This window comes from Streptomyces pimonensis (assembly GCF_041380215.1).
In the GTDB taxonomy this organism is placed as follows: domain Bacteria; phylum Actinomycetota; class Actinomycetes; order Streptomycetales; family Streptomycetaceae; genus Streptomyces; species Streptomyces pimonensis.
On sequence record NZ_JAHWZY010000001.1, the window covers coordinates 451869 to 509296 of the forward strand.

Here is a 57428-nt window from a genome sequence, read left to right on the forward strand (position 1 = left end):
CCATCGGATACGTCATCGAGGAGCAGGCGATGGGCCCCGACCCCGCCACCGGGGCCGGGGGCCACGACCTGGACGCCCGGGGCGAGCGCCTGGCCGCCCAGCCGCTCGCCGCGCAGGCCGGGTACGAGATGTTCCGGGACCACCGGGCCGGCTTCGAGGCGGGACTCGACGCGGTCGTCGAAGGCGTCGCCCTCACCCTCCGGGACCGCTGACGGCACTCGGCCCCGTCGCGCGCCCCGCGCGGCACCGGGGCGAACCCGGGGACGGCCCGTCGCGCACGTGTGACGGGCCGCCGTTTCCCGTCACGACGGGCGCCCGGCCGGCTCACCGGGCACCCGCACACGGCGTCGCCGGGTGGGGCCGCCGCCCTGGACGCTCCGCGACCGGAGTTCAGAGCCGCCCGGACAGTGCCGCCCGCAGCCTCGGAGTCAGCGGCTTCTCGACACCGCGGTGCAGCAGCCAGGCGAGGAGCAGCATCGAGGCGACCGCGAGAGCGAAGGTCTCAGCCGAGGCCAGGCCCAGGCCGCGGTGCAGCCCGTGGATCACCACCCAGCCCAGGTGCTCGTGCACCAGGTAGAACGGGTACGTCAGCGCCCCTGCCACCGTCAGCCAGCGCCAGTTCACCCGGTTCAGCCACCCCAGCGCGATCGCGGCGACCGCGACGAAGCCGAGCGTCACCACCAGGACGATCCCGAGCGACGTCCGGTTCGAGAAGGCGTCCGCGCTCGGCGCGTGCCACAGTTCACGGACCGCGTGGTGCTGCCCGATCAGCCAGCTCACGCCGACGATGCCCCACGCGTAGGCGTCCCGCCGGTCGCGGTGGACCAGGTACAGGCCGATGCCGCCGACGAAGAACGGCGCGTACTCGGGCATCAGGACCAGGTCGAGCAGCGGTTCGTCGGCGCCGTGGGCGATCGCCGCCGCCAGGGTCCACAGTGCGCAGAACAGGATCACGCGCCGACGGCTCGCGCCGGGCAGTACCACGCACAGCGCGAACAGCGCGTAGAAGCGGATCTCCGCCCACAACGTCCAGCACACCCCCAGCACCCGCTCCACCCCGAGCGGCTGCTGGAGCATCGTCAGGTTCACCAGTGCGTCGCTGGGCGAGACCGCGTCGTAGGCGACCACCGGCAGCGCGAACACCGCCGTCACGAGGAGGACCGCCGCCCAGTACGCCGGCAGCAGACGGGAGGCGCGGGAGGCGAAGAAGGACGTCAGCGACCGGCCCCAGCCGCTCATGCAGATGACGAATCCGCTGATCACGAAGAAGATCTGCACACCCAGGCAGCCGTAGGCGAAGAAGGCGTGCAGCGTGGGGAACTGCACCTTGGGCGAACTTCCCCAGGCTTCGGTGACCGCGCCCCCGCGGCCGCCGTAGTGATACGCCGCGACCATGAGGGCGGCGATCAGACGCAGTCCGTCCAGGGCGCGCAGCCGCGACTCCCGGCGGGGCGCCCCCGGCTCCGTCCCCCGTGGCGTGTCGGGTATCGGACGGGCGATCGTGCTGGTCAAGGAAATCCCCTGCGTTCATGGTCCTGGCCGCGCGTACGCCAGCACGCTAGACCGATTCGCAGGTGACGCCCGGCCACCGGGCCAACGATTCCTCGTTAGGACGCGACGAGTTCACCCTGACGTCGTTTTGGCTTCCTAAAGTCTCTCGACACCCCACCTGGAAGACATCACGACCGACGCCGTCCCGCGGGCGGCGGCTGGTTCCGCACAAGGAGTGCCATGACGACGGTCCACAACAGACGGGCACGCGCACGAGGAGGGGAGCTGGACGACTGCCTGCGTGCCTGCGCGGTACACAGCGGCAAGCTCGTCGGCAGCGTCGACCGCCGCCGCATCCAACTCGCCGAGCAGCTGCGGAAGCTGCTCGTCGTGTGCGCCACCGGCGCCACGCCGGAGCCGACACCCGCGTCGAGCGGAGCGACCGCCCTGCTCAAGCGGGCCGTGAAGGGTGCGGCAACGCCTTCTCCCAGCCTGTCCAACGAGCTGCTGGACGCCCTGCTCGCCGTCGCCAACAAGGCCCTCGAATGCGGCTACGACGACGAACTGAACCTCGCGCTCCTCATCAGCGACACCGTGCTGGCCCAGCGCAAGAGCTCCCGGGCCGGCTGGCGGCTGCGTGCCCGCCTGCTGGAGGCCCTCGGCGACGAGGCCGAGGCCGTGACCGCCTACGAGCGGTACCTGGGCCTCACCGACGACGACGGTTTCGGCGTGCGCGCCAAGGTCGCCGGACTGCGTGTCGCGGCGGAGAAGGAGCAGGAGCTGCTCGCCCTGCTGCGCCGCCAGTGCCCGCGCGCCGAGGAGTTCGTCCGCGGACCCGCCACCGACGTGTGGGCCGAGGGCCTGGCCGCGCATGCCGTGGGGGACTGGGCCGAGGCCGAACCGCGCATGGTGGGAGCGCTCCTCACGCTGGCCGCCGAGCCGTCCCCGGTCGCCGACCGGCAGGAACTGCTCAATCAGTACCTGGACCTGCGCACCAACCGGGGCGGCGACCTCGCGGCTCTCACCGAGGCCCTCGCCCTCTACGCCGAGCAGCGCCGCACCCGGATGCGCGGCCCCGTCGCCGACCCGACCATCGGCGGCGTGCAGTGGCTCAGCCTCGGCGAGTTCCGCAACGAGATCGCCGGCAAGTCCATCTGCCTGATAGCCAACTCCGGCCGGGTGGGCAGCAGCTCGATGGGTGCCGAGATCGACGGCTACGACCTGGTGGTGCGCTTCAACTCGTACCGCATCGACCCGAAGCACACCGGCAGCCGCACCGATATCCACGCCACCATCCACAAGCACGGCTTCAACTGGGACCAGCAGGTCACCACCCGGCTCGTCTTCGGCGGCATCTCCAACGACTGGAAGTACTCGCTGCGCAACCGTCTCGTGCCCGGTGCCCAGCGGTTCCTCGGCGACGAGTCGCTGCGCTGGCCCGTGCGCAACATCGGCCGCCTGGGCAACGACGCCTGGTCGGGCATCCCGACCACCGGCTTCAACATGCTGTTCCTGCTGGACTTCCTGGATGTCAGCCCCACGCTCGACCTGATCGGCTTCGACTTCTACGAGAGCGGCGCCTACCGCGTGCCGGAGGCCATGAAGATGCCGATCACGTCCGTGCACGAGTACACCAGCGAGAAGGAATGGGTCATGCAGCGGGCCCAGCGAGTGACCGACATGAGGATTTCCCTGCGATGACCACGACCTTCCTGGCCGGCACCACCTCCTCCCAGGCCCCGGCCCCCTCGTCGGCCGCACTCACCGGCAAGCGGCGCGTCGCCTTCGCCTCCTACGTCGACGAGAACTACCTGCCCGGCTTCCTCGCCCTGCTGCGCAGCCTCGCCCTGTCCAACCCCGGGGTGTGCGAGGACTTCGTCGTCCTCCACGACGACCTGCGCCCCGGCTCCATCGCGAAGATCCGCGCCCTGCACCCGCGCATCGTGCTGCGCCGTGTGAACGCCGAGCACTACGACTCGTACAAGAAGGGCGACCAGGACAACTACCTGGTCCGCAAGGCGTACTTCATCCTCGACGTCTTCCGGATCCGTGAATACGACACGGTCATCACCCTCGACACCGACATGGTCGTCCTCGGTGACCTGGGTGAACTCCTGCGCCTTCGTGAAGGGCTGGCGGCCGTCCCGCAGTTCTTCTACGGGCAGCACAAGCTCAACTCCGGTCTGCTGGTGATCCAGCGCGAGTACCTCACCGACGCCTTCTGCGCGAAGCTCGACGCGACCGGACGCAGCGGGGACTACGAACTCGACAAGCACGACCAGGGCATCCTCAACGCCGTCCTGGACGGCGACTTCGTCCGGCTCGACGCCCGCTACAACTTCGTCAAGCGGCGCCTGTCCGGTGACCTGCCGGTGCCCGACGACACGGCGATCCTGCACTTCACCGGGCGGCACAAGCCCTGGCAGGGCGGCGAGGCCGGCTACTCCCTGGCGGAGGAGTGCTGGCGCGGGTTCGACCTGTCCGACGCCGACTTCCACGCCGCGTACCTGGCGTCCTCCGGCGGTCTCCACCACGACCTGCTGGTGCACTTCGGCACCCCGCACGTCATGCGCACCGGGGATGTCGAGTGCGCCCGCAAGGTCGCCGCCGCGCACATCGCGGCCGGCGACTACCAGGACGCCGTCGACATCCTGAGCAGCGTCCACATCCCGCTCGACGCCGCCTGGCCGCACGAGGTGCTCGGCCACGCCCTGATGAGCGTCTCCCGCTACGAGGAGGCCAAGGCCCAGCTGTTGCTGGCCACCTCCGCCCCCAACCGGGCCGCCACCGCCTACGCCCGGCTTGCCCAGATGGCCTGGGTGCACGGCGACAACGCCGAGGCGCTGCGGTACGCCACCGCCGGCATCTCCGTCGACCCGACCCACCGGTCGAGCAGGCTGTGGGCGCAGCGCGCCGGCACCGTGCCCGCCCAGGAGCAGGGCAGCCCCGGAGAGCAGTTGGCGCACGTCGCCTTCTACATGGACCGGCAGGGCAACGCGGGCGACAAGCTGCTTCCGGAGACGGTGCGCCTGGCGTTCGGCGAGGACACCACCTCCCGGCGCTGGCACTCCGTCCACGCCCACCGCCTGTTCGACGAGAAGGCCCTGGAGCGGGTCAACGCCCGGCGTGGTCTGGTCATCGGCGGCGGCGGACTGTTCATTCCGGACACGATGCCCAACGGCAACAGCGCCTGGCAGTGGAACGTGGCCGACGAGCAGCTGCGCGGCATCGACGTGCCGATCATGGTGTACGCGGTGGGGTTCAACGCGTTCGACGGGCAGTCGTACCGGGCCGGGCGGTTCCGCGAGAGCCTCCGGCTGCTGGTGGAGAAGTCCGCGTTCTTCGGACTGCGCAACCACGGCTCCATCGCGAAGGTACGGGCGATGCTCCCGGACCACCTGCACGACCGAGTCCGCTTCCAGCCCTGCCCCACCACGGTCAGCCGTCAGCTCGTCCCCGGCTGGACCGACCCGCTGCACCGCGAGGACACCGTCCTGCTGAACGCCGCCTATGACCGGGCGGGCCTGCGCTTCGGGCACGACTACGGCCACTTCCTCGCGGAGATCGCGAAGGCCGTGCGGGGCATCGGCGAGCACACCGAGGTCCGCTGCGCCGCGCACTCGCTGGACGACGAGCGGATCGCCTTCGACCTGCGCCGTGAGCACGGCATCTCGCTGCCGGTGATCCCGATGTACGACTTCGACAACGACGCCATCCGGGACCTGTACGCGAGGACCCGCCTGGTCATCGGCATGCGCGGGCACGCCGGGATGATCCCGTTCGGCGTGGGCACGCCGATCATCAGCCTGATCTCGCACCCCAAGATGGCGTATTTCCTGGCCGACATCGAGCGTCCCGAGTGGGGCATATCCGTGCACGAGCGGAACCTGGGCGCGATGCTCACCGAGCGGGCCATCGGCATCCTGGACGCCCACGCGGCGACGGTCGCCGACGTCCACGAGCGTCAGCAGACGCTGTGGAAGGTCACCGAGGCGAACGCCGCCGACCTGCGGAGGATCCTCGGAGCCTGAAACGCGGTGAGCCCTCGCGGCCGGTGGACCGCGAGGGCTCACGCACGTGGGTTCAGCGACCCACGGCCTTCTTCACCAGCCGGGTCAGGCGGGAACCGCCGTGCTGCTCCCGGTCCTGCTCGTACGCCTTGCGCAACTGCTCGAAGTGGTCCGCGCGGGTCCGGCTCAGGTACTCGTCCGAGGTCAGCGGCTTGGCGATCGACCAGGCCCGACGGTGCTCGCCGGCGTAGTGGGCGGTGTAGGCCTTGGCGAACTCCAGGACCGGCTTGAAGGGGATCCCGCCCGTGTGGTCGCGGTCGATCCGCTCCTGGACAGCGGAGATCAGCGACAGTTTCTCGTCGACGGAGTAGGAGTCCTCCGCGACGGCCTTCAGCACATGCCCGGGGATCGGCCGGACCACTTCGAAGGCGAGCGTGGAGCGGATCGGCGGCCCGGCGATCTCTATGTACGGCAGCAGTGCGCCGGTGCTGTGGTGCAGCCACGGCAGCCGCGGTCCGGCGAAATCCTGGTGCAGCACCACCGAGCCCGGCCGCAACCGGGTCAGGAATCGTTCGGCCACGCACCGGAACACCCGTGCCGTCTTGGCGATGTCGACGTGCAGGAACTCGACGGGGCTGGTGTCCTCGGGGTCGGAGGTCTGCCAGAGGTCCCCGGCGTGGATCTCCAGGAACGGCAGGAACGGCTCCAGCCGCCCGCGGAAGTCGTCCAGGAAGGAGTTCTCGCCCTGTGGCTTCGCTCCGTCGGCGAAGAACTTCTCGGAGGCGAACGTGCCCTTGCCCACGCGGAAGAAGTCGTACGCATGGAGCCGTCCCGTGCGCTCGTCGAACACCGGGTTCTCCCGCAGGCCCAGTGCGAGGGCGTACGTGGAACCGCCCCCGCCGGATCCCAGTTCGACCAGCCGGTCCTTGCCTGTGAGGTGATGGCGTCCCAGCAGATAGAGGAACTGCAACTCCCAGGTGCTCACCTGGGAGTAGGGAATGGTGTCCGGCAGCCGGACATCGCCGAGGAGGGAGTAGAGCCGACCGAACTTCGTCATGAATGCCTCACGGGTTGGACAACGCTGGAGGGGAGCGGCAATGCGGTACGGAACGCACGACCGTTGATACACCAGCGAACCCGAGGAATATGTTGCCTTCGGCTGAACGTCCGGCGGGTTTCATTCGCTGTTCACCGGCGGGAGCGGGGCCGCTCGCCGGCGGGCCACCGCCCGCCGCAGGCTGCGTGCCTTGCGCGCGACCCGCCGTACGGTGGCGTTGCGCGGCAGGAAGCCCAGCTGGGCCGGGACCCCGCCCGGTAGCCCCAGGGAGGTCAGCCGCTTCTTCGTGAAGTACCTCCAGGTGCCCTCGTCCAGCCGCGTCGACAGATACCGCTCGGTCTCGTCCCGCAGCTCCGGGAGGATCTTCGGCTGCATCGCGAACCCGACGGCCCGCACGAGGTCGGCGAGCGCCTCGGTCTCCATGCTCCCGCGCCGCTCCGCGACGGCCGCGCGGTCGTCCGGCGCGGGCAGCAGCGCGTGGACGATCGTGACGGGGATGCGATTGCTGTTCTCGTACGGTGTCAGCCGTTTCAGCAGCGTGTCCGTGCCGACCCGGGCGACCGGCAGACCGTACAGCTCGGACGCGGTGAGCAGCGCCGTGGAGAAGCAGCCGACGACCACCGCCGGACGCATCCGCTGGTAGAGCACCTCGGCGAGCACCGGAGTGTCCAGCACCGTGAGATCGGCACCGAGCCGCTCGGCCTCCCGCTCCAGGGTGCGGGTGAAACGGGCCGGGGCCGTGGGATGCGGCTTGAACAGCACCCGGGTGTGGCCCAGCTCCACCACGCCCTTCAGCATCCGCACATGCAGGTCCTCCTCCTCCTCGGCGGAGAGGATGCGCAGTGCGGACAGGTACTGACCCAGCAGCAGCGCGGGTTCCTCCACGTCCGGCAGCGCGGCGCCGGTATCGACCAGCTCGGCGAGCACCTTGGTGAACGCCGGGGTCGGCACCACCTCCGACGCGACACCGAACTCGGTGAGCAGCAACGGCCGGAGCCCCGGCACCAGGTCCAGGTGGAGCAGGCGCTCCACTCGCGTGCCGACCAGCGGGTCGATCTTGTTGCGGGTGGGGCCGTAGCTCATCAGGCCGTCCGCGTAGACGGTGACAGGCGCGTCGGTGAAGATCTGCGCCACCCCGAGGGCCGGGTTGACCTGGATGGACTCCACCGCGAGCGCCACGTCGTCGTCACCGATTCCCCAGGCCAGCCGCAGATACCGCTCCCACATGGGCACGTCGTCCGGACGTGGTTCCCAGCCGCCGGGGTGGAAGGGGAAGACGGCCTCGTTCCACGACACCACGTCGTCGAAGCGCGACCGAAGCCGCTCGAACCCGGGCATCTCGTCGACGGAGGGTGTCGTCTCCGGCGTCACCGCGTTGTTGGAGACCAGCAGGATCCGCCGGTCGGCGGGTGCGAAGCAGCCCGAGTCGAGGGCGGCGGCGAGCGTGGCGGTGCCGTACAGGGTCGACACCATGAAGATCTGTGTGCTCACGCTGCCACCTCCGCGCCCGGCGCCGGACGACGGCGCAGCCGGCGCAGCCGTCCGGCGCGCTCTGCGTCCATCGAGTCGAGCGCGTCGTCGAGTACGTCCTGCGGCATGCGCCGCAGGGCAGCGGTGCTCATCGCCTTCAACTTCCTGGCCACGGGAGGCTCGAACCGGTCGGCGGCGCCCAGGTGATGGGCGATGATCGCGCAGTACGTGCGTACGGCCTTCGGCAGCAGCGCCGACGCCTCCGCGTCCCCCGAGGCCTCCTCGATCACCTGGTCGAACGCGCGGATGAAGTCGAGTTGCCGGGCGTCGCCGATCTGCGTCAGTGACGAGGCGACGCCGCGCCGGTAGAAGACCCCGAGCAGGCTGGTCACCGCGAAGGACTCCGCCTCCCGGTGCAACTTCCAGATCCAGGGCCGGTCCTCCGCCGTACGCAGCCCGTCGGTGAAGTGCAGCAGACCGCGCTCGACCAGACGACGGTGGTAGACGCCCGCCCAGGCATAGGCGTAGTCGACGGAAGTGGTCCGGTGGGCGGGCAGGATCGCGTCGCGCGGCCGCAGCACCACGTTGCGCCGGCCGTGCGGGACGCGGTGCACGGTGCGGGCCCGTGCCGTGCACTGCACGTGGTCGGTGCGGACGAAGTCGCAGCCGAGTGTCTCGATCGCGGCGACCAGCCGGGCGTAGTAGCCGGGCGCCAGCCAGTCGTCGCCGTCCATGAAGGTCAGGTACTCGCCACGGGCCCGGTCGATGCCGGTGTTGCGGGCGGTCGCCAGACCGCCGTTGCGATCGTGTCTGACCAGTACCGCCCCCGGCAGTTCGTGTTCCGCGCGCGCGAGAAGGTCCGCGGTTCCGTCGGTCGAACAGTCGTCGACGAGAATGAATTCGAAGTCGTCGCGAGCGTTGGCGCGCAGACTTCGCAGGGCATCGAGGGCGTATTGCCGCACATTGTAGAACGGCACGATCACGGAAAGCTTTGGCACTTTCGAGACGCTAGGAGATCGCCGGATAGGCAAACTTTCCGATAGGGGTACACGGGGTGAACTCGACGTGTCGGAACGGTGCATCGCTTGTGCTTCCGGGGAATCCGGGGGCGGGTTCGGCTTTCTGTGGTGTGCTGTTAACTTCTCGTTGATTCAAGGTTGGGCCATGCCTAGGGTTCGCTTCCTAGCGTCTTGGATGTGCCAGCAAGTGCAACGAAGCCCCTCAGGGTCGCGGTCCTCGCGGATTCCGACACCCGGTGGAAATGGGGCGCGCTCACCGCGAACCGCGTCGCGCCGTCGGAGCCCGGAGAGCCGGGAGCCGCGGCCGGCCGGGCCGTCCGCCTCGACGGATACCTCCTGCGGGGCCGCGCCACCCCCACCGCCCGCCAGCTCGGCGAGGTCGGCGTCCGGGCGGACTCGCTCCGTGAGGTCACCGCCGTCGAGTTCCTGCGCGCGGTGCGCGAGGAGCCGTACGACCTCCTCGTGCTCTCCCTGGTCGGCGGCGGTGTGCAGGCGATGCTGCACGGGCTCAAGCGGGTCTGGGAGGACCGGCCGCAGCGGCCCGTCGTCGTCACCGGATACGTCGGTGTGGTCTACGAGAAGCTCGCCGACGGCCTCCTGCTGCGCCACGGAGCCGACCTGGTGCTCGCCAACTCCCGTCAGGACGCGGACCGTTTCCGCGCCGTGTACGAGGGAGTGGGAGCCGACGCCTCCTCGGTGACCGAGGTCGCGCTGCCGTTCCTCGGCGGGGCCGCGTACCAGGGCGAGCACGACCCCTACACGGTCGTCTTCGCCGCCCAGCCCTCCGTCCCGGAGAGCCGCAGGGACCGTACGTACCTGCTGGACCGGCTGGTGCAGCACGCCCGTCGGCACCCCGAGCGCGAAGTGCTGCTGAAGCTGCGCTCCAAGCCCGGCGAACACACCACGCACATCGAGGAACTGCCCTACCAGAAGCTCGTCCAGCGGCTGGACCCGCCGGCCAACTTCCGCCTGGTCTACGGGAACATGGGCGAGGTCCTCGACCGGACCGACCTCCTCGTCACCGTCAGCTCCACGGCCGCCCTGGAGTCGCTGCACCGCCGCATCCCGACCGTAATCCTCACCGACCTCGGGATCCGGGAATCCCTCGGCAACCACCACTTCGTCGGCTCCGGCTGCCTCGCCTCCTGGGACCAGCTCGACGAAGGGCACCGGCCGGTGCCCGACGCGGAGTGGGTGTCCCGGCAGGGAGTCGCGGCCGAAGGAGGGGCGTACGACACCGCGTTCGACACGGCCCGCGAACGCATCGCCAAGCTGCTCGGCCGCCCCGGCGGACTCCCGCCGCTGACCCCGTACTACACGCCCGTCACCGCGCCCGGCTACCTGCCCGGCATCCTCGCCCGCCACCACCTCGGCCCGGACGGCACCCCACTGCCCGGCGCGCCCGCCGCTGACAGGGAGCCCGGACCGGTCCGGCAGATCGTGCGCCGCGCGGCGCGCGGCGCCTACCGGCACGGCGTGCAGCGCGTGGCCCCGGTGATCCGCCGGATGGGTGAGCTGTGACCGGCCCGATCCCCGACCGAGGAGCTGATCCCATGCCCCACCCGCCGACGGTGCGCCGCGTGCTCGCCGTGATCCCCGCGCGTGGAGGCTCCAAGGGCGTCCCCGCGAAGAACCTCGCCCCCGTCGGCGGCGTCCCGCTGGTGGCGCGCGCCGTGCGCGAGTGCCGCGCCGCGCGGTACGTCACGGACGTCGTGGTCTCCACCGACGACCAGGCCATCGCGGCAGCCGCCCGGCAGGCCGGCGCCGAGGTCGTGCTGCGGCCCGCCGCCATCGCCGGCGACACCGCCACCTCCGAGGCCGCCGTCCTGCACGCCATGGACGCCCACGAGGCCCTGCACGACACCCCCGTGGACGTGGTCCTGCTCGTCCAGTGCACCAGCCCCTTCCTGCTCCGCGAGGACGTCGACGCGGTGGCCGCCGCGGTCGTCGACCAGGGCGCGGACACGGCCGTGACCGTCGCCCCGTTCCACGGCTTCGTCTGGCGCGACGCCGACGACGGGGCGACCGGGGGCGGGTACGGCGTCAACCACGACAAGTCCTTCCGCCCCCGCCGCCAGGACCGCCCCCAGGACCTCCTGGAGACCGGCGCCGCCTACGCCATGGACGCCGCCGGATTCCGCGAGCACGGGCACCGCTTCTTCGGCCGCACCGAACTCGTGCGCACCGACCCGGCCCGGGTGCTGGAGATCGACGATCCGCACGACCTCGCCCGGGCCCGCGCCCTCGCCCCGCTCTTCGACGCGGAGCGGCCCGGCGCCCTCCCGACCGCCGCCGACATCGACGCGGTCGTCCTCGACTTCGACGGCACCCAGACCGACGACCGGGTGCTGATCGACTCCGACGGACGGGAGTTCGTCTCCGTGCACCGTGGGGACGGGCTCGGTATCGCGGCCCTGCGCCGCAGCGGCATCGAGTTGCTCATCCTGTCCACGGAACAGAACCCGGTGGTCGCCGCCCGCGCACGCAAGCTCAAGCTCCCCGTGCTGCACGGCATCGACCGCAAGGACCTCGCCCTCAAGCAGTGGTGCGAGGAACAGGGCATCGCGCCGGAGCGCGTGCTCTACGTCGGCAACGACGTCAACGACCTCCCGTGCTTCGCCCTCGTCGGCTGGCCCGTGGCGGTCGCGAGCGCCCACGACGTCGTACGCGGCGCCGCACGCGCGGTCACCACCCTCCCCGGCGGTGACGGCGCGATCCGGGAGATCGCCGGCTGGATCCTCGGCCCCTCTCTCGATTCCCTCCCCAAGTAAGGAAACCCCGGACATGAGCACCAACACCCGCATCCGTACCTTCGGCACCCGCGAGGCCGGCCCCGGCCGCCCCGTGTACGTCACCGGCGAGATCGGCATCAACCACAACGGCGACCTCGAGAACGCCTTCAAGCTGATCGACGCCGCCGCCGAGGCGGGCTGCGACGCGGTCAAGTTCCAGAAGCGCACGCCCGAGATCTGCACCCCGCGCGACCAGTGGGACATCGAGCGCGAGACCCCCTGGGGCCGGATGACGTACATCGACTACCGCCACCGCGTGGAGTTCGGCGAGGACGAGTACCGCCAGATCGACGAGTACTGCAAGAGCAAGAACATCGACTGGTTCGCCTCCCCGTGGGACACCGAGGCCGTCGCCTTCCTGGAGAAGTTCGACGTCCCCGCCCACAAGGTGGCCTCCGCCTCCCTCACCGACGACGAGCTGCTGCGCGCCCTGCGCGCCACCGGCCGCACGATCATCCTCTCCACCGGCATGTCCACCCCGAAGCAGATCCGCCACGCGGTCGAGGTCCTGGGCAGCGACAACATCCTGCTCTGCCACGCCACCTCCACCTACCCGGCGAAGGCCGAGGAGCTGAACCTGCGGGTCATCAACACCCTCCAGCAGGAGTACCCGAACGTCCCGATCGGCTACTCCGGCCACGAGACCGGCCTGCAGACCACCCTCGCCGCCGTCGCCCTCGGCGCCGTCTTCGTCGAGCGCCACATCACCCTCGACCGCGCCATGTGGGGCTCCGACCAGGCCGCCTCCGTCGAGCCGCAGGGCCTGACCCGCCTGGTCCGCGACATCCGCACCATCGAGGCCTCCCTCGGTGACGGCGTCAAGAAGGTCTACGACTCCGAGCTGGGCCCGATGAAGAAGCTGCGCCGTGTCACCGGCGTGGTCGCCGAGGCGGAGATCGCCGCGGCCGCCGGCGAGCCCATGTCCGTCTGAACTCCCGCACCCTCCCCCACCCTTACGACGACGGGAACGGTCGTACGTCGATGAGCCCCCGCGCCGGCCGGCCCGGCCCCCACACTCTCGCCTTCGTCGAGAGCCCGGTACAACTACTCAACGTGCTGGAGTGGGCGCACGCGCATGCGCCCGGCGTGGGGCTCACCCTCGTGGTGCTGTCCCCGGTCGACCCCATGACCCGTGGTCAGCTGCGCCGCATGGCGGAGCTGGCCCGCGAGGAGGGGCACGAGGTCCGCTGGGAGGAGGCGCGCGGCGGAGCGGGCGCCCCGCTGCAGACGGTCGGCGGCCTCACCGCCCCGCTCCGCCGGGCCACCCGCGTCGTCCTCGGCGACCCCTTCTCCCGCTACGTCCAGCTGCTGCTGACGATCACCCGCGCACGTGAGGTCGTCGTCGTCGACGACGGCACCGCGACGATGGAGTTCGTCGGCCAGCTGGCCCGGGGCGAACGCCTGGTGCGCTGGCACCGCAAGGGCGGCCGGCCGGGCCCCCGCGAACTCGTCCTCCTCCCCGTGTCCGCCGCCGCCCGGCGCCGGCTCACCCCCGGTGAGAAGCGCACGGTGGAGGTCTTCACCTCCATGCCCATGGAGGACACCCCGCCCGGTGTCACCGTCAGCTCCCACACCTTCGCCTGGACCCGGGGCCGCTTCGGCCCGCCCCGGGTCACCCGGGGCGCCGACATGGTCGGCACGTCCCTGGTGGAGACCGGTGTGGTGGACGCCGACGCCTACCTGGAGGCGGTACGCGCCCTGGTCGCCGCGCACGGCGCCAAGCGCTACTTCGCCCACCGCCGCGAGAGCACGGAGAAGCTCCACCGGCTCGCCGCCGAGACGGGACTGGAGGTCGTCCGCCCCGAGTTCCCGCTGGAACTCATCGCCCGGCGCGGCCCCATCGGCGCCACCGTCCTCAGCTTCCCCTCCACGGTCGTCCACACCCTGCCGCTGGCCCTCGCCGGCACGGGCGTCCGCGTCGTGGTGTGCGACATAGACCCCGCCTGGCTGACCAGGAGCGCCTCCCCGCGCGCCCAGGGCTTCCTGGCCAACGTCACGGACACCGCCAAGTCCGCCCACCACCTGCGGACGGCGCCGGCGGTCTGAGCCGTTGTCGCCGGGAGGGACCGGGCGTTCGGACGCTCGCTCATGCCGGTGAGGCCCGATGTCACCAGGTGGGAGCGCCCGTATGCCGGCCGTGGAACCGGTTCCCGCCCTGCCGGGTCTCCCGATGAGCACGCCCGTGCCCGAGGGCCCAGGCTCCCCGCGGCCGAGGAGCTGCCGCCGGCGCTCCCACCTGCGACCTGCCGCCGGCCACCGCCGACCTCAAGGACCACGAGGACTTCCGCCCGCACCACGGCCGTCGCGTTCTCGGTGCCGGCTCGCAGCCGCCGCCTGCCGGCATCCGCCGAATGAACCGGGCCGCGTGCCTTCGGCCGATCGTGGTAACCGTGAGGAGTGGAGGGGTGCCGGAACCATGTCCCGGATTGTGATCGGCCTCATGGACCAGCAGGCCAGCGGCCTATACCCTCGCAAAAAAGGAGGTGAGTGTACCCACCTCGATACGCGACTATGCGTAGGGCGGCCAGATTTTCTCCCCCCAACGGGCTGATTTTTGTTGATCGGGGGCCGGTGGACAGCTCTGGAGCCCTACTCTTCAAAGGGTGAAACCACTGATGTCACTGGAGTCCGAGATCGATCTCCCCGGGGGAGCGGTGCTTCCCGGCGCGCTGCCCGAGGCCCTGCGCGCCGAGCTCGTGGCCTTCCGACGCGACCTCCACATGCACCCGGAACTCGGCCACCAGGAGTTCCGCACCACCGCGGCGATCAAGGAACGCCTCGAGCGGGCCGGTCTGAAGCCCTGGGTCCTCTCCGGTGGCACCGGCGTGATCTGTGACATCGGAACCGACGACGAGGCCGGCACGGACTCGGCGATGCTCGCCCTGCGCGCCGACATCGACGGCCTGCCCATCCCCGACATGAAGGCCGACTGCCCCTACCGTTCCACCGTGCCCGACCGTGCCCACGCCTGCGGCCACGACGTGCACACCACCGTCGTGCTCGGCGCCGGCCTGGTCCTCGCCGAACTGCACCGCCAGGGCCTGCTGCCCCGTCCCGTGCGGCTGATCTTCCAGCCCGCCGAGGAGGTGCTGCCCGGCGGCGCCGCCGAGGTCGTCGAGGACGGCGGACTCGACGGCATCGGCCGGATCCTCGCCGTGCACTGCGACCCCCGCGTCGACGCCGGGAAGATCGGCCTGCGCGAGGGGCCCATCACCTCCGCCTGCGACCGGCTGGAGATCGCCCTCGACGGTCCCGGCGGCCACACCGCCCGCCCGCACCTGACCACCGACCTGGTCACCGCCGCCGCCCGGGTCGTCACCGACGTGCCCGCCCTGGTCGGCCGCCGCGTCGACAGCCGCAGCGGACTCGCCGTGACCTGGGGCCGGGTCGAGTCGGGCCACGCGCCCAACGTCATCCCGCAGCACGCCGAGCTGTCCGGCACCGTGCGCTGCCTGGACCTGGAGACCTGGCGGCAGGTCCCCGACATCGTGGTCGCCGCCATCGACGAGGTGGCCAACCTGCACCGCGCCAAGTCGGAGATCACCTACGTGCGCGGCGTCCCGCCGGTCGTCAACGAGGCCGGGGCCACCGAGCTGCTGCGCGACGCGATGATCGCCCGGCGCGGAGTGGAGTCCGTCGAGGGCACCGAGCAGAGCCTCGGCGGCGAGGACTTCTCCTGGTACCTGGAGCGCGTCCCCGGTGCCATGGCCCGCCTCGGCGTCCGCCCCCCGGGCGAGCGCACCGTGCGCGACCTGCACCAGGGCGACTTCGACGTGGACGAGCACGCCATCACCGTCGGCGTGGAACTCTTCACCGGCGCCGCCCTCCTGGACGCCCTGCGCTAGGCGACGGCTCCTCGGACGCCGGACGGGCCGGCTCGGCCCCCGGGCGTCCGGGGAGCGGGGCCCGGGGCAGAGCGCGGGTGCGGGGCGGTGGGGGCGGAAACCTCCAGCCGGCTTCCGTCCCGCCCGTGCCACCGTCACCTCTCCCGCCCCTCCCGCTTGCGTGCCCCGCGCGTCAGGGGCAGCGTGGGGCGCGTGCAACCGCTCGTACCGCGCCGGTCGCCCGGCTCGGGCCGGTACGGCCCCCTGGTTCACAGGGGCGTAACCAGCCATCGGCACGAATGGATAACGGCCCCGCTCGATCCCGTTCCCAGGAGTTTCTACGCGCGTTAATGTGCGCCGGACCGAGCACCCGCTGCGGGGCTTTGGAGAATGGGGAACTTCAGATGCGTCGGACATCCAGACTGACCCGCGTCGCGGTGGGGGTCGCCTCGCTCGCACTCGCAGCCACCGCCTGCGGCGGCACCAGCAGTGACAACGGCGACAGCGGCGGCTCCAAGGAAGACCTCGGCCTCGCCATCGCCTACGACATCGGGGGCAAGGGCGACCAGTCCTTCAACGACGCCGCCTTCGCCGGCCTGACCAAGGCCAAGGACGAGTTCGGCTACAGGACCGCCGATGTGGAGCCCACCGAGGGCGAGACCGACGCGGACAAGGAGCAGCGTCTGGCCTCGCTGGCCCGCCAGGGCTACAACCCGGTCATCGGCGTCGGCTTCGCCTACGGCCCCGCGATGAAGGCCGTGGCCGCGAAGTACCCGAAGACCACCTTCGGCATCGTCGACTCCGTGGTCGAGGGCGACAACGTCGCCTCCCTCGTCTTCGCGGAGGAGCAGGCCTCCTACCTCGCCGGCGTCGCCGCCGCCAAGGCCACCAGGACCGATGTCGTCGGCTTCGTGGGCGGTGTGGACATCCCGCTGATCCACAAGTTCCAGGCCGGCTACGAGCAGGGCGTGAAGGCCACCGACCCCGAGATCAAGGTGATCTCGCAGTACCTCACCCAGACCGCGGAGGAGGGCGGCTTCTCCAGCCCCGACAAGGGCAGGGCCGCCGCCGAGGGCCAGATCGAGAAGAAGGCCGACGTCATCTACCAGGCGGCCGGTCTGTCCGGTCAGGGCGTCATCGAGGCCGCCGCCGCCAACGAGGTGTGGGCGATCGGCGTCGACTCCGACCAGTACCGGCAGGAAGCCCTCGCCCCGTACAAGGACTGGATCCTCACCTCCGCCCTGAAGGACATCGGCGGTGCGGTGTACACCCTGGCCAAGTCGGTCCAGGACGGCAAGCCGCTGACCGGCACCCAGGTCTTCGACCTCGAGGTGAACGGCGTCGGCCTGTCGGAGAGCAATCCGAGGATGGCCGAGGTCGCCGGCCTGACGGACGCCGTGGCCAAGGCCAGGGAGGGCATCATCGACGGCTCCATCGAGGTCGGGACCGAGCAGTAGGAACGGCGGCGCACCCGTACGGAGCGGGCGGACACCCGGAGTGTCCGCCCGCTCCGCCGTCCCCGTTCCCGCTCACCCACAGCCACCCCGCGTTCGCGCCCGGCGACGCCCCGAGCCGTATTGGCCACGGCCGGATAACAAGGTGGACAGAAGGGGTTTTCAGGCAGGTCTACGCGCGTTAATCTGCGGCAAAGCCAGCGCCGCAGCTGAACACGTCCCGGCGCTTGTACGACTAGGAGCACCACACATGCGCCGGATTTCCCGGATCACGGCCGCAGGCGCAGCGACCGCCTCCCTGGCCCTCGCCCTCTCCGCCTGCGGTTCGACCTCCACCTCCTCGAGCTCCTCGGAGTCGAAGGACGACAAGGGCCTCGCCATCGCCTACGACGTCGGCGGCAGGGGTGACCAGTCCTTCAACGACGCCGCGTACGCGGGCCTGGAACAGGTGAAGAAGGAGTTCGGCTACCAGACCGCCGACGTCGAGCCCACCGACGGCGAGACGGACGCCGACAAGGAGCAGCGCCTGGTCTCGCTGGCCCGCCAGGGCTACAACCCGGTCGTCGGCGTCGGCTACGCGTACGCCTCCGCCGTGAAGGGCGCCGCGGAGAAGTACCCGGACACCACCTTCGGCATCGTCGACGACGCCACGATCGAGGCGGACAACGTCGCCGACCTGGTCTTCTCCGAGGAGCAGGCCTCCTACCTCGCCGGTGTCGCCGCCGCCGAGAGCACCAAGACGAACGTCGTCGGCTTCGTGGGCGGTGTGGACATCCCGCTGATCCACAAGTTCCGCGCGGGCTTCGAGCAGGGCGTCAAGGACACCGACCCCAAGGTCAAGGTGATCCCGCAGTTCCTGACCCAGACCGCGGAGGAGGGCGGCTTCTCCAGCCCCGACAAGGGCAAGTCCGCCGCCGAGGGCCAGATCGAGAAGAAGGCCGACGTGATCTACGCGGCCGCCGGTCTGTCCGGTCAGGGCGTCATCGAGGCCGCCGCCGCCAACAAGGTGTGGGCGATCGGCGTCGACTCCGACCAGTACCAGCAGGAAGCCCTCGCCCCGTACAAGGACTGGATCCTCACCTCGGCGATGAAGGACGTCGCCAAGGCGGTGTACAACCTGGCGAAGTCGGTCGAGGAGGGCAAGCCGGCGACCGGTATCGTCAAGGGCGATCTGAAGACGGGTGAGGTGAGCCTGTCGAACTCCAACCCGAAGTTCGCGGACGACGCCGAACTCCAGGAAGCCATCGAAAAGGCCAAGGAGAAGATCGTCAGCGGCGAGATCAAGGTCAAGTCGAGCTGAGTGACACCCCCCGAGTAACCGCGGGGTCGCGTCCGCTCGACGGGGTACGAGGAGCCCGGCTCCTCGTACCCCGTCGGCCGAGTGCGCCACCCCTTTGCATGCCATAGGGGCGCTACGCGCGTAGATGGCCCCCGTCCCCAGGAGAGTGCGTCATCAACGCGTCCAGCAGCCCTCCGGCCGGAGCGGCGGTCAACGATTCGGTGACCGCCGTCGAACTCGCCGGGATCACCAAGCGCTTCCCCGGTGTCGTGGCCAACCACGACATCCACCTCACCGTCCGCAGGGGCACCGTCCATGCCCTCGTCGGTGAGAACGGCGCCGGCAAGTCGACCCTGATGAAGATCCTCTACGGCATGCAGAAACCGGACGAGGGCACCATCACGGTCCACGGCGAGCAGGTGAGCTTCTCCTCTCCCGCCGACGCCATCGTCCGCGGCATCGGCATGGTGCACCAGCACTTCATGCTCGCCGACAACCTCACCGTCCTCGAGAACGTCGTCCTCGGCAGCGAGAAGCTCCACGGCATCGGCGGCAGGGCCCGCCGCAAGATCAAGGAGCTCTCCGACCGCTACGGCCTCGGCGTACGCCCCGAGGTCCTGGTCGAGGAGCTCGGCGTCGCCGCCCGTCAGCGCGTGGAGATCCTCAAGGTCCTCTACCGCGGCGCCACCACCCTGATCCTCGACGAGCCCACCGCCGTCCTCGTCCCGCAGGAGGTCGACGCCCTCTTCGACAACCTGCGCGAGCTGAAGGCCGAGGGCCTGTCGGTCATCTTCATCTCCCACAAGCTGGGCGAGGTGCTCTCCGTCGCCGACGACATCACCGTCATCCGCCGCGGCACCACGGTCGGCACGGCCGTCCCCGCCGAGACGACCCCGCGCCAGCTCGCCGAGCTGATGGTGGGCAGCGAGCTGCCCACCCCCGAGACGGCCGAGTCCACCGTCACCGACCGCCCCGTCCTCACCGTCGACAAGCTGCGCCTGGCGGCCCCCGGCGGCAAGGCCCTGCTCGACGACATCACCTTCACCATCCACGCGGGCGAGGTCCTGGGCATCGCCGGTGTGGAGGGCAACGGCCAGACCGAGCTGGTCGACGCGCTCATCGGCCTGAAGCACGCCGACTCCGGCACCATCCGGCTGGCCGACGAGGAGATCACCTCCTGGGCCACGCGCAAGCGCCGCGAACAGGGCATCGGCTACATCCCCGAGGACCGTCACCGCCACGGCCTGCTCCTGGAGGCCCCCCTCTGGGAGAACCGCATCCTCGGCCACGTCACCGAGAAGCCCAACGCCAAGGGCGTCTGGCTCGACCCGAAGGCCGCCCAGGAGGACACACGCCGGATCGTCACCGAGTACGACGTCCGCACCCCCGGCATCGACGTCACCGCCGCCTCCCTGTCCGGCGGCAACCAGCAGAAGCTGATCGTCGGCCGGGAGATGAGCCACAAGCCGCGCTTCCTGATCGCCGCCCACCCCACCCGCGGTGTGGACGTCGGCGCCCAGGCCGCCATCTGGGACCACATCCGCAAGGCCCGCCGCGAGGGCCTGGCCGTGCTGTTGATCTCCGCCGACCTGGACGAGCTGATCGGCCTGTCCGACACCCTCAGGGTGATCTACGACGGCAAGCTGGTCGCGGACGCCGACCCGGCCACCATCACCCCGGAGGAACTCGGCACCGCCATGACCGGCGCCGCCTCCGGACACCTGGAGCACGAAGAGACCCCGGCCGACGGCGGCCGGGGTGCGGAAGACGAGGCCCGCTGATGAAGAAGTTCGACAAGGAGCGCGTGCTCCTCGCGGTGGCCGGGCCGGTCATCGCGCTCGCCGTGGCCTTCGTGCTCAGCGCGATCGTCCTGGTCGCCTCCGGCAAGAACCCGGTCGAACCGTTCGCCATCATGTTCGAGCAGGCCGGCTTCTCCGACATCCAGGTCCTGATCGTCAACCAGGCCTCGATGTACTACATCGCGGCCCTCGCGGTGGCCATCGGCTTCCGGATGAACCTGTTCAACATCGGCGTCGACGGCCAGTACCAGCTCGGCGCCATGATGGCCGCCGTCGTCGGCGCGCACGCGAACCTGCCGGCGTTCCTCCAGGTCCCCCTGCTGCTGCTGACCGCCGTCCTCACCGGCGCCTTCTGGGCCGGCATCGCCGGCGTCCTCAAGGTCACCCGCGGCGTCAGCGAGGTCGTCGCCACGATCATGCTCAACGCGATCGCCACCTCGCTCATCGTCTACATGTGGAAGCCGGACGTCTTCGGCGTCAAGATCGGCAACAACAGCACCACCGGCGAGATGCACGAGTCCGGCTGGATCCCCGGTATCGACACGGGCGAGGCCGGTGAGATCTACGGCCTGCTGCTCCTCGCCGTCCTGCTCGGCATCGGCTACTGGGTCGTCCTCAACCGCACCCGCTTCGGTTTCGACCTGCGCGCCTCCGGCGCCTCCGAGTCCGCCGCCTCCGCCTCCGGCGTCGACCCCAAGCGCATGGTCCTCACCGCCATGCTGCTCTCCGGCGCCGTCGCGGGCCTCGCGGGCCTGCCGATCCTCCTCGGCGACTCCCACACCTACAACCTCAACTTCCCCACCGGCATCGGCTTCCTCGGCATCGGCATCGCCCTGCTCGGCCGCAACAGCCCGGTCGGCATCGCCTTCGCGGCCCTTCTGTGGGCCTGGCTCGACAAGGCCTCGCCCGAGCTCGACTTCCACGGCTACGACAAGGAGATCGCGGTCATCATGCAGGGCCTGATCGTCCTCTCGGTCGTCGTCTCCTACGAGGCCGTCCGCGAGTGGGGCCTGCGCCGCCAGCAGCGCCGGGTCGGCGCCGAGCTCGCCGCCGGCCACGTCCTGGGCGCCGACAACAACACCACGAAGGAGGTGGCCGGCCGATGACCGCTCCGACCACAGCGACCGACGTCAACCAGCCGTCGCTGGAACACGCACCGCCGACCGGCCGCCGCATGTCGTGGCCCGTCCTGCTCCTGGTCATCGCCGGAGCCCTGGCACTGGTCTCGATCGTCCGCCTCGTCACCGGCGCGAACGGCATCACCAACGTCAGCCAGATGTCCACCGCCCTCCAGCTCGCGGTCCCGATCGGCCTCGCCGGTCTCGGCGGCCTGTGGGCCGAGCGCGCGGGCGTGGTCAACATCGGCCTCGAGGGCATGCTGATCCTCGGCACCTGGTTCGGCGCCTGGGCCGGCTTCCAGTGGGGCCCGTGGACCGGAGTCCTCGTCGGCATCATCGGCGGCGCGCTCGGCGGTCTGCTGCACGCGATCGTCACCGTCACCTTCAACGTCAACCACATCGTCTCCGGCGTGGCCCTCAACATCCTCGCCCTCGGCGCCACCCGCTACCTCGCCCCGCTCGCCTTCGAGGGCCACCAGGGCGGCTCCGCCAAGCAGTCCCCGGCGGTCGACTCCCTCGGCCACTTCACCGTGCCGGGACTGTCCGACGGACTGAGCGACCTCAACGACAAGGGCTGGTTCTTCGTCTCCGACGTCGCCGGCCTGCTCGGCGGACTGGTCACCGGCGTCTCCTGGCTGACCCTGATCGCCGTCGCGCTCGTCCCCGCCTCCTGGTGGATCCTGTGGCGCACCCCGTTCGGCCTGCGGCTGCGTTCCTGCGGCGAGAACCCGACCGCCGCCGAGTCCCTCGGCGTCAACGTCTACAAGTACAAGTACCTCGCCGTGATCATCTCCGGCGGCCTGGCCGGTCTCGGCGGCGTCTTCCTGTCCATCGTGGCCAACCCCTTCTACCTGGAGGGCCAGACCAGCGGCCGCGGCTACATCGGCCTCGCCGCGATGATCTTCGGCAACTGGATGCCGGGCGGCCTCGCCATCGGCGCCGGCCTCTTCGGCTACACCGACAGCCTCAACCTGCGCGGCGGCTCCGCCAACGTGCACGCCCTGCTGCTGCTCGGCGCGCTGCTGCTGGTCATCGGCGCGATCTGGCTGGCCGTCCGCAAGAAGTACGTCCACGCGGTGATCACCCTGGTCGTCGGCGCCCTCGTCTTCGCCTGGTACGCCGGCACCGACGAGGTCCCCAACCAGGTCGTCTCCGCCACGCCGTACGTCATCACCCTCGTCGTCCTCGCGCTCTCCGCGCAGCGACTGCGGATGCCGAAGGCGGACGGCATGCCGTACCGGAAGGGACAGGGCAAGTGACCTCCTCCGGTTCCACTGCGGCCGGCGTCGACTGGGAGGCGCTGCGCGCCGTCGCGCGGGACGCCATGTCCCACGCCTACGCCCCCTACTCGGGCTACCCGGTCGGCGTGGCGGCCCTGGTCGACGACGGACGCACGGTCTCCGGCTGCAACGTCGAGAACGCCTCGTACGGGATCGGACTGTGCGCCGAGTGCGGACTGGTCTCGGAGCTCCAGCGCACCGGGGGCGGCCGGCTCACGCACTTCACCTGCGTGGACGGCGACGGCGAGATCCTCGTCCCGTGCGGCCGCTGCCGCCAGCTGCTGTACGAGTTCGGCGGCCCCGGTCTGCTCCTGGAGACCCCGGAGGGGATCCTGCCGCTCTCGGAGATGCTGCCGCAGGCCTTCGGTCCGCAGCACCTCACCAAGTGATTCCCGTGCGGCCCCTCCGAGCGGCTGTCGACACCCGTCGATACCGTCGACCGGAGGGGCCGCACCCTTCGCACCTTCGGAAGGAACGCCAGCCATGGCCATGGACGCCATCTCCGTCATCCGTACCAAGCGGGACCGCGGCGAACTCAGCGACGAGCAGATCGACTGGGTGATCGACGCGTACACCCGCGGGGAGGTGGCCGACGAGCAGATGTCGGCGCTCGCGATGGCGATCCTCCTCAACGGCATGAACCGGAGCGAGATCGCCCGCTGGACCGCCGCGATGATCGCCTCCGGCGAGCGCATGGACTTCTCGTCCTTGTCCCGCCCCACCGCCGACAAGCACTCCACCGGCGGCGTCGGCGACAAGATCACCCTTCCGCTGGCCCCCCTCGTCGCGGCCTGCGGTGCGGCCGTCCCCCAGCTCTCCGGCCGCGGCCTCGGTCACACCGGCGGCACCCTCGACAAGCTGGAGTCCGTCCCCGGCTGGCGCGCGCTGCTCTCCAACGAGGAGATGCTGTCGGTGCTGGACGGCACCGGCGCGGTGATCTGTGCGGCCGGCGACGGACTGGCCCCGGCGGACAAGAAGCTGTACGCGCTCCGGGACGTCACGGGCACGGTCGAGGCGATCCCCCTGATCGCCTCGTCCATCATGTCGAAGAAGATCGCGGAGGGCACCGGGTCCCTGGTCCTCGACGTGAAGGTGGGCACCGGCGCCTTCATGAAGACGATCGACGACGCCCGCGAACTGGCCCGCACCATGGTCGGCCTGGGCACCGACTCCGGCGTGAGGACGGTCGCCCTCCTCACCGACATGTCCACCCCGCTCGGCCTGACCGCCGGCAACGCGCTGGAGGTCCGCGAGTCGGTCGAGGTCCTGGCGGGCGGGGGCCCCGCGGACGTCGTGGAGCTGACCCTGGCCCTGGCCCGCGAGATGCTCGACGCGGCCGGCCTGAAGGACGCCGACCCGGCGAGGGCCCTCGCCGACGGCTCCGCGATGGACGTCTGGCGCCGCATGATCTCGGCGCAGGGCGGCGACCCGGACGCGGAGCTGCCGGTCGCGCGCGAACAGCACGTCGTCAGGGCCCCGTCCTCCGGCGTCCTCACCCGCCTCGACGCCTACGGCGTCGGCGTCGCCGCCTGGCGCCTCGGCGCGGGCCGCGCCCGCAAGGAGGACCCGGTCCAGGCGGGCGCGGGCGTCGAGATGCACGCCAAGCCCGGCGACACGGTGACGGAGGGCCAGCCCCTCCTCACCCTCCACACGGACACCCCGGAACGCTTCGACCACGCCCTCCAGGCGGTCGAGGGCTCTTACGACATCGAGGCCCCCGGTACGGACTTCTCCGCCACGCCGGTCGTGCTGGAACGTATCGCCTGACCAGCGGTTTCCCCGATCGGATGAACGGGACCGGTGGACCCCCACCGGTCCCGTTCGGCATGCTGCACTCGGTGACGCACCGAAGGGGATCGCCGTGAGCGCACTCACCGTGAGCCAGGACCCCGAGCAGAGCTGGGACGACCTCGTCCGGTTCTGGGAGGAGATGGAATGGCCCGAGGGCAGCAAGGTGTAGATCATCGAGGGGATCGTCACCGTGTCACCCGCTCCCGCATACCGTCACAACGTGATCGCGGAAAGTATCCAGCGCCGCCTGTACTCAGTGATTCCACCGGACGGGGGAATCTTCCAGACGCTGGCGATCGCCGTACCTTCGCGGGTGGGCATGCTCATTCCAGATCTTGTGGTGGCCCCGAGGCGGGACCACACCGAGTCGGACACCCACATCCCCGCCGCCCTCGCCGAGCTGGTCGTCGAGGTCACCTCGAAGTCCAACGCCCGCGACGACCGCGTCAGCAAGCCCGCCGCCTATGCCACCGCGGGCATCCCGCTGTACCTCCTCGTCGACCGCTGGGCCCCCGACGGTCCGACCGCGACGCTCCACGGCGAACCGAAGGGGGAGGTCTACCGTCCCTTGAGCACCGCGAAGTTCGGTGAGCCGATCAAGCTCCCCGCCCGTTCGGCCTCGTCATCGACACCAGTGGGTTTCCCGCGACCTGAGTCACCCCAGCAACGCCGCCACCACCACCAGCACCGGCACCGACAGCACCGTCGACACCAGGATCGCCTCCCGTGCCAGCTTCTCGCCCACCCGGTAGCGGCTCGCGTACGTGAAGAGGTTCTGGGCGGCGGGGAGGGCCGAGGTCACCACCACGTCCAGCAGGTGCGCGCCGCGCAGGCCGAAGACGCCCGCCGCCAGCGCCCAGGCGGCCAGCGGCTGGCCCACCGCCTTCAGCGCCACGGCGAGCAGCACCGCCCCGCGGTCACCGCCCCGCAGGGGCAGCGCGCTGCCGCGCAGCGAGATGCCGAAGGCGAGCAGCACGGCGGGGACCGCCATGTTGCCGATCAGGGCCACCGGGTCCCACACCGGGCCCGGTATCCCGATCCCGGCCGCCGACACCGCCACCCCCGCCAGCGACCCCACCGCGATCGGGTTGCGCAACGGGGTCAGGATCCGCCGCCACAGCGGCTGCTTCTCGCCCGCCGTCGACAGGTCGAGGACCGTCAGTGCGACCGGCGCGACCCCGACCAGCTGGAACAGCAGCACCGGCGCCACGAGCGAGGCGTCGCCCAGCACGTACACGGCGATCGGGATGCCCAGGTTGCCGGAGTTGACGTAGCTGGAGCACAGGGCGCCGATGGTGGTGCGGCCCACGCCCCAGCCGCGTACGACGCCCACCGCGACGAAGACGCCCGCCACCGCCGCCGTGCTCAGCGCGGTGACCAGGAGCCGGCTGGAGAAGACCACCGACAGGTCGGCCCGGGCGAGCGTGGTGAACAGCAGCGCGGGCGACGCCACGTGGAACGCCAGTTTCGTCAGGACCTCGTGGCCCTGTGCGCCGAGATGCCCCCTCCGGCCGATGACGTAGCCGACGCCGATGACGACGGCGATCACCAGGAACCCGCTCAGCACCCCCTGCACGGCAGCTCCTCGCGGACGCGAGGAACACCGGGCGGCATGGGCGGAGATGATCTATGGCGCATACACCCAACCCTCCGGGAGGGGCGTGTCCAGGTCAATGTGATCCTCACGGCGCCGCCCCGCACCGCGTGATCCTCACGGCGCCGCCCCGCACCGTGTCGCGATGAGTTACGCGCCGCCGCCCGGTCTACCGGTCGTGGACGCCATGACACCGCCCGTACTCGTGCTCAGCGGCCCCCTCGCCCCGGCCGAGGTGGGCGGACCCTGCGACGCGCTGCGGGCGCTGCTGGACGGGGGAGGCGGTGGCGGTTCGGGCCGGGTGGTCGTCTGCGACGTCGCCGGGCTGGGGCCGGCCGGCCTCGTCGCCGTGAACCTGCTCGCCCGGCTCCAGCTCACCGCCCGCCGGGCCGGGGGCCGGATACGGCTGCGCGGCCCCTCCCCGGCGCTACGCACCCTGCTCGACCTGGTCGGTCTCCGCTTCGAGATGGAGGGGCAGCCCGAACAGAGGGAACCACCGCTCGGTGTCGAGGAAGCAGTGGAACCCGGTGATCCGGCCGTCTGACATCTCCAGCACCTGGACCGCCCACGGGGCGAAACCGCCGGTCTCCGGGGCGGGCTTGTACTGCGCGAACCCGGGCAGCCCGTTGACCTCCACCGGCAGCAGCCGCGAACCCGCGCAGGCGGCGCCCAGCGTCGTCATGAAGCCCGTGATGTCGTCGGCGCCGGTCAGCCAGAGGTCGAACGGCGGCATCGTCATGAGGGCGTCCTCGTGCAGCAGCGCGGTCAGCGCCGACATGTCGTACTCCTCGAACGCCGCCACATAGCGCTCGAGCAGCTCGCGCTGCTCCTCGTCCAGCGGGTCGGACACCGAGGCGTCGGCTCCCGGCTGCCGCTGCTCCGCCAGCGTCGCGCGGGCCCGCTGGAGCGCGCTGTTCACCGACGCGACCGACGTGCCCAGCAGCTCGGCGACCTCACTCGCCTTCCAGGCCAGCACCTCCCGCAGGACCAGCACCGCCCGCTGCTTGGCCGGCAACTGCTGCAGCGCGGCCATGAAGGCGAGCCGCACCGACTCCTTGGCGACCGCCGCCTCCGCCGGGTCGGCGGGCGTGGGCAGCACCCGGGAGTCGGGCATCGGCTCCAGCCACGTGCTGTCCGGGCGGGGCGACAGGGCCGCCCGCGCCAGCGGTGTGGACTCCGTCAGGTCCATCGGCCGGGCCCGCTTGTTGCCCGCCGTCAGCATGTCCAGACAGACGTTGGTCGCGATCCGGTACAGCCAGGAGCGCAGGCTCGACCGGCCCTCGAACTTTTCGTAGCTGCGCCATGCGCGGATCATCGTGTCCTGCACCGCGTCCTCCGCCTCGAAGGAGGAGCCCAGCATCCGGTAGCAGTACCCGGTCAGTTCGACCCGGTGCGCCTCCAGCCTGGCGTCCAGGTCGGTCGTCGTCGCGGTGCCGTTCGTCATCGTCCACCCACCCCATGCGGTGTCGTCGTGGTCCACCACTTCGGAAGCTACCGCAGCCCACTGACAACGGTCCTCCGGGCGAACGAACGTGCAGGTCAGGGCAGCTGGCGCAGGATGTCCCCCGCCTCCGCCGCCCCTGCCCGTCCCCAGGGGCGGCGCTCCGGGGCCCCGCTCCGCCCCCGGACGGGCCTCGTCCCCGAGCGCCGGACGGGCCGAGAGGCAGTCCGTCCGGCGTTCGGGGAGCGGGCTCCGGTGCGGAGCCCCGGGGACGGGAAGGCGGCGGGGCGAGGGAAGTCAGGCCGGTCGGGCCGCAGCCGCCCGCGCAGCCGCCCGCGTCCCGGCCAGGGTGATCGCCGCGACCCCGGCCACCGCCACCAGCCCGACCCCCACCGTCGCGGCCCAGCCCCCCGCGTGGAACGCGAGCGCACCCACCGTGCTGCCCGCACTGGACCCCACGTAGTACGCGGACTGATACAGGGCCGACGCCTGCGCCCGCCCCACGTCCGCCGTCCTCCCGACCGCCGACGACGCCACCGTGTGCCCCGCGAAGAACCCCGCCGTGATCAGCACCAGCCCCAGCAGCACCACCGGCAGCGACCCGGCCAGCGACAGCAGCAGCCCCGCCGCGGTCGTCCCGCCCCCCGCGTACAGCGCGCCCCGGCGGCCCAGCCGCCCGACCAGCCGTCCGGCGGCGGAGGCCGAGACCGTGCCCACCAGGTACACCAGGAAGATCGAGCCCACGATGCCCTGCGGCAGGGAGAACGGCGCCTCGGTCAGCCGGTACCCGATGACCGTGTAGACACCGCCGAACACCGTCATGAACAGCGCGCCGATCGCGTACAGCCGCCGCAGCAGCGGATTGGCGAGGTGGTCGCGGACGGTGCGCGCCAGCACCCGCGGCCGCAGCGAGCCCGGACGGAAGTGCTTCGGTGCCGGCAGCAGCAGCCGGAACGCCACCGCGCACGCCACCGCGACCACGCCGATCACCCCGACGGCGACCCGCCAGCCCCACTCCTGCGCCACCCAGCCGGTGATCACCCGGCCGCTCATCCCGCCGACACTGTTGCCGGCGACGAACAGCCCGATCGCGGTCACCAGCGCCTTCGGCGTGACCTCCTCCGCGAGGTACGCCGTCGCCGACGCCGGCAGCCCGGCCAGCGCCGCACCCTGCAGCGCCCGCAGCGCCACCAGCGCGCCCAGCGACGGCGCGAACGGCACCAGCAGACCGAGGGTCACCGCGACGGCCAGCGAGGCCGTCATGACCGTACGCCGTCCGTAACGCTCCGACAGCGCGCTCATCGGCAGCACGAACAGGGCCAGGCCACCGGTCGCCGCCGCCACCGTCCAGCTCGCGTCACCCGCGCTCACCGCGAAGTCGCCGGAGAGCAGCGGCAGCAGGGCCTGGGTGGAGTACAGCAGCGCGAAGGTCGCGACGCCCGCGAGGAACAGGGCGAGACTCATCCGGCGGTACCCGGGGCCGCCCGGAGACATCCGGGACTCGGGGACGGCCTCGGGGGCGGGCCGGGCCGAGGAGGCCGAAGGAACGGATGCGACGGCGCCCACACCGGTGGACGCCCCGGTACTGGCGGGAGTCATGCCTCGAAACTACGGACGCCCCCGCTCATCCGTCCAATGCACGGAATCGCCATAATCGTTCCCATGGTGCATCAGCAGAGGTCACGGAGGAGGCTGTCACAGACCAGTGACACACGCGACACGGAAGACATGTCGAGGCTGCTCGCACCCCGCCTCGCCTATTTCGCCGGCGTCGCCCGCACCGAGCACGTCACCCGCGCCGCCCAGGAGATGCAGGTCCCGCAGTCCACCCTCTCCAGGGCGCTGGTCCGCCTGGAACAGGACCTGGGGGTCGAGCTGTTCGCCCGGCACGGCCGCACCGTCTCCCTCACCCCGGCCGGCCGCACCTTCCTCACCTCCGTCGAACGCGCCCTCGCCGAGATCGAGCGCGCCGCCGACGAGGTGCGCGCCGACGCCGACCCCGCCACCGGCAAGGTCGCCTTCGGCTTCCTGCACACCATGGGCGCCGAGACCGTGCCCGGCCTGCTGCACGCCTTCCGCGCCGACCACCCGCGCATCCGCTTCAGCCTGGTCCAGAACTACGGCGAGGCCATGCTGGAACGCCTTCGCGCGGGTGAACTCGACCTGTGCCTGACCTCCCCGGTGCCCGACGCCCCCGACCTCGTCGCCCGCCGCCTCGACGAGCAGAAGCTGCGCCTGGTCGTCCCCGCCGACCACCGCCTCGCCGGCCGCCGCCGCATCCGTCTCGCCGAGGCCGCCGACGAGACCTTCGTGACCCTGGAACCCGGCTACGGCCTGCGCCGCATCACCGACGACCTCTGCACCCGGGCCGGCTTCAAACCCCGCATCGCCTTCGAGGGCGAGGAAGCCGAAACCCTGCGCGGCCTGGTGGCGGCGGGCCTGGGCGTGGCCCTCCTCCCTCCGCCGGCCTTCCCCCGCCCCGGGGTGGTCGAACTGACGGTCACCGCCCCCAGGGCGGCCAGGGAGATCGGAGTGGCCTGGCTGGCCGGCCGCCCGGACACACCCCCGGTGGCGGCCTTCAAGAAGTTCCTGCTCTCCAAGAGGGGCACGCTGCTGCCGGCCTAGGGACGCGGGGAGCCGCGCGACCAGCCGCCGACGGCCCGCAAACCGCGACACGACGCGAGCCCCGACGGCGCTACCGCCGCAAGGACTTCCCGAACCCGGCAGCCAGCGGCATCCGCAACCCCAACGGCGGAGGCGCCGCCAGGGCATCCTGCACGGGCCGCGAGAACGCCCGCCCGAACAACGCCCCCATCACGAAGTCCTCCGCCAGCGCCAGTACTTCCTCCCGGTACTGGCTCAGTCCGTGCCCGTCCGCGTGGACTTCGAACCGGCACACCTCCCGGTTCGCCTTCTTCGCCCGCGCCGCCAGCCGGAACGACAGCTCGGGGTCGCTGCGCGCGTCATTCGTGCCGTGCACGATCAGCACCCGCCGCCCGACGAGCTGTTTCACCGGTTCGGGTGGCGCCGCCACATCCTCGTCCGGCAGCCAGGGGGCCAGCGCCAGCACGGAGTTGACGGCCTCGTGGCCCCCCGCGCGGAGCGCGGCCCTGCCTCCCATGCCGATTCCGGCGAGACAGACGGGGACGTCCCCGTAGCGCCGTACGGCCTCGTCGGCGGCCCACGAGGCGTCGCGCGCGAGGTGCGCCTCGCTGCCGTTCCAGCCCCGACAGCGGTAGTGGACGACATGGGCGGCGAGGCTCTCGTCCCGGCCCGCGCGGGTGAGGCGGCGCCCCAGGGCGCGTACGGAGGCGGCCGCCAGCACGGCGGACGGTCTGCGGCCGGACACCTCCTCGCCGCCGGGGAGCAGCAGCACCACTCCGCTCACCGCCGTCGGCCCCGGGCCGAGCGCCCTCCCCAGCCGGGCCGTGCGAGCCGGCGTCGCTTCCTGTGCCATGGCAGAACATTCTCAGAAGTGCGGGTGTACTCCACCCTGCCGTGCGGTCACCGTTACGTATCGGCGCTTTCGTCCACCCGGCGATCTACGCGCGTAGGAGTTAGAGTGCGGAAATGACGAGCCAGACCATCGCGAACATCCCGACCACGGAGCAGATCCGCCGGGCGCCCAAGGTTCTGCTGCACGACCACCTCGACGGCGGCCTGCGCCCCGGCACCGTCGTCGAACTGGCCCGCGAGAGCGGGTACCCCCGGCTTCCCGAGACCGACCCCGACAAGCTCGGACTGTGGTTCAGGGAGGCCGCCGACTCCGGCTCCCTGGAGCGGTACCTGGAGACGTTCTCGCACACCGTCGGGGTCATGCAGACCCGCGACGCCCTCGTCCGGGTCGCCGCCGAGTGCGCCGAGGACCTGGCCGAGGACGGTGTCGTCTACGCCGAGGTGCGCTACGCGCCCGAGCAGCACCTCGAAGGCGGCCTGACCCTCGAAGAGGTCGTCGAGGCGGTCAACGAGGGCTTCCGGCAGGGGGAGCGGCGGGCGAGGGAGAACGGCCACCGCATCCGGGTCGGCGCCCTGCTCACCGCGATGCGGCACGCCGCCCGCGCCCTGGAGATCGCCGAACTCGCCAACCGCTACCGGGACCTGGGCGTCGTCGGCTTCGACATCGCGGGCGCCGAGGCCGGCTACCCCCCCACCCGGCACCTGGACGCCTTCGAGTACCTGAAGCGGGAGAACAACCACTTCACCATCCACGCCGGCGAGGCGTTCGGTCTGCCGTCCATCTGGCAGGCCCTCCAGTGGTGCGGCGCCGACCGGCTCGGGCACGGGGTGCGCATCATCGACGACATCGAGGTCCACGACGACGGCACGGTCGCACTGGGCCGGCTGGCCTCCTACGTCCGGGACAAGCGCGTCCCGCTGGAACTCTGCCCGAGCTCCAACCTCCAGACCGGGGCCGCCGCCTCGTACGCCGAGCACCCCATCGGCCTGCTGCGCCGGCTGCACTTCCGGGCCACGGTGAACACCGACAACCGCCTGATGTCCCACACCACCATGAGCCGGGAGTTCGAGCACCTGGTCGAGGCGTTCGGGTACACGCTCGACGACATGCAGTGGTTCTCCGTCAATGCGATGAAATCGGCTTTCATTCCTTTCGATGAACGACTGGCCATGATCAATGACGTCATCAAGCCCGGATATGCCGAGTTGAAATCCGAATGGCTGTTCCGTCAGACGGCTTCCACCAGCGGTTCTCCGGCGACGGAAAGCTGAGAGCGGCGACGGCGGGGAATGTGGACACCGCCCGCCTTCACCGTTCCTCCGTATGTCGATGTTTGCGGCGGGAGGGGGCCCGTGTCTACGGTCTCAGCACCGCTCACTCCCCTCATCCCCTTTCGAGGACGCATTCCATGAAGCAGTCTGCTGCCAAGACCCTCGGTGTCGCCGTGCTGGGTGCCGCCTTCGCCGCGGTCGGCGCCGGCGCCGCCAACGCGGCCCCGGCCGTCCCGGACGCCGCTCCGGCGCTGGACACCGTCGACCGGGTCGTACCGGCGGAGAAGCTGTCCACCGTGCTGCCCGGCTCGGACCGGGCGCTGGCGACGGGCCAGGAGCTGGCCGACGCCGGCATGGCGACCGCGCAGCCGGTCGCCCGGCAGGTGGCCCCCGAGGTCCCGGCCACCGGTCTCCTCGGCGGCGTGCCGGTGCGGAACCTGCCCGCCCAGGGCGTCACCCTCAACGGGGTGCCGGTCGGCGTCTGACCCCGCCAGGCGAAGACGTACCGATGGGGCGCACCCGGAACCGGGTCGCGCCCCATCGGCGTACGCGCGGAAGGCGGCGCCGCGGGGTCACCAGGCCGGTCGGGCCTTGTCCTCCGAGGGCAACAGGATCCACAGCGCTATGTACAGCAGGAACTGCGGCCCCGGAAGCAGACACGACAGCAGGAAGATCACCCGCATCGTGGTCCCGGAAGTGCCGAAGCGCCGGGCCAGTGCGGCGCACACTCCGCCGATCATGCGGCCGTTGGTGGGGCGGGCGAGACGGCTCATAGCGGCTCCTCGGTGAGTGGTGCGAGGCCTCCCGACCGGCTGCCTCAGTGCACTCCACGGTACGGAGACGAAGGGGGCAAAGCATCACTCCACGGGGCGACTCCGACCCTGGGAATCGTCGGGGTCCTCCCCTGAGCCGCCTCCTCCGGGAGGAGGGCCGGGAGAGACCGCCGTACCGCCCGGCGGCGCAGCCGGGCGCGGCCCGCCGGCACCACGGCCGCATGGGCGAGCGCCGCGCCCGCCGTGTTGAGCAGCAGCGAGTCGACGTCCACGACCTGGCCCGGCACCGCGGTCTGCAGCATCTCGACGGCCAGCGACACCAGCGCGGTCGCCGCCGTGGCGCGGATCAGTGAACCCAGCCGAGAGACGGCCAGCCGGCCCCCGGCCATGGGCAGCAGCACACCCAGCGGTGCGAGCAGCGCCAGCCCCTCGCAGAGCCGGCGGGCCCCCGTGGCCCAGCCCAGCGCGAAGTCGCCCCGGATGCCGTGCAGCGGCCGCAGATTGGCGGGCATCACCCAGGGGACGTCCAGGGGGCGCAGCGTGTACCAGGCGACGAACGCGAGATACGCGGCGAGGAGGAGACCCCCTGTCACACGGATACGGGTCGCGGCGGAGCCGCCGGTGAGGCCTTGACGCTGCACGCCCCCCTAGACGCGCTCCCCGGCACGATCGGTTCCGGGACGTCGTCCGTTCACCGCACGAGGCATGCGCCACAGCCGGGGCTCACCCGCCGGTGACCTCCGAGGACGGCGGCTCCCCGGCCTCCGGACGGGACCGGACCTCGTCCGTGCACGCGTAGCGGCGCGGCCGGGCGTCGTCGGGGCCGCCCAGGACCACCGAGCCGTCGCCCTCGGCCGCCGCCGAGTCGGAGAAGGTGCACACGATCTGCGCGAGCCCGGCGGAGGTGAGACTCCCGGGCGCGGTGCTCAGCCGCAGCGTGTCCTCCGGATCGCCGGGCCGCGGACCGGTCACGGTCGTACCGCGCCCTACCCGCGTGCCGTAGCCGGCCTGCTGCTCGGCGGCCGACGGCTCCTGGGACAACGCGTCCAGCAGTCCCTGCGCCACCAGCACGCGCCGCGAGTCCGCCGCCCCGTCCGGTACCCGCACCGCCCGGTCCACGGCCACCAGCGACGACCCGCACAGCAGGAACACCTGCACCGGAAGCCCCCGCTCCGGCTGCGTCGGCGCCTCCGGTTCGGCCAGTGAGCAGCGTGCCCGCGACGGCGCCGGCCCGAAGTCGGTCGGCACCTCCGTGGCCCGTATCCCGCACCCGGCGAGCAGCGCGCCCAGCGCTCCCACCGCGAGCAGTCCCCGTGTGCGCCGCAGAGCAGTCCGTACGTTCATCGGGCGTCCCCCTCGACGACCTCGTCCTCGGCGTCGCCCGACTTCTCCGAAGGGCTCTGCGCGGACACGTCCCGCGGCAGCCGCAGGGTGAACACCGCTCCACCCTCCGGGGAGTTGGCAGCGGTGATCTCGCCCCCGTGGATGTGGGCGTTCTCCAGCGCGATGGACAGGCCCAGACCGCTGCCCTCCGAACGCGGCCGCGAGGCGCTCGCCTTGTAGAAGCGGTCGAAGACGTGCGGCAGGACCTCCTCCGGGATGCCCGGCCCGTGGTCCCGCACCTCGACGACCACCGCGCCCCCGTCCCCGGTGCCCTCCGAGCCGTCCTCCCGCACCGAGACCCGCACCGGCGACCCGCCGTGCTTGAGCGCGTTCCCGATCAGGTTCGCCAGGATCACATCCAGCCGACGCGGGTCGATGCGGGCGTGGATGCCGCGTTCGGCGTCCAGATCGACCGCGTCCAGCCAGGCGCGCGCGTCGATGCAGGCGGTGATCTGGTCGGACATGTCGACGTCGTCGAGGACCAGCCGGGCGGTGCCCGCGTCGAAGCGGGTCACCTCCATCAGGTTCTCCACCAGGTCGTTCAGCCGTCGGGTCTCGCTCACCACCAGCCGTACCGCGGGCTCGATCATCGGGTCGATGCCGCCGCCCTCGGACTCCAGCTCCTCCTCCAGGACCTCGGTCACCGCCGTGATCGCGGTCAGCGGCGTACGCAGCTCGTGGCTCATGTCCGCCACGAACCGCCGGGACGCCTCGTCGCGCCCCGCCATGTCCGCCACCCGCTTCTCCAGCGCCTCGGCCGCCTTGTTGAACGTCCGTGACAGATCCGCCAGTTCGTCGGTGCCCGACACCCTCAGCCGCGTGTCCAGCTTTCCCTCCCCGAGCCGCCGCGCGGCCGTCCCGAGCCGCTGCACCGGCTTCAGCACCGTCGTGGCCGCCGCGTGCGCGAGCAGCGCGGAACCTATCAGCGCCAGCCCGCTGGCGATCCCCAGCGACCAGGCCAGCGAGTTGAGATCCTTGGCCTCCGTCTCCAGCGACTTCAGCATGTAGCCGGTCGGCCCGCCGCCGATCACCCGCGTCCCCGCCACGAGGTAGGGGGTGTCGCCGTCGACGATCCGCTGCCAGTACAGACGGTGCGGGTACTTGTTGTTCGACGTGACCTTCTGCCGCTCGGTCACCGCCTCACGCAGCGGGACCGGCACGTCCTGCAGCGAGAAGCCGTTCAGGCCGCCCGAACTGCCGTACACGGTCCGTCCGCCGGGGCTGTCAGCGACCAACAGCACGGTGAAGCGCTGGCTGCTGTTCGCCATCTGACCGGCCGTGCGCTGCAATTCGTCCTGAGTGGGGTGCTCGGGCAGCGCGCCCGCCCGGTTGCGCATCTCCTGCTCGAAGTCGCGCAGCACCGCGTCCTGGGTGCGGGTCAGCACCGACTCGCGGTTCAGCCAGTACGCGATGCCGGACGCGGACACCGCTGCGGTGAGAGCGACCAGCCCGAACACCACGACCAGCCGCAGCCGCAGGCTGGTGAACCGCAGCCGTGACCACACTCCCTTGCGCGCGGCGGACCAGCCGCCGGCCCCCCTCCGGTGCTCCTGTGTCACTGAGGTGCGTCCAACCGGTAGCCGACACCGCGCACGGTACGGATCAGGGTCGGGGACGACGGCACGTCCTCGACCTTGGCGCGCAGCCGCTGGACGCACGCGTCCACCAGGCGCGAGTCGCCCAGGTAGTCGTGCTCCCACACCAGCCGCAGCAACTGCTGCCGGGACAGCGCCTGCCCCGGCCGCCGGCTCAGCTCGAGGAGCAGCCGCAGTTCGGTCGGCGTGAGCTGGAGGTCCTCGCCGTTCTTCGTCACCGTCATCGCCGAACGGTCGATGACCAGGCTGCCGAAGGTCGCCGAGTCGCTGGACTCCCGCTCGCCGCGGCGCAGCACCGCCCGGATGCGGGCGTCCAGCACCCGGCCCTGCACCGGTTTGACGACGTAGTCGTCGGCGCCGGACTCCAGCCCGACCACCACGTCGATGTCGTCGTTGCGCGCGGTCAGCAGGATGATGGGCAACTGGTCCGTGCGCCGGATGCGCCGGCACACCTCGAACCCGTCGATGCCGGGCAGCATCACGTCCAGCACGATCAGATCCGGCCGCTGCTCGCGCAGCAGTTTCAGACCGTCCTCACCGCTGGCAGCGGTCGCCACCCGGTGACCCTGGCGCGTCAGCGAGAGCTCCAGGGCGGTGCGGATGGCGTCGTCGTCCTCGATCAGCAACAGTGAAGGCACGGGCCCATTCTGGCCCATGGAGGGCTTCCCGTTCGACCCGTGGACGGCAGATGCCCCTTGAGCCCGGATACGTGCCGCTCCGTGCACGGACGGCTGTGAAGGACCCGCGGGCCCGCCGTGACCGGCCCTTGTGACACGCCTGTGACAGTCGGCTGACACGGCCATGAAGGTCCCCGGGCAAGCTTTTCGGCACAAGCACAACAGCAGGGCAGAACAACGGAAGTCCACACGGGGGGGCGCGAGATGAACACGCTGCACGGCACCAGCACCAGCGCAGTGATCACGCGTCTGCACGACGTGCACCGGGGTTCCGAGAAGTCCGGTGCGGCGGGCGTGCGGGGGTGCGCCCGCGGCGCCGGGCGTCAGCACACCACGATCATGACGGTGGTCGACGCGCCCACGGGGGACACGAACGGGGGGAACGCGTACGGGGAGGACCCGGGGGAGCGACGCTCGCTGAGCGAGGCGGAGTTCACCGCCTACGTCCAGGAGCGCCGCGCCTCCCTGTACGCCACCGCCTACCACCTGACCGGCGACCGCTTCGAGGCCGAGGACCTGCTGCAGAGCGCGCTGTTCTCGACCTACCGGGCGTGGGACCGGATCAGCGACAAGGCGGCGGTCGGCGGATACCTCCGCCGCACCATGACCAACCTGCACATCAGCGCGTGGCGCCGCCGCAAGCTGAACGAGTACCCGACCGAGGAACTGCCGGAGACGGCCGGTGACACGGACGCGATGCGCGGCACCGAGCTGCGTGCCGTGCTGTGGCAGGCGCTGGCCCGGCTGCCCGAACTCCAGCGCACCATGCTGGTCCTGCGCTACTACGAGGGCCGCACGGACCCGGAGATCGCCGACATCCTCGGCATCAGTGTCGGCACGGTGAAGTCCAGCATCTGGCGGTCGCTCCGCCGGCTGCGCGAGGACGAGGTCCTCAGCTTCGGCCGTGACGAGGAGAACGCCTTCGGGGAGCTCGTCGCCTGAAGGTACGGGGGAACCGGGGACCTGGGATCCGGGGGGATTCCGGAGAACCCGGGGACCGCGGGGGTGCCGGGGGGCGCCACCGCGGCGAACGGGGGACCGCGGGGGCGTCGGGGGACGCCACCGCGGCGGACGGGGGACCGGAAGGGGGGAAGCACGAGGAGATCACGGGGGGCCTCTGCGGATCCGGGGGACCAAGAGGGATCCGGGTGATCACGGGGGAGTGCGAAACAGCGGGACTGGAGGGCCGGGGGCCCGCCCGGTCCCGCCTTTCGTACGTGCTCCGGGGCCGTCAGGCCGCCGCGCTCGTCCCCGTCGCCGTGCGCCCGGCGACCGCCGCCCTCGCGAGGCGGCCCAGCGCCTCGTCCCGGTCGCAGGCGTACGCGCCCAGCGCCGTCTGACGGGCCACGATCGACCGCTCCAGCCGCATCAGCCGCCAGCCGCGGCGCAGCAGGAACGGCACCGACTTGCGGCCCTCCTTCAGATCCCGCACGAACCGCCGCCGGAACGTCCGCACCGGACCGCGGTTCAGGCACAGCGCGTCGGCCAGCAGACCCCGTTCACGGCAGCGCTCGACGATCTCCGCGGCGAAGATGCCCTCGGCGATGAACAGCGGCGTGCCGCCGATGTCGACGGTCGCCTCGCCGGTACGGGCGCTCAGCGAGATGTCGTAGACGGGGACCTGTGTACGACGCGTGCGGCACAGCCGGTCGATCGCGGCGACGGCGGTGTCCGCGTCCCAGGAGCCGGGGTGGTCCCAGTCGATGTCGGAGCTGCCCGCCACGAGGGGCAGGGTCGGGTCGTCGCCCTCCTTGTAGAAGTCGTCGAGGCGCAGCACGGGGAGACCGGAACGGGCCGCGATGAGGGACTTGCCGGAGCCGGAGGGGCCGCAGAGCAGCACGACTCGCGAGGACATGGGCGACTGGGAACTCACGGGACACCAGTCTGAGGCATCGTCCGGGCGGCGTACGCCCCGCGGTGCGGCTTTGAAGCGCGCGTCACACGTCCACTACTCTTCGCGTCGACCGGGTTACCCAGCGGAAGCGGCAGGTGGCAGAGCGATGGCCCGACACAAGGCACCCAGGACGTCGGCCGCCCGACGCGCCCTGACCGTTCTCGCGACCGCCTCGGTGACGCTCGGGGGCGGTGCGGCGACGGCGGCGGCCGCGGCCTCCGGCTCGCTCCTCGACGACACCGGCCGGGCCGTGGGCACGGTCGCGGACCTCAAGCCCAACCCGCTCGCCGGCACCGGCGTGGACCCGCTCGACAACGGCGTCGGCACCCAGGTCGCCGACTTCCGGCCGGTGGACTCGCGTGAGGTGACGGGGCCGGTCGCCCAGGCGCCGTCGGTCGGCAGCGTTCCGGTGGCCGGCCGGGCGGCGAAGGTGCTGCGCCGCTGACCGGGCGGGCACGGAACGGCGGAGCGCCGCACGCCTCCCGGACGGAGGAGGGGTACGGCGCTCCGGCGGTGCGGGGGGCGGCTCAGTACGCGGAGCCGGACGCGCCCAGCGAACCCGTCGGGTGCCAGACCGTCTTGGTCTCCAGGAAGGCCGTCAGGCGGTCCGTGCCGGGCGTCGCCGACCAGTCGTCCACAGGCTGTGGACGCAGGACGCGCTTGAGGTTGTCCGCGGCCGCGACCTCCAGCTCCTTCGCCAGCACCTCGTCGGCGCCCGCGAGGTCGATCGCGTTGACGTCCTGGTGCGCGGCGAGCGGGGCGGCGATCTCCGCCGTGCGGCCGGAGAGGATGTTGACCACGCCGCCGGGCAGGTCGGAGGTGGCCAGCACCTCGCCGAGGGAGAGGGCGGGGAGCGGGGACCTCTCGGACGCCACCACGACCGCCGTGTTGCCCGTCGCGATCACCGGGGCGACCACCGAGACCAGGCCCAGGAAGGAGGACTCCTGAGGGGCGAGCACGGCGACCACGCCCGTCGGCTCGGGGGAGGACAGGTTGAAGAACGGGCCGGCGACCGGGTTGCCGCCGCCGACCACCTGGGCGATCTTGTCGGTCCAGCCCGCGTACCAGACCCAGCGGTCGATCGTCGCGTCGACCTGCGCCGCCGCCTTCGACCTCGACAGGCCCTCGGCGTCGGCGACCTCCGCGACGTACTGGTCACGGCGGCCCTCGAGCATCTCCGCGATCCGGTACAGGATCTGGCCGCGGTTGTACGCCGTCGCGCCGGACCAGCCGCCGAACGCCTTGCGCGCGGCGACCACCGCGTCACGGGCGTCCTTGCGGGAGGAGAGCGGGGCGTTGGCCAGCCACTTGCCCTTCGCGTCTGTCACCTCGTACACCCGGCCGCTCTCGGAACGCGGGAACTTCCCGCCGACGTACAGCTTGTAGGTCTTCAGCACGTTGAGTCGGTCAGACATCGAGGTACGCCTCCAGGCCGTGGCGGCCGCCCTCGCGGCCGAAGCCCGACTCCTTGTAGCCGCCGAACGGCGAGGTCGGGTCGAACTTGTTGAACGTGTTGGACCAGACCACACCCGCGCGGAGCTTGTTCGCGACCGCCAGGATGCGCGAGCCCTTCTCCGTCCAGATGCCCGCCGACAGGCCGTACGGGGTGTTGTTGGCCTTGGCGACGGCCTCGTCCGGCGTGCGGAAGGTGAGGACGGACAGGACCGGGCCGAAGATCTCGTCGCGGGCGATGGTGTGCGCCTGGGTGACGTTCGTGAACAGCGTCGGGGCGAACCAGTAGCCGTTCTCCGGGAGTTCGCAGGCCGGGGACCAGCGTTCGGCGCCCTCCGCCTCGCCCTGGTCGGCGAGCGCGGTGATCCGGGCCAGCTGCTCGGCGGAGTTGATCGCGCCGATGTCGGTGTTCTTGTCCAGCGGGTCGCCGAGGCGGAGCGTGGTCAGGCGGCGCTTGAGGGAGTCGAGGAGTTCGTCGTGGACCGACTCCTGGACCAGCAGGCGGGAGCCCGCGCAGCAGACCTGGCCCTGGTTGAAGAAGATGCCGTTGACGATGCCCTCGACGGCCTGGTCGAGAGGCGCGTCGTCGAAGACGATGTTGGCGCCCTTGCCGCCCAGTTCGAGGGTGAGCTTCTTGCGGGTGCCCGCGACCGTGCGCGCGATCTCCTTGCCGACGGCCGTGGAGCCCGTGAAGGCGACCTTGTTCACGTCCGGGTGGGCGATCAGCGCGGCGCCGGCGCGGCCGTCGCCGGTGAGGATGTTGACGACGCCCCTGGGCAGGCCCGCCTGGCGGCAGACGTCCGCGAAGAACAGGGCGGAGAGGGGGGTCGTCTCGGCGGGCTTCAGGACCACCGTGTTGCCGGTGGCGAGCGCCGGGGCGATCTTCCACGCCAGCATCAGCAGGGGGAAGTTCCAGGGGATGACCTGGCCCGCCACGCCGAGGGGCCGCGGGTTCGCGCCGTAGCCGGCGCGGTCGAGCTTGTCGGCCCAGCCCGCGTAGTAGAAGAAGTGCGCGGCGACCAGGGGGAGGTCCGCGTCGCGGGTCTCCCTGATCGGCTTGCCGTTGTCGAGGGTCTCGAGGACGGCGAGCTCGCGGCTGCGCTCCTGGATGATGCGGGCGATGCGGAAGAGGTACTTCGCGCGTTCGGAGCCGGGGAGCGCCGACCACTTCTCGAAGGCCCTGCGGGCGGCCTTCACGGCGCGGTCGACGTCCGCCTCGCCGGCCTCGGCGACCTCGGAGAGGACCTCCTCGGTGGAGGGGGAGACGGTCTTGAAGACCTTGCCGTCGGCCGCCTCGGTGAACTCACCGTCGATGAACAGGCCGTACGACGGGGCGAGGTCGACGATCGAGCGGGACTCGGGCGCCGGTGCGTACTCGAATGCGGATGCCATGGTGATCAGTCCACCGTCACGTAGTCGGGGCCGGAGTAACGGCCGGTGGCCAGCTTCTGACGCTGCATCAGCAGGTCGTTCAGCAGCGAGGAGGCGCCGAAGCGGAACCAGTGGTTGTCCAGCCAGTCCCCGCCCGCGGTCTCGTTGACCAGGACCAGGAACTTGACGGCGTCCTTCGTCGTGCGGATGCCGCCGGCCGGCTTCACGCCGACCTGGACGCCGGTCTGGGCGCGGAAGTCGCGGACCGCCTCCAGCATGAGGAGGGTGTTCGCGGGGGTCGCGTTGACGGCGACCTTGCCGGTCGAGGTCTTGATGAAGTCCGCGCCGGCCAGCATGCCGAGCCAGCTGGCGCGGCGGATGTTGTCGTACGTCGACAGCTCGCCCGTCTCGAAGATGACCTTCAGGCGCGCGCTCGTGCCGCAGGTCTCCTTCACGGCGGTGATCTCGTCGTACACCTTCAGGTAGTTCCCCGCGAGGAACGCCCCGCGGTCGATGACCATGTCGATCTCGTCCGCACCGGCGGCGACTGCCTCACGGACGTCCGCCAGCTTCACGGCGATCGGGGCGCGGCCGGCCGGGAAGGCGGTGGCGACGGAGGCGACCTTGACGCCGGAGCCGGCGACGGCCTCCTTCGCCGTGGCCACCATGTCGGGGTAGACGCAGACCGCGGCCGTGGCGGGCGTGGTGCGGTCGGTCGGGTCGGGACGGACCGCCTTCGCGCCGAGCGCCCGGACCTTGCCCGGGGTGTCCGCGCCTTCCAGCGTCGTCAGGTCGACCATCGAGATGGCGAGGTCGATGGCGTACGCCTTCGCGGTCGTCTTGATCGAACGGGTGCCGAGGGCGGCGGCGCGCGCCTCCAGGCCGACCGCGTCGACGCCGGGCAGCCCGTGGAGGAAGCGGCGCAGCGTGCCGTCGGACGCGGTGACGTCGCTGAGAGCGTGTGGTGCAGTGGTGGGCATGGTCACCAGACGAGCATATCTACGCGCGTAGCGGCTGTACAGTCCCGCGGCGGACCGCGTACGGCTTCCACTGCGTACGGCCTCCTTCGGGGCGTCGTGCAGAATCGGGAGCATGACGTCCCCCGAGCACCAGTCGCCCGACCCGGAGCCCATGAACGCGGCCGGGTCCGCGACGCCCCAGTACCAGGACCGCATCTACCGCTCGCCCGCGGGTCTCGTCGGCGGTGTGCTGCTGCTCGCCCTCATCGGATGGCTCGGCGTCGACGCGGTGTTCGCCGGGGAGGGCCGCACCCCGTGGCTGGCCCTCGCCGCGATGCTCTTCCTCGTGCCGCTGGTCGTCGCCTACACCCTGCGGCCCGCCGTGTACGTGAACGACGACCGGCTGCGCGTGCGCAACCCGTTCCGCGTGATCGTGCTGCCCTGGGGACGGGTCGCCTCGCTGCGGTCCGGTTTCACCAACGAGGTCTTCGCCGAGTCCGGCGCGAAGTACCAGCTGTGGGCCCTCCCGGTGTCGCTGCGGGCCCGCAGCAAGGCGAACCGGCAGGAGGCGCGGGCCGCCGCGCGGGCCGCGCTCGGGGACGGGGGCGGACGCGGCGGCCGGGGTGGTCGTGGTGCGGTGGGCCCCGCCGAGGGGCCCCGGCGGCACGAGAGCGACCGGGCGATGGGCGAGATGCGCGAGCTGCACGAGCGGCGGCAGGGTGCCGAGACCGCGCAGGGCGAGGTGACCGTGCGGTGGGCCTACGGGATCGCGGCTCCCGCTGCCGCGGGGGCCGTGCTGCTGGCGGTCCTGCTCGCCGTCGGGTGAGAGCGGGGGCGTGGGGCGGATGTCCGGTGGGGCGGATGTCCGCGGCGTCGACGGTGCCGGCCGAGTGGCGCACCCGGACTGAAGGCGCCGGTCGCCAGGTGCGTCGGGTTGCGTGACCGCACGGGCGGGGGCCGCGGCCCCCGCCGGGTGGTCTCACCCCCGCCGGCCCCTCCCCTCCAGGTTCCCGGCCCCGGGGATGCTCCCGGGCCGCCGGTCCTTGCCCCCGCCCCTCCTCGGGCGGCCCACGGTGGACCCGTGATGGCCGCCGCTCCGCGCCGCGCGGGCCGGTCGGCGCCGGGTGTCGGTACGGGACGCCCGGCGCCGGTGTTCGGTGCCGTCCGGTTCAGCGGAGGCGTACGTCGACGGAGTCGGCCGCGGAGACCGCCGCCGCGGTGCCGGCCGTACCGGCGTACGACCAGCGGTAGGAGCCGTCCTGGAACGCCCGGACGGCCGCGCGGACGGTGCCGTCGGCGGCGGTGGTGACGGTCTTGACGGTCCGGTAGGCGGAGCGGCCCTCCCTGCGGAACTGCAGCTCGACCTCCTGTCCGGCCGCGGCGGCGACGGGTGCGCCGGCCGCCCAGCCGGCGTGCCGGACGTCACCGGTGACGGTGACGATCCTGCCCCGGCGCACCTTCCCGGGCGCGGCGTCGGCGGTCAGCAGGGTCTCGCGCCGCACGTCGAAGGAGGCCGCGGTGTCCAGGAAGACGGCGTCGCCGTCGGCGGCGATCGCGTAGGCGCTGACGTTCCAGGTGCCGGCCTGCGCGTCGTCGGCCGGGGCCGTGCCGGGGACGAGGGAGAAGGTCAGGGTGCAGGTCGTCGTGGCCGCGCCGGTGGGTCCGCAGGCCGCCTCCGAGGCGACGGTGGCGTCCTGGGCGGAGAACGAACCGTGGTACAGGGTGGCGTCGATCTCCTGGAGGCCGGCCGGGTCGGTCGCGGTGACCTCGACCGTCACCGTTCTCGGGGCGGTGCCGAGGACGACGGGGTCGCCGCCCCCCACGACCACACCGGTGATGTCGGTGTCGCCGAACCGCTCGTCCGCGTGCGCGGCGGGAGCGGCGAGAGCGGACACGACCATGACGCCGCACGCGGCGGCGACGACGGATCTGGACACGGTCTTCATACGCATGCGAAATCCCCACGGTGAATACCGAAGCCCGACGCAATATCGACGGCGGGCCTGAATTTGACGTCTGCAGCGTACCCATGGCGTCAGGTTTTGTGAATGTTCCGTGCGTGGCCCGGAAGTCGCATTCGATTCCGCTGGAACAATGCGCGCGAATATCGGACGGGCGCTCCCGGCGGAAATCCGAAGGGGAAATTCGGCTGAAATTTCAGTGGGCCTGGGGGTCGCCGTCGCGTGCCCCGGCTCCGTGCCGGTCGTCTGACTCGCCGTCAGGTGGGGTGTCGGTCGCGGCCGGAGCGCACGGCGTCGCTCGTGAACGAGGGGCAACTTTCACATGAAGCGTGTCGCGTGCGCCAAACGATGCCGATCGTGCGTCACTCCCGCCTCACTAGCCTGCGGGTGCCGCTTGAACGATGAATCATGATTCGGGGCGCGGCTTTCCGATGCCGAAAAACGCAGGGGTGGGGATGGATGACGGCACGAGGAGGGGGCGCTGCCGTGCACGGCACGCGCTGCTACATAGACATTGGCGCAGACGGAACTTATTCGTGGCGGCTGACGGCGACCAACGGACGGGTCATCGCTGTGGGAGCGCGCACTTACCGGAATCATGACGACTGCCGGACGGCGTTCGAGCGGCTGTGCGCCGAGGTGACGGAAATGCCCGGCGCCGTGCACCACACCTCGGGAGGCAGCGGCTGGGTCTGGCGCCTGCGCGACCCTTCCGGCGGTGCCCTCGCCGTGTCGGCGCGCGCCTACGAGCGGCACTCGACCTGCCAGGCCGCCTACGACCGGTTCCGGGCGCTGCTGGCCGGCCACGGATCGGGCGGGCCGATCGTGTGGGGGGAGTCGGAGTGAGCGGCGCACCGGGGACACGGCACTGACCGACCGGCGGCCCCAGGGGCCGGGGTCCGCCCTGTCGGCGGGCCCCGGCCCCGTCGCGTTCCTCGGGCACCGCGTTCACGGCGAACCCGGAAGTTGCCTCTCGGGGACGTCTTGTTCACATGGCCGTGCGCAGTCGTCCATGACGCCTCAGGAGCGTCGGGACACGTGACGACGAGAACCCTTGAGGCGACCGCGGAAGCCGCGGACGACCCGCCGAGACGCCTGCATCCCGACACGGGTGCCGCCGACCGAGTGTTCCGGGGCGTCCTGCGCGGCGGCGGTGGTCTGGTGCTCGCCATCATGCTGCTGGTCGGCGGCTTCCTGACCTACCGCGCCTGGCAGGCGCTGGAGGTCGCGCGCTGGGACTTCCTCACCACCGAGGCGTGGGAGCCCGACGGCGGCAACTTCGGCATCGCCGCGGTGCTCGTCGGGACGGTCCTGATCGCACTCGTCGCCATCCTGTTCGCCGTACCGATGGCCCTCGGCACCGCGCTCTACATCTCCGAGTACGCCCCGTCCCGGATCCGCCGGACCCTCATCAGCACCGTGGACCTGATGGCCGCCGTGCCGTCGGTGGTCTACGGCCTGTGGGGGCTGTTCTTCTTCCAGGGGCACGTGGTGACGGTCTCCCGGTGGATCTCGACCTACCTCGGCTGGATCCCCGTGTTCAAGGTCGACGGATCCGACCCACAGGACCCGCTCGCGACCGCGACCGTCTTCACCTCCTCGACCTTCATCGCCGGCATGGTCGTGTCCCTCATGGTCGCACCGATCATCTGCTCGGTGATGCGGGAGGTCTTCTCGCAGGCCCCGGTCGGCGAGCGGGAGGGCGCGTACGCGCTCGGCGCGAACCGCTGGGGCGTGATCCGCAGCGTCGTCCTGCCGTTCGGCAAGGGCGGCATGATCGGCGGCACCATGCTGGGCCTGGGCCGGGCGCTCGGCGAGACCATCGCCGTCTACCTGGTGATCTCCCCGGTGTTCGTGATCCAGCCGCACATCCTGCAGAACGGCACCAGTTCGGTCTCCTCCCTGATCGCCCTGCGCTACGGGGAGGCGTCCGAGATCGGCATGTCGGCGCTGATGGCCGCGGGCCTCGCGCTCTTCCTGATGACCCTGGTCGTCAACTTCGCCGCATCGACGATCGTCGCCCGCAGCCGTTCCGGCGCGGCGAGCGACTCCTGAGGAGAACGACCGGATGACCGTCACCGCTCCCCAGAGCCCGCCCGGCGACCCGCGGCCGCAGGCCGCACCGGCCCTCGCGGGACCGCCGGAGCCACCGGCGACGAGGACCACGCTGCCGGGGCACGGCCCCGGCGCCCGGACCGCGCTCGGCCAGTCCCGCCGCAACCTGTCCACGCTGCGCGCCACCGACGTCTACGCCCTGCTCGGCGCCGCCGCCGCGTCCCTCGCGCTGACCTGGCTGATGTTCGACCGACTGCTGCCCTTCAACGGCGCACTCGGCTTCCTCGCCATCGCCTACGCGCTCTTCCTCGCCGTGTACGCGCTGCTGGTCTCCTTCGACGAGGACGGCCCCGCGGTGCGCGACCGGGTCGCCGCGGCGGTCGTGCAGACCCTCGGGTCGGTGATGCTGGCCGTCCTGGCCTTCGTCGTCGTCTACACCCTCTACGAGGGCCGCGAGGCGCTGCCGCACCTGAACTTCTACACCCGGTCGATGGCGGACGCCGGACCGGTCGAGCCGCTCAGCGTCGGCGGCATCCTGCACGCGATCGTCGGCACCCTGTGGCAGATCGGCATCGCCCTGGCGATCTGTATCCCCGTCGGGCTGGTCTGCGCCGTCTTCCTCAACGAAGTGCCGGGCCCGTTCAGCCGGTTCGTGCGCACCATCGTCGAGGCGATGACCGCGCTGCCGTCCATCGTGGCCGGCCTGTTCATCTACGCCACCTTCATCCTGGGCCTCGGCTTCGACCGCTCCGGACTCGCCGCCGCGCTCGCCATCTCGGTGATGATGCTGCCGATCGTCATCCGGGCGGCGGACGTGGTGATCCGGCTGGTGCCCGGCACCCTGCGGGAGGCGTCGTACGCGCTGGGCACCTCGCGCTGGCGGACCGTCTGGCACGTCGTCCTGCCCACCTCCCGGTCCGGGCTGACCACCGCCGTCATCCTGGGCACCGCCCGCGGGGTGGGGGAGACCTCGCCGGTGCTGCTGACCGCCGGCTTCACCGCGGAGCTCAACACCAACCCGCTGAAGGACCCGATGGTCTCGCTGCCGCTCGCCGCCTTCGAACTGGTGAAGTCCCCCGAACCGACCTACATCGCCCGCGGCTTCGGCACCGCGGCGGTGCTTCTGGTGCTGGTGCTCGTCCTGTTCGTCCTCGCCCGTGTCCTCGGCGGGCGCGGACCGGGCCAGCTGTCCCGCCGGCAGGAACACCGCCGGGTCCTGGCCTCCCGCCGTGACGCACAGCGCTTCGCGGCCCGCGGCCGGGCCGACCAGACGACCGACAACCCCGCACCGACGAGGAGCACCCCGTGACAACCGCACCTGTCCGACGCCCGCGCACGCTGCGCATGTACCAGGCGCTGGCGCTGTGCCTGGCCCTGGGCTGCGTGCTGCTGGCCGTCAACCCGCCGCCCGCGCTCGCCGCCACCTACGTCAAGATCAGCGGCTCCGGCTCGACCTGGAGTGCCAACGCGATCGAGCAGTGGCGCCGCAACGTCCGCCAGCAGGGCATGACCGTGAACTACGCGTCGGTCGGCTCCACCGTCGGCCGCAACCAGTTCGCCAACGGCACCTCCGACTTCGGTGTCTCGGAAATCCCCTACGGTCTGACCGAGTTCGGCACCACCGACACCCCGCCCAAGCGCAAGTACGCCTACATGCCCATCGTGGCGGGCGGTACGTCGTTCATGTACAACCTGAAGATCGGCGGCAGGCAGGTCACCAACCTGCGGCTGTCCGGCGACGTCATCAGCAAGATCTTCACCGGCAGGCTCACCATGTGGAACGCGCCGGAGATCAGGGCCGACAACCCCAAGCTGAACCTGCCGGCCCGCCGTATCGTCCCCGTGGTCCGCTCCGACGGCTCCGGTACGACCGCCCAGTTCACCCTGTGGATGTCCAAGCAGTACGGCTCCCTGTGGAACGACTACTGCCGCCGCGCGAACAAGCCCACACCCTGCGGTCTGACGTCATACTTCCCCAACATCCCCGGCTCCGGATTCGTCGCCCAGTCCGGCTCGCTCGGTGTCGCCGGCTACACCAAGCAGCCCCAGGCCGAGGGCGCCATCACCTACGTCGAGTACTCCTACGCCCGCAACGCGAACTTCCCGGTGGCGAAGGTCCTCAACCGGTCCGGCTACTACGTCGAGCCGACCGCCTCCAGCGTCGCCGTCGCCCTCACCCGGGCCCGGATCAACGACGACCCGCGCTCGGCGAACTACCTCACCCAGAACCTGGACGGGGTCTACACCTTCGGCGACCGGCGCACCTACCCCCTCTCCAGCTACAGCTACATGATCGTCCCGATCAAGGAGGAGATGGGCTTCACCAAGGCCAAGGGCGCCACGCTCAGCGCGTTCAACAACTACTTCCTCTGCGAGGGCCAGCAGCAGGCCGACCGGCTCGGCTACTCGCCCCTGCCGATGAACCTCGTCCAGGCCGGCATGGAGCAGGTGCGCAAGATCCCGGGCGCCGAGACCGAGAAGATCGACATCAAGTCCTGCAACAACCCGACGTTCTCCTCCAGCGGCGAGAACCTCCTCGCGAAGAACGCCCCCTACCCGCAGGCGTGCGACAAGAAGGGCACCGACCAGTGCGCCACCGGCACCGGCGGCGCCAAGCAGATCACCCCGGTGAGCAACGGCGGCAGCGGCGGCAGCGGCGGGTCGGCCTCCGGAGGATCCGGCGGTTCAGGAGGCCCCGGAGGCTCAGGCACCGGTGGCAGCGGCTCCACCGGTTCGACGGGCGGCGCGGGCTCCACCGGCTCGGGCGGCGCCGACGGCACGACCGGCGGCGGTGACACCGGCGGCGCGGGCACGGGCGGTCCGACCGGCGGCACCGTCGTCGACCCCGACACCGGCGAGGTGCTCAGCTCCGGCGACGGCGGCGGCGGCTCCGTCGCCGCCAGCCCGGTCTCCCTCGCCTCCGGCGACATGACGGGTCTGCGCACCGCGCTGATGGCCCTCTCGGCCGTCCTGCTGGTCGGCGTCGTCATCGGCCCCCCGCTGGTCGCCCGTGTGATGGCGAACCGGGCCCGGCGCAACGGCGGTGCGGCATGACGGACGTACCGAAGAGGTTCCGGCCGCGCGTTCAGGCCGCCGTCGGCTCCCTGCTCGCCGCGCTGGTCCTGGCCCTGCTGCCGCCGTCGGCGGCCACGCAGCCGGCCGCCGCGGCGGAGGCCGGGGAGGACTCGGCGGTGACGGTCTCCGGACGGAAGGGCCCGTACGACGACTTCTCCGGCCTGAAGGTCACCGTGCACCAGACCGAAGGGCTCCGCTCGCAGGGGGTCCGGGTCAGCTGGGAGGGCGGGAAGGCGACCCCGGCCGGCAAATTCACCAACAACTTCCTGCAGATCATGCAGTGCTGGGGGGACGACCCGGCGGGCCCGGACCGCGAGCAGTGCGTGTTCGGCGCCACGGGCCAGCCGTTCCCCGGCCAGTACACCGCCGGCCGGTCCCTCAGCACGGACAAGGAGAACCACGCCTACGACCCCCGGGAGACCGAGTACGAGGGGGACCAGACGTTCGCGCCCTTCCAGCCCGTGGGCGGCCTGCCGGCCACCAGGTCCGGCACCGACTGGACCTACTTCGGCCCGCTGGACACGAACGAGCAGGCCGGCGCCCGCACCTTCGCCAACGGCAGGGGCGAGGTGACCTTCGAGGTCCAGGACGGAGTCCAGGCCCCCCACCTCGGCTGCGGTCTGAACGCCGCGCCCGCCGGCAGCGCCCCGGTCCCCCGGCCCTGCTGGCTGGTCATCGTGCCGCGTGGCACCCACGACGCCGACGGCACGGACGTCCTCGGCACCCAGAGCCTCGCCGTGCACTCCTCACCGCTGTCCACGGCCAACTGGGAGCAGCGGATGGTGGTGCCGCTGGAGTTCCTGCCGGTCGACGACTACTGCCCGTCGGGCCAGACGGAACGCCCCACCGCCGGATCCGAACTGGTGACGGAGGCCGTCACCTCCTGGCAGCCGAAGCTGTGCACCTCGCTGGACAGCACCTTCGCCTTCACCCAGGGCGGCGAGGAAGTGGCCCGGAACCAGGTCCTGGCCACCTCGGCCGACACGCCCCTGCTCGGCTTCACCGTCGACCCGGCGGTTCCGGCGGAAGGCGGGGAAGGCATCGTGCACGCGCCGGTGGCGGTGTCGGGACTGGCGATCGCCTTCTTCATGGAGAACCCGTCGGGCCTCGTGCAGGAAATGAGACTGACACCGCGAATCGTCGCGAAGATGCTCACCCATTCCTACCAGGAAGACGTGCCCGGACGGACGCCGGAGCATGTGAGCGGAAATCCGGAGTCATTCGCCCAGGACCCGGAATTCCTCGCGCTGAACCCTGACTTCCCGAAGGGAGGCGTGCGGCCGCGCAGCCTCATGGTGCCGCTGCAGAACTCCGACACCTCGCGGGTCGTCTGGAACTGGCTGCAGTCGGACCCGGAGGCCCGGGACTTCCTCTCCGGGAAACCGGATCCCCACGGAATGCGGGTGAATCCGTACTACGAGGAACTGGACCTGCCGGGGAACACGACGCTGACCGAGTACCCCAAGGTGGACCCGACGACGGCGCCCGCCCTCGCCAACGGCACCCCGCCCCTCACCTACACGGTGACCGACCTCGACCCCTACACGGCCGACCTGCACGAAGGCGCCCTGCGCACGCTCCGCGGCAACAACAACCGCACCATCCAGTGGGGACCCCCCACCGACGCCCCGCCCAAACTCGTCAACGACCCCGCCCTCCTCGGCACGCGCGCCGTACTGGCGGTCGTCGACGTGGTCTCCGCCGAGCGGTACGGCCTGAAGACGGCGGCCCTGCGCAACGCGGACGGCACCTTCGTGAAGCCGTCCGCCGGCACCCTGACGGCCGGCGCCGAGGCCATGCGGCCCTGGGCGGACACGCCCTCCGTGCTCAAGGCCGATCCGGCGCGCGCCAAGGGCGAGGCGTACCCCCTGACCGCCGTCGCCTACGCCGTGGCCTCGGTGAACCAGGACGCCGAGGACCGCGCGGCCTACGCGGACCTGATCCGGTACGTGGCCGGTCCGGGTCAGACCCCCGGCCTCGCGGCCGGCGAGCTTCCCCCCGGGTACGCGCCGCTGCCGCAACGGCTGCGCGACCAGGCCGAGTCCGCCGCCGACGCCCTGGAACGCGGCACGGCCACGGACGGCTCCTCGTCCGGCGGCGGCGGGGACTCCGGCGGCTCCGGACCCCAGGGCGGAGGGGGGCCCGCAGGCGGTCCCGCAGGCGGTCCCGGGGGCGCGTTCGCGGGCGGCACGGGCGGCACCGCGGGCGGCACGGGCGGCGGGGGCGGCGGCCCGGCGGGTCCGGAGGCCTCGCAGTCCGCCGCGAACGACTCCGGGGCGGCCACCTCAAACCCGCAGAAGGTCGCCGCGGAATCCGGCGTGGGCGTCACCCGCGGGGAAATCATCGGCATTATCCGCTGGGTTATCGTAGGCGTTCTCATTCTGGGGGGAATGGCCGGACTCTCCGGTCCGGTGATGCTTCACCTCGCGCATCGCCGGATCTCCTAGGAGACACCTAGGGAGCCTTCTCGTAACCTTTCCATCGCGCGGAATTCGTTGGTATGAGCCGGGAATCTCTGGAAGTGTATGCGGTGGTCGGCCGACGGGTCGGCAGCGAGAAGATCCGGATTTGCTTGAACGTCCATTCTTCGAAAATCCACCAGCAAGGGGTTCAGAAGTGAACGTCAAGTCCTACGCCAAGGTCGGTGCCGTCGCCGGCGCCGCGGTCCTCGGTCTCGGCATCCTGTCCTCCCCGGCCTCGGCGGACCCGAGCCCGGACACCGACTACCGTCAGCTGGCCGGTGTCGGTTCGGACACCACGCAGTACGTGATGAACGGCCTGGGCGACTCGGCCGCCGTCACCAACGCGGGCGGCAAGATCATCGCGTCCTGGAACGCCACCGGCACCGCCACGATCACGACCAAGGCGACCGGCTGTGCCAACATCGCGCGTCCGAACGGCTCCTCGGCCGGCATCAACGCGCTCAACGCCGACCTCGCCGCCGGCGCCGACTGCGTCGACTTCGCCCGTTCCTCGCGCGGTCCCGCGGACACCAGCACCGACGACCTCACCTTCATCCCGTTCGCCCTGGACGGTGTCACCTACGCCACGGACCTCGGCAGCGCCCTGCCGACGAACCTCACCAAGGCGCAGCTGATCGACATCTACGAGTGCGACTCGGCCCAGTACCCGAACGCCCAGCCGCTGCTGCCGCAGTCCGGCTCCGGCACCCGGTCCTTCTGGCTGACGGCGCTCGACATGACGGAGGCCGACCTCGGCGACTGCGTCGACGACAGCGTCCAGGAGCACAACGGCGAGGCCATCGCCAACGGCAACCAGCTCATGCCGTACTCGATCGCCCAGTGGATCTCCCAGGGCAAGGGCTTCGCCGACGTCCCGAACCGCCGCGGCCAGTCGCGTCTGCGCAGCATCAACAGCCTGGCCCCGACCACGGGTTCGGGCAGCGCGCTCGCGCTGAACACCGGCTTCGACGCCGACTTCCTCCGCCAGGTCTACAACGTCGTCCCGACCGACAACCTGTCCGACGCCGTCATCGACGAGACCTTCACCGGGTCCGACTCGAAGGTCTGCAAGGACACCGCCACCCTCACCAACTACGGCTTCGGCACCCTCGGCACGGACTGCGGCAGCACCGCCCTCAAGGCCGAGCGCTGACCCGATGACCGACCTCTGATCCACGCGTGACGGCCGGGCGCCTTCCAGGTGCCCGGCCCCACGCGCTGTCCCGGCACATCCGTCGACCGTCCCCCGGGGGGCCCTCAGCATGACAGCGCTACATCCGTTCCGAAGAGCGGCCGTGATCGTCGCCGCTTGTGCCGCACTGGCCGCGGGCCTGGTGGCCCTGGCCGTGTCCCAGTCCCAGCCTGCCCGGGCGGCCTCCGTCGGTGAGTTCACCATGAGCCCCGGAAACGGCAGGCTCAGTGACCCGCAGCCGTTCGGCAGTTCCATCGAGATCCCGGGGGCCTGCCCCGACTTCACCCTGGAGGAACTCAACTGGAACAACTTCGTGTCCCTCTACGTGGTCAAGCCCGACGGCACCGAACAGACGGTGCTGGGGATGCTGAGCAGCGGGGCACCGTACACCGGGGCCGTCTCGACGGTCTCACTGGCCGCGGAGGACAACCCGGGGGCCGGGGTGACCGACCCGTCGACCGTCCTCACCGGTGACGGCACGTACGAGCTGCGGCTGCGGTGCGTGGACAACTTCGACGGCCAGCCGGCCGACGAGGTGTTCGTGCCGGGCGACCCCTACTGGTCCCAGAAGATCACTGTGACCGGCGACAACTGGGTGGTCGGTGAGGGCGCGGTGTCCACGGGCCTCAGCTTCGCCGCGCAGCCCTCGGACGCCGAGATCGGCGAGGCGGTCAGGCTCACCGCCACGGTGGCGCCTGCCGAGGCCACCGGAACGGTCGCTTTCCGGGAGGGCGCGACCACGATCGGCTCGGCACCGGTCAGCGGTGGGAAGGCCGAGCTCACGACCTCGGACCTGGCTCGGGGGCGACACGACATCGTGGCCGCGTTCACCCCGGACGACACCTCGCAGTGGGGCGCCTCCGAGTCCGCCCCCTTCACGGTGTCGGTGTTCCCCGCGGACTTCGAGATCCGGGACGCCTCGGGCGAGCGGCTGCCCGACACACCGGAGCTGCAGCGCGGCCAGACGGTCGAGCTGATCGTCCGGGGATGCGCGCCCGGGACGGCCTACGCGATGAGCATGAGAGGGAACGACGCGAAGTTCCCGGATGCCACGGCCGACGCCGAGGGCGTCGTGACCTGGAAGTCGCTCACCGTGCCCGAGGACGCCGTCGCCGGCCGGACCGCCTGGGACTTCGAGGCGGACAAGGCGTGCCGGGCCAACGGGGGCGTCGGAGCCACCGTGACCTCCGCGCCCTTCACCGTCCCCGAACCGTCGTCCGGGCCTTCGAGCGGCGGCCCGACGGACGACCCGTCGGGTGACCCGACCGACGACCCGACCGACGACCCGACGGACGACCCGTCGGGTGACCCGTCCGGCGACCCCTCGTCCGACCCCTCCGGTGACCCGTCCGGCACCGCCGGAGGCATCGGCACCGCCGGTGGCACCGGTACCTCCGGCGGCACCGGGGGCACGTCCCCGACCGGCGGTCTCGCCTCCACCGGCAGCCAGGTCGCGCTGTTCGGCGGCCTCGGCGCGGTCCTCCTCACCGCGGGCGGCGTGTTCGCGATGCGGTTCGCCCGCCGTAACGGCCTGCTGGGCTTCGGTCAGCCCGGCGCCTGACGGCCCGCGGTGCGCGGGCGGCGGAACCCCTTCGCCGTCCGCGCACCGGTCACCCCACCCCACCCCTCTCCCCAGGAGCGCACCCCGTGACCGTGCTGTCCCCGCCTCCGCCGACCGAGGCACCGCCGGCCCCGGCGCCTTCCCCCGGGCCGGCGCCGGGCTTCGCGAAGCCGAGACACGAGCGACCCGGCTTCGCGTTCGCCGGGGCGGCACTGTGCGTGCTGGCCGCCCTGCTGCTGGGCTTCGCCGCCCACCTCACTGTCGTGGGCCACCTCCAGCACGCCCGCGACCAGCAGACCTCCTACGACGAGCTGCGCCGCCAACTCGCCCTGGGTATCGCGCCGGTGGGCCAGCAGACGTACGAGGGCGAGATGCTGCGGCCGGGCGACCCCGTCGGCCTCCTGCGCATCCCGGCCCTCGGCCTGAAGGAGGTCGTCGGGGAGGGCACCACCTCCGGCGTCCTGACGGCCGGCCCCGGCCACCGCCGGGACACCCCGCTGCCGGGCCAGGCCGGCACCAGCGTCCTCATGGGCCGCCAGTGGGGATACGGCAGCCCGTTCAACGACCTGCACCAGTTGCCGCCCGGCGCCGAGATCCGGGTGACGACCGGGCAGGGCACCGCCGTCTACGAGGTCACGGCCGTCCGCCGCGAGGGCGATCCGCTGCCGCCCGTGCTCAAGGAGGGCGAGGGCAGGCTCACGCTCATCACCGCCGAGGGGCCGCCGTACACCCCGTCCGGGACGGTCCGCGTCGACGCCACCCTGACCAGCGACGTGCAGCCCAGCCCACCCCGGCCGCTGGGCCTGGGCTGGATCGACGAGTCCGAGCAGGCCCTCGGCTCCGAGGACGCCGCCTGGCTGCCGGTCTTCCTCTGGTCCCAGGGGCTGCTGCTCGCCGCCCTGCTCACCATGGCCGCGCACCGCGCCTGGGGCCGCTGGCAGAGCTGGGTCGTCGGCGCCCCCGTCCTCGCCGCCCTCGGCCTGGCCGTCTCCGGCGCCGCCACCCGACTGCTGCCCAACCTGCTCTGACCGACGAGGAGTTCAGCGACATGTCCGACACCACCGACACGACCGGCGTGAAGGGTACGGCCGACCCGGCCGACGAGACCGTATCGCTCGGCGAGCTCCTCGGCCCGACCACCAGGATGCCGGCGGCCAAGCCCGGACGGCGGCGCGGCGCGGCCACGGCCCAGAGCTCCCCGGCCACACTGGAGGCCGACGCCGTCTCGGCCTGGTTCGGTGACCACAAGGTCCTGGAACGCGTCTCGCTGACGATGCCCGCCCGCAAGGTCACCGCGTTGATCGGCCCGTCGGGCTGCGGCAAGTCCACGTTCCTGCGGATCCTCAACCGCATGCACGAACTGGTCGGCTCCGCGTCGCTGGCGGGGCGGGTCCTGCTCGACGGCGACGACATCTACGACCGCGGCCGCCGCATCACCCACGCCCGGCGTGAGATCGGCATGGTCTTCCAGAAGCCCAACCCCTTCCCCGCGATGTCGATCTACGACAACGTCACCGCCGGCCTCAAGCTGGGCGGCGTCAAGGCGGGCCGTGAGGACAAGGACCGGCTGGTCGAGGAGTGCCTGACCAAGGCGGGCCTGTGGAAGGAGGTCCGCGACCGGCTGCGGCAACCGGGCGGCGCGCTCTCCGGAGGCCAGCAGCAGCGCCTGTGCATCGCGCGCTCGCTGGCGGTGCGCCCCCGGGTGCTGTTGATGGACGAGCCCTGCTCGGCCCTCGACCCGACGTCGACCCGGCGCATCGAGGAGACCATCCACGAGCTGTCCGAGGAGGTGACGATCGTCATCGTCACCCACAACATGCAGCAGGCCGCCCGCGTCTCCGACCAGTGTGCCTTCTTCCTCGCCGAACAGGGCACCCCCGGTGCCATCGTCGAGCACGGCCCCACGGACGCCATGTTCCACGCCCCCCAGGACTCCCGCACCGCGGACTACGTCCAGGGCCGCTTCGGCTAGCAGCCGCAGGGAACCCCGCCCGGCCGGGGGCACGCCGCCCGGGCGCCCCGGCCGAACCGTTCAGCCCCCGCCCGCCCCGCCCTCCCGATCGCAGGAAGGGACGACCGGATGCACAGCACCCGAAGGACCACCTCGCCGTGGCGGTCCCAGCACGCGCTCCCCCGTACGACAGCGGCCCTCCTGACCGTCGTCGCCTCGGCGGCGCTGGCCGGCTGCGCCGCCCCGGGGGCGCCCGGCCAGCAGCCCGTCCGCCCACCCGGCGCCGCGCCGGACGACTCCGCGCCCCGCGCCGTCCCCCTCCCGCCGGGTGAGCGGGCGGCCGAGCCCCTCGCGCCAGCTCCCGCCTCTTCCCGGCCCCCGGGCACGCCCGGTGCTCCGCGCACGACGCCCGGTGCTCCGCGCACGACGACCGGTGCTCCGGGCGCGCCCGTGCCCCTCCCCCCGGCGCCGTCGTCGAGCGGTTCCGTCGTCCCCGCGGAGCCGGCGGAGAAGGCGAAGGCGCCCGCCTCCTCGCCCCCGCCGAGCCCGCGCACCGCGCCTGCCGAGTCCTCGCCGGCGCCCTCGGCCGGAACCGGCGCTTCCGGAGAGCGGAGCCGGGACGGCTCCAGCACCCTGCGCATCGGCTCCTGGTCGGCGCGGGTGGTACGCGGAGGCCAGGAGGCCGTCGACGCCTGCCGTGACGCCGTCCAGTGGACCGGACCCGAACTCGGCACCGAGGACGGCTACGCGCTGCGTACGGCTGTCGTCGTAGGACACGACCACTGCGGCTTCGACCGGTTCGCCGAACTGCCGGTGGGGACCGAGGTCGTCGCGACGACCCCGCGCGGCACCTTCACCTACCGCGTCTACGCCCACCACGTCTCACCCGGCCGCGGGACCCCCTCCCAGGGCCTGTACTG

Annotated in this window: 50 protein-coding genes and 1 pseudogene (2 of these 51 cut by a window edge); 33 read left to right on the forward strand and 18 right to left on the reverse strand. The window is 71.8% G+C overall.

What is annotated here, in order from left to right; all coding sequences use genetic code 11:
- Positions 1-212: the 3' portion of a TetR/AcrR family transcriptional regulator C-terminal domain-containing protein gene (locus tag KYY02_RS02220; protein ID WP_371235638.1), read on the forward strand. It extends 439 nt beyond the left edge of the window; 212 of the gene's 651 nt are visible here — the last part of the coding sequence; its start codon lies off the left edge, out of view; it ends in the stop codon at positions 210-212.
- 178 nt (positions 213-390) lie between these two features.
- Here the strand turns inward: KYY02_RS02220 and KYY02_RS02225 are convergent, their stop codons facing one another.
- Entirely contained in the window at positions 391-1512 is a 1122-nt protein-coding gene (locus KYY02_RS02225; protein WP_371235639.1) for an acyltransferase family protein, read from the reverse strand.
- Between the two features lie 219 nt (positions 1513-1731).
- Here KYY02_RS02225 and KYY02_RS02230 point away from each other — a divergent pair, with 219 nt between their 5' ends.
- A complete protein-coding gene (locus KYY02_RS02230) occupies positions 1732-3192 on the forward strand; it encodes a glycosyltransferase family 29 protein (protein WP_371235640.1) in 1461 nt (486 codons plus the stop codon).
- Positions 3189-5522, forward strand: a complete 2334-nt coding sequence (locus KYY02_RS02235; protein WP_371235641.1) for a glycosyltransferase — start codon at positions 3189-3191, stop codon at positions 5520-5522. Before KYY02_RS02230 ends, KYY02_RS02235 begins: the two co-directional genes overlap by 4 nt.
- Positions 5523-5574: 52 nt before the next feature.
- Here KYY02_RS02235 and KYY02_RS02240 read toward each other — a convergent pair whose 3' ends face one another.
- The 3 genes from KYY02_RS02240 to KYY02_RS02250 all read right to left on the reverse strand — a co-directional run bounded on the left by KYY02_RS02240 (position 5575) and on the right by KYY02_RS02250 (position 9026).
- Complete coding sequence (locus KYY02_RS02240; RefSeq protein WP_371235642.1) at positions 5575-6558, reverse strand: class I SAM-dependent methyltransferase; 984 nt, start codon at positions 6556-6558, stop codon at positions 5575-5577.
- Positions 6559-6678: 120 nt separating this feature from the next.
- On the reverse strand, positions 6679-8049 hold the full coding sequence (locus KYY02_RS02245) for an alpha-2,8-polysialyltransferase family protein (protein ID WP_371235643.1): 1371 nt from the start codon (positions 8047-8049) through the stop codon (positions 6679-6681).
- Positions 8046-9026, reverse strand: coding sequence for a glycosyltransferase family 2 protein (locus KYY02_RS02250; protein WP_371235644.1), 981 nt, complete (start codon positions 9024-9026; stop codon positions 8046-8048). The genes KYY02_RS02245 and KYY02_RS02250 overlap by 4 nt, the downstream gene beginning before the upstream one ends.
- 198 nt (positions 9027-9224) lie before the next feature.
- Between KYY02_RS02250 and KYY02_RS02255 the strand changes: the two genes are divergently transcribed.
- From KYY02_RS02255 to KYY02_RS02315, 13 genes and pseudogenes are all read left to right on the forward strand, one after another.
- Complete coding sequence (locus KYY02_RS02255) at positions 9225-10568, forward strand: DUF6716 putative glycosyltransferase (RefSeq protein ID WP_371235645.1); 1344 nt, start codon at positions 9225-9227, stop codon at positions 10566-10568.
- Between the two features lie 32 nt (positions 10569-10600).
- Positions 10601-11818, forward strand: coding sequence for a cytidylyltransferase domain-containing protein (locus KYY02_RS02260; RefSeq protein WP_371235646.1), 1218 nt, complete (start codon positions 10601-10603; stop codon positions 11816-11818).
- Positions 11819-11831: 13 nt separating this feature from the next.
- Complete coding sequence (locus KYY02_RS02265) at positions 11832-12770, forward strand: N-acetylneuraminate synthase family protein (protein WP_371235647.1); 939 nt, start codon at positions 11832-11834, stop codon at positions 12768-12770.
- Positions 12771-12820: 50 nt separating this feature from the next.
- Positions 12821-13885: a hypothetical protein gene (locus tag KYY02_RS02270; RefSeq protein ID WP_371235648.1), complete on the forward strand. Its 1065-nt coding sequence runs from the start codon at positions 12821-12823 to the stop codon at positions 13883-13885.
- Positions 13886-14454: 569 nt separating this feature from the next.
- On the forward strand, positions 14455-15684 hold the full coding sequence (locus KYY02_RS02275; protein WP_371235718.1) for a M20 family metallopeptidase: 1230 nt from the start codon (positions 14455-14457) through the stop codon (positions 15682-15684).
- A 383-nt stretch (positions 15685-16067) separates the two neighbouring features.
- A complete protein-coding gene (locus tag KYY02_RS02280; protein WP_371235649.1) occupies positions 16068-17120 on the forward strand; it encodes a BMP family lipoprotein in 1053 nt (350 codons plus the stop codon).
- A 247-nt stretch (positions 17121-17367) separates the two neighbouring features.
- Positions 17368-18417 carry a BMP family lipoprotein gene (locus KYY02_RS02285; protein WP_371235650.1) on the forward strand — a complete coding sequence of 350 codons (1050 nt, stop codon included), beginning with the start codon at positions 17368-17370 and terminating at the stop codon, positions 18415-18417.
- 200 nt (positions 18418-18617) lie between these two features.
- The gene (locus KYY02_RS02290) at positions 18618-20177 is read left to right on the forward strand and encodes an ABC transporter ATP-binding protein (protein WP_371235651.1); all 1560 of its coding nucleotides are present in this window, start codon (positions 18618-18620) and stop codon (positions 20175-20177) included.
- The gene (locus KYY02_RS02295) at positions 20177-21301 is read left to right on the forward strand and encodes an ABC transporter permease (protein WP_371235652.1); all 1125 of its coding nucleotides are present in this window, start codon (positions 20177-20179) and stop codon (positions 21299-21301) included. The genes KYY02_RS02290 and KYY02_RS02295 overlap by 1 nt, the downstream gene beginning before the upstream one ends.
- Entirely contained in the window at positions 21298-22572 is a 1275-nt protein-coding gene (locus KYY02_RS02300; RefSeq protein WP_371235653.1) for an ABC transporter permease, read from the forward strand. Before KYY02_RS02295 ends, KYY02_RS02300 begins: the two co-directional genes overlap by 4 nt.
- Positions 22569-22982: a cytidine deaminase gene (locus KYY02_RS02305; RefSeq protein ID WP_371235654.1), complete on the forward strand. Its 414-nt coding sequence runs from the start codon at positions 22569-22571 to the stop codon at positions 22980-22982. Before KYY02_RS02300 ends, KYY02_RS02305 begins: the two co-directional genes overlap by 4 nt.
- Before the next feature lie 100 nt (positions 22983-23082).
- On the forward strand, positions 23083-24360 hold the full coding sequence (locus KYY02_RS02310) for a thymidine phosphorylase (RefSeq protein WP_371235719.1): 1278 nt from the start codon (positions 23083-23085) through the stop codon (positions 24358-24360).
- Between the two features lie 94 nt (positions 24361-24454).
- Positions 24455-25038: pseudogene (locus tag KYY02_RS02315) on the forward strand (Uma2 family endonuclease).
- Between the two features lies 1 nt (position 25039).
- Here the strand turns inward: KYY02_RS02315 and KYY02_RS02320 are convergent.
- Positions 25040-25960, reverse strand: coding sequence for an AEC family transporter (locus KYY02_RS02320; RefSeq protein WP_371235655.1), 921 nt, complete (start codon positions 25958-25960; stop codon positions 25040-25042).
- 163 nt (positions 25961-26123) lie between these two features.
- Between KYY02_RS02320 and KYY02_RS02325 the strand changes: the two genes are divergently transcribed.
- Complete coding sequence (locus KYY02_RS02325) at positions 26124-26522, forward strand: STAS domain-containing protein (RefSeq protein ID WP_371235656.1); 399 nt, start codon at positions 26124-26126, stop codon at positions 26520-26522.
- Here KYY02_RS02325 and KYY02_RS02330 read toward each other — a convergent pair.
- Positions 26406-27422 (reverse strand): sigma-70 family RNA polymerase sigma factor, encoded by a 1017-nt coding sequence (locus tag KYY02_RS02330; RefSeq protein WP_371235657.1) that lies wholly within the window; start codon positions 27420-27422, stop codon positions 26406-26408. The genes KYY02_RS02325 and KYY02_RS02330 overlap by 117 nt on opposite strands.
- A 294-nt stretch (positions 27423-27716) precedes the next feature.
- Positions 27717-29018 (reverse strand): MFS transporter, encoded by a 1302-nt coding sequence (locus KYY02_RS02335; RefSeq protein WP_371235658.1) that lies wholly within the window; start codon positions 29016-29018, stop codon positions 27717-27719.
- 63 nt (positions 29019-29081) lie between these two features.
- Here KYY02_RS02335 and KYY02_RS02340 point away from each other — a divergent pair, with 63 nt between their 5' ends.
- Positions 29082-30044, forward strand: coding sequence for a LysR family transcriptional regulator (locus KYY02_RS02340; protein WP_371235659.1), 963 nt, complete (start codon positions 29082-29084; stop codon positions 30042-30044).
- A 70-nt stretch (positions 30045-30114) separates the two neighbouring features.
- Here KYY02_RS02340 and KYY02_RS02345 read toward each other — a convergent pair whose 3' ends face one another.
- Positions 30115-30876 carry an alpha/beta hydrolase gene (locus KYY02_RS02345; RefSeq protein ID WP_371235660.1) on the reverse strand — a complete coding sequence of 254 codons (762 nt, stop codon included), beginning with the start codon at positions 30874-30876 and terminating at the stop codon, positions 30115-30117.
- 113 nt (positions 30877-30989) lie between these two features.
- On the opposite strand from KYY02_RS02345, the gene KYY02_RS02350 reads away from it, so the two are divergent.
- Entirely contained in the window at positions 30990-32147 is a 1158-nt protein-coding gene (locus tag KYY02_RS02350) for an adenosine deaminase (RefSeq protein WP_371235661.1), read from the forward strand.
- Between the two features lie 137 nt (positions 32148-32284).
- Positions 32285-32632 carry an ATP-binding protein gene (locus KYY02_RS02355; protein ID WP_371235662.1) on the forward strand — a complete coding sequence of 116 codons (348 nt, stop codon included), beginning with the start codon at positions 32285-32287 and terminating at the stop codon, positions 32630-32632.
- A gap of 87 nt (positions 32633-32719) precedes the next feature.
- Here the strand turns inward: KYY02_RS02355 and KYY02_RS02360 are convergent, their stop codons facing one another.
- From KYY02_RS02360 to afsQ1, 5 genes are all read right to left on the reverse strand, one after another.
- Positions 32720-32920 carry a PspC domain-containing protein gene (locus tag KYY02_RS02360; protein WP_371235663.1) on the reverse strand — a complete coding sequence of 67 codons (201 nt, stop codon included), beginning with the start codon at positions 32918-32920 and terminating at the stop codon, positions 32720-32722.
- A gap of 44 nt (positions 32921-32964) precedes the next feature.
- The gene (locus tag KYY02_RS02365; protein ID WP_371235664.1) at positions 32965-33561 is read right to left on the reverse strand and encodes a VanZ family protein; all 597 of its coding nucleotides are present in this window, start codon (positions 33559-33561) and stop codon (positions 32965-32967) included.
- 82 nt (positions 33562-33643) lie between these two features.
- Positions 33644-34264: a hypothetical protein gene (locus KYY02_RS02370; protein ID WP_371235665.1), complete on the reverse strand. Its 621-nt coding sequence runs from the start codon at positions 34262-34264 to the stop codon at positions 33644-33646.
- The gene (locus KYY02_RS02375) at positions 34261-35862 is read right to left on the reverse strand and encodes an ATP-binding protein (RefSeq protein WP_371235666.1); all 1602 of its coding nucleotides are present in this window, start codon (positions 35860-35862) and stop codon (positions 34261-34263) included. The genes KYY02_RS02370 and KYY02_RS02375 overlap by 4 nt, the downstream gene beginning before the upstream one ends.
- Positions 35859-36536, reverse strand: a complete 678-nt coding sequence (afsQ1, locus tag KYY02_RS02380) for a two-component system response regulator AfsQ1 (RefSeq protein ID WP_030830243.1) — start codon at positions 36534-36536, stop codon at positions 35859-35861. The genes KYY02_RS02375 and afsQ1 overlap by 4 nt, the downstream gene beginning before the upstream one ends.
- A gap of 243 nt (positions 36537-36779) precedes the next feature.
- Between afsQ1 and KYY02_RS02385 the strand changes: the two genes are divergently transcribed.
- Positions 36780-37517, forward strand: a complete 738-nt coding sequence (locus KYY02_RS02385) for a SigE family RNA polymerase sigma factor (protein WP_371235667.1) — start codon at positions 36780-36782, stop codon at positions 37515-37517.
- A gap of 289 nt (positions 37518-37806) precedes the next feature.
- Here the strand turns inward: KYY02_RS02385 and KYY02_RS02390 are convergent, their stop codons facing one another.
- Entirely contained in the window at positions 37807-38430 is a 624-nt protein-coding gene (locus KYY02_RS02390) for a uridine kinase family protein (protein WP_371235668.1), read from the reverse strand.
- Positions 38431-38575: 145 nt separating this feature from the next.
- Between KYY02_RS02390 and KYY02_RS02395 the strand changes: the two genes are divergently transcribed.
- Entirely contained in the window at positions 38576-38914 is a 339-nt protein-coding gene (locus tag KYY02_RS02395; protein ID WP_371235669.1) for a hypothetical protein, read from the forward strand.
- An 82-nt stretch (positions 38915-38996) separates the two neighbouring features.
- Here the strand turns inward: KYY02_RS02395 and KYY02_RS02400 are convergent, their stop codons facing one another.
- Genes KYY02_RS02400 through deoC form a run of 3 tightly spaced genes read right to left on the reverse strand, consistent with a single transcriptional unit; the run spans position 38997 to position 42272 of the window.
- Positions 38997-39884 (reverse strand): aldehyde dehydrogenase family protein, encoded by an 888-nt coding sequence (locus tag KYY02_RS02400; protein WP_371235670.1) that lies wholly within the window; start codon positions 39882-39884, stop codon positions 38997-38999.
- Positions 39877-41313 (reverse strand): aldehyde dehydrogenase family protein, encoded by a 1437-nt coding sequence (locus KYY02_RS02405; protein ID WP_371235671.1) that lies wholly within the window; start codon positions 41311-41313, stop codon positions 39877-39879. Before KYY02_RS02405 ends, KYY02_RS02400 begins: the two co-directional genes overlap by 8 nt.
- Positions 41314-41318: 5 nt before the next feature.
- Complete coding sequence (gene deoC, locus KYY02_RS02410; RefSeq protein WP_371235720.1) at positions 41319-42272, reverse strand: deoxyribose-phosphate aldolase; 954 nt, start codon at positions 42270-42272, stop codon at positions 41319-41321.
- 112 nt (positions 42273-42384) lie between these two features.
- Here deoC and KYY02_RS02415 point away from each other — a divergent pair, with 112 nt between their 5' ends.
- Positions 42385-43077, forward strand: a complete 693-nt coding sequence (locus tag KYY02_RS02415) for a PH domain-containing protein (protein ID WP_371235672.1) — start codon at positions 42385-42387, stop codon at positions 43075-43077.
- Between the two features lie 343 nt (positions 43078-43420).
- Here KYY02_RS02415 and KYY02_RS02420 read toward each other — a convergent pair whose 3' ends face one another.
- Entirely contained in the window at positions 43421-44203 is a 783-nt protein-coding gene (locus tag KYY02_RS02420; RefSeq protein ID WP_371235673.1) for a DUF5707 domain-containing protein, read from the reverse strand.
- Positions 44204-44860: 657 nt separating this feature from the next.
- On the opposite strand from KYY02_RS02420, the gene KYY02_RS02425 reads away from it, so the two are divergent.
- The 10 genes from KYY02_RS02425 to KYY02_RS02470 form a co-directional block, all read left to right on the forward strand.
- Positions 44861-45058, forward strand: a complete 198-nt coding sequence (locus tag KYY02_RS02425; RefSeq protein WP_371235674.1) for a hypothetical protein — start codon at positions 44861-44863, stop codon at positions 45056-45058.
- A gap of 192 nt (positions 45059-45250) precedes the next feature.
- The gene (pstC, locus tag KYY02_RS02430) at positions 45251-46267 is read left to right on the forward strand and encodes a phosphate ABC transporter permease subunit PstC (RefSeq protein WP_371235675.1); all 1017 of its coding nucleotides are present in this window, start codon (positions 45251-45253) and stop codon (positions 46265-46267) included.
- A gap of 13 nt (positions 46268-46280) precedes the next feature.
- On the forward strand, positions 46281-47576 hold the full coding sequence (pstA, locus tag KYY02_RS02435) for a phosphate ABC transporter permease PstA (RefSeq protein WP_371235676.1): 1296 nt from the start codon (positions 46281-46283) through the stop codon (positions 47574-47576).
- Positions 47573-49321 carry a phosphate ABC transporter substrate-binding protein PstS gene (gene pstS / locus KYY02_RS02440; RefSeq protein ID WP_371235677.1) on the forward strand — a complete coding sequence of 583 codons (1749 nt, stop codon included), beginning with the start codon at positions 47573-47575 and terminating at the stop codon, positions 49319-49321. The genes pstA and pstS overlap by 4 nt, the downstream gene beginning before the upstream one ends.
- Positions 49318-51789, forward strand: a complete 2472-nt coding sequence (locus KYY02_RS02445; RefSeq protein WP_371235678.1) for a hypothetical protein — start codon at positions 49318-49320, stop codon at positions 51787-51789. Before pstS ends, KYY02_RS02445 begins: the two co-directional genes overlap by 4 nt.
- A 169-nt stretch (positions 51790-51958) precedes the next feature.
- Entirely contained in the window at positions 51959-52957 is a 999-nt protein-coding gene (locus KYY02_RS02450; RefSeq protein ID WP_371235679.1) for a hypothetical protein, read from the forward strand.
- A 142-nt stretch (positions 52958-53099) separates the two neighbouring features.
- Positions 53100-54557, forward strand: a complete 1458-nt coding sequence (locus KYY02_RS02455; protein WP_371235680.1) for an Ig-like domain-containing protein — start codon at positions 53100-53102, stop codon at positions 54555-54557.
- Positions 54558-54643: 86 nt separating this feature from the next.
- Positions 54644-55585 (forward strand): sortase, encoded by a 942-nt coding sequence (locus KYY02_RS02460; protein WP_371235681.1) that lies wholly within the window; start codon positions 54644-54646, stop codon positions 55583-55585.
- 20 nt (positions 55586-55605) lie between these two features.
- Positions 55606-56529 (forward strand): phosphate ABC transporter ATP-binding protein, encoded by a 924-nt coding sequence (locus tag KYY02_RS02465; protein ID WP_442538142.1) that lies wholly within the window; start codon positions 55606-55608, stop codon positions 56527-56529.
- A 108-nt stretch (positions 56530-56637) separates the two neighbouring features.
- On the forward strand, positions 56638-57428 hold the 5' portion of the coding sequence (locus KYY02_RS02470) for a sortase family protein (protein ID WP_371235682.1). Its footprint extends 67 nt past the window's final position; 791 of the gene's 858 nt are visible here — the first part of the coding sequence; it begins with the start codon at positions 56638-56640; its stop codon lies beyond the right edge, outside the window.

What these genes read in the sequence shown, in the direction of transcription:
- KYY02_RS02280 (WP_371235649.1), top strand. Translation starts at nt 16,068, where the DNA reads ATGCGTCGGACATCCAGACTGACCCGCGTCGCGGTGGGGGTCGCCTCG.
- KYY02_RS02240 (WP_371235642.1), bottom strand. Translation starts at nt 6,558, where the DNA reads ATGACGAAGTTCGGTCGGCTCTACTCCCTCCTCGGCGATGTCCGGCTG.
- deoC (WP_371235720.1), bottom strand. Translation starts at nt 42,272, where the DNA reads ATGCCCACCACTGCACCACACGCTCTCAGCGACGTCACCGCGTCCGAC.
- KYY02_RS02265 (WP_371235647.1), top strand. Translation starts at nt 11,832, where the DNA reads ATGAGCACCAACACCCGCATCCGTACCTTCGGCACCCGCGAGGCCGGC.
- KYY02_RS02345 (WP_371235660.1), bottom strand. Translation starts at nt 30,876, where the DNA reads ATGGCACAGGAAGCGACGCCGGCTCGCACGGCCCGGCTGGGGAGGGCG.
- KYY02_RS02385 (WP_371235667.1), top strand. Translation starts at nt 36,780, where the DNA reads ATGAACACGCTGCACGGCACCAGCACCAGCGCAGTGATCACGCGTCTG.
- KYY02_RS02420 (WP_371235673.1), bottom strand. Translation starts at nt 44,203, where the DNA reads ATGCGTATGAAGACCGTGTCCAGATCCGTCGTCGCCGCCGCGTGCGGC.
- KYY02_RS02295 (WP_371235652.1), top strand. Translation starts at nt 20,177, where the DNA reads ATGAAGAAGTTCGACAAGGAGCGCGTGCTCCTCGCGGTGGCCGGGCCG.
- KYY02_RS02360 (WP_371235663.1), bottom strand. Translation starts at nt 32,920, where the DNA reads ATGAGCCGTCTCGCCCGCCCCACCAACGGCCGCATGATCGGCGGAGTG.
- KYY02_RS02270 (WP_371235648.1), top strand. Translation starts at nt 12,821, where the DNA reads ATGAGCCCCCGCGCCGGCCGGCCCGGCCCCCACACTCTCGCCTTCGTC.
- pstA (WP_371235676.1), top strand. Translation starts at nt 46,281, where the DNA reads ATGACCGTCACCGCTCCCCAGAGCCCGCCCGGCGACCCGCGGCCGCAG.
- KYY02_RS02400 (WP_371235670.1), bottom strand. Translation starts at nt 39,884, where the DNA reads ATGTCTGACCGACTCAACGTGCTGAAGACCTACAAGCTGTACGTCGGC.
- KYY02_RS02355 (WP_371235662.1), top strand. Translation starts at nt 32,285, where the DNA reads ATGAAGCAGTCTGCTGCCAAGACCCTCGGTGTCGCCGTGCTGGGTGCC.
- KYY02_RS02405 (WP_371235671.1), bottom strand. Translation starts at nt 41,313, where the DNA reads ATGGCATCCGCATTCGAGTACGCACCGGCGCCCGAGTCCCGCTCGATC.
- KYY02_RS02445 (WP_371235678.1), top strand. Translation starts at nt 49,318, where the DNA reads ATGACGGACGTACCGAAGAGGTTCCGGCCGCGCGTTCAGGCCGCCGTC.
- KYY02_RS02465 (WP_442538142.1), top strand. Translation starts at nt 55,606, where the DNA reads ATGTCCGACACCACCGACACGACCGGCGTGAAGGGTACGGCCGACCCG.
- KYY02_RS02285 (WP_371235650.1), top strand. Translation starts at nt 17,368, where the DNA reads ATGCGCCGGATTTCCCGGATCACGGCCGCAGGCGCAGCGACCGCCTCC.
- KYY02_RS02390 (WP_371235668.1), bottom strand. Translation starts at nt 38,430, where the DNA reads ATGTCCTCGCGAGTCGTGCTGCTCTGCGGCCCCTCCGGCTCCGGCAAG.
- KYY02_RS02310 (WP_371235719.1), top strand. Translation starts at nt 23,083, where the DNA reads ATGGACGCCATCTCCGTCATCCGTACCAAGCGGGACCGCGGCGAACTC.
- KYY02_RS02415 (WP_371235672.1), top strand. Translation starts at nt 42,385, where the DNA reads ATGACGTCCCCCGAGCACCAGTCGCCCGACCCGGAGCCCATGAACGCG.
- KYY02_RS02425 (WP_371235674.1), top strand. Translation starts at nt 44,861, where the DNA reads ATGCCCGGCGCCGTGCACCACACCTCGGGAGGCAGCGGCTGGGTCTGG.
- KYY02_RS02395 (WP_371235669.1), top strand. Translation starts at nt 38,576, where the DNA reads ATGGCCCGACACAAGGCACCCAGGACGTCGGCCGCCCGACGCGCCCTG.
- KYY02_RS02340 (WP_371235659.1), top strand. Translation starts at nt 29,082, where the DNA reads ATGGTGCATCAGCAGAGGTCACGGAGGAGGCTGTCACAGACCAGTGAC.
- KYY02_RS02370 (WP_371235665.1), bottom strand. Translation starts at nt 34,264, where the DNA reads ATGAACGTACGGACTGCTCTGCGGCGCACACGGGGACTGCTCGCGGTG.
- KYY02_RS02335 (WP_371235658.1), bottom strand. Translation starts at nt 29,018, where the DNA reads ATGACTCCCGCCAGTACCGGGGCGTCCACCGGTGTGGGCGCCGTCGCA.
- KYY02_RS02330 (WP_371235657.1), bottom strand. Translation starts at nt 27,422, where the DNA reads ATGACGAACGGCACCGCGACGACGACCGACCTGGACGCCAGGCTGGAG.
- KYY02_RS02275 (WP_371235718.1), top strand. Translation starts at nt 14,455, where the DNA reads ATGTCACTGGAGTCCGAGATCGATCTCCCCGGGGGAGCGGTGCTTCCC.
- KYY02_RS02325 (WP_371235656.1), top strand. Translation starts at nt 26,124, where the DNA reads ATGAGTTACGCGCCGCCGCCCGGTCTACCGGTCGTGGACGCCATGACA.
- KYY02_RS02260 (WP_371235646.1), top strand. Translation starts at nt 10,601, where the DNA reads ATGCCCCACCCGCCGACGGTGCGCCGCGTGCTCGCCGTGATCCCCGCG.
- KYY02_RS02300 (WP_371235653.1), top strand. Translation starts at nt 21,298, where the DNA reads ATGACCGCTCCGACCACAGCGACCGACGTCAACCAGCCGTCGCTGGAA.
- KYY02_RS02235 (WP_371235641.1), top strand. Translation starts at nt 3,189, where the DNA reads ATGACCACGACCTTCCTGGCCGGCACCACCTCCTCCCAGGCCCCGGCC.
- KYY02_RS02230 (WP_371235640.1), top strand. Translation starts at nt 1,732, where the DNA reads ATGACGACGGTCCACAACAGACGGGCACGCGCACGAGGAGGGGAGCTG.
- KYY02_RS02350 (WP_371235661.1), top strand. Translation starts at nt 30,990, where the DNA reads ATGACGAGCCAGACCATCGCGAACATCCCGACCACGGAGCAGATCCGC.